The sequence below is a fragment of the Pseudomonas psychrophila genome (genome assembly GCF_001043005.1).
In the GTDB taxonomy this organism is placed as follows: domain Bacteria; phylum Pseudomonadota; class Gammaproteobacteria; order Pseudomonadales; family Pseudomonadaceae; genus Aquipseudomonas; species Aquipseudomonas psychrophila.
The window spans coordinates 1-57,671 of the sequence record NZ_JYKZ01000014.1 but is presented as its reverse complement, the minus strand read 5'-3'; the positions used below and the strand labels follow the sequence as shown (position 1 = coordinate 57,671).

51 protein-coding genes and 1 pseudogene (1 of these 52 running past the window's edge) are annotated in these 57,671 nt (G+C 59.3%); 28 read left to right on the top strand and 24 right to left on the bottom strand.

Features of this window, described 5'->3' with window-relative positions; all coding sequences use genetic code 11:
- The 6 genes from TU76_RS21680 to TU76_RS21655 form a co-directional block, all read left to right on the top strand.
- Positions 1-805 carry the 3' portion of a M16 family metallopeptidase gene (locus tag TU76_RS21680; RefSeq protein ID WP_019828063.1) on the top strand. It extends 686 nt beyond the left edge of the window, so 805 of the gene's 1,491 nt are visible here — the last part of the coding sequence; its start codon lies beyond the left edge, outside the window; its stop codon occupies positions 803-805.
- On the top strand, positions 805-1,404 hold the full coding sequence (rsmD, locus tag TU76_RS21675; RefSeq protein ID WP_019828064.1) for a 16S rRNA (guanine(966)-N(2))-methyltransferase RsmD: 600 nt from the start codon (positions 805-807) through the stop codon (positions 1,402-1,404). Before TU76_RS21680 ends, rsmD begins: the two co-directional genes overlap by 1 nt.
- A gap of 269 nt (positions 1,405-1,673) precedes the next feature.
- Positions 1,674-3,020 (top strand): M16 family metallopeptidase, encoded by a 1,347-nt coding sequence (locus tag TU76_RS21670; protein WP_048352491.1) that lies wholly within the window; start codon positions 1,674-1,676, stop codon positions 3,018-3,020.
- A complete protein-coding gene (locus tag TU76_RS21665) occupies positions 3,013-4,446 on the top strand; it encodes a M16 family metallopeptidase (protein ID WP_048352490.1) in 1,434 nt (477 codons plus the stop codon). Before TU76_RS21670 ends, TU76_RS21665 begins: the two co-directional genes overlap by 8 nt.
- A gap of 74 nt (positions 4,447-4,520) precedes the next feature.
- Positions 4,521-5,552: a hydrolase gene (locus TU76_RS21660; protein ID WP_231984142.1), complete on the top strand. Its 1,032-nt coding sequence runs from the start codon at positions 4,521-4,523 to the stop codon at positions 5,550-5,552.
- Positions 5,552-6,391 (top strand): AraC family transcriptional regulator, encoded by an 840-nt coding sequence (locus TU76_RS21655; protein ID WP_019828069.1) that lies wholly within the window; start codon positions 5,552-5,554, stop codon positions 6,389-6,391. The genes TU76_RS21660 and TU76_RS21655 overlap by 1 nt, the downstream gene beginning before the upstream one ends.
- Before the next feature lie 42 nt (positions 6,392-6,433).
- Here the strand turns inward: TU76_RS21655 and TU76_RS21650 are convergent, their stop codons facing one another.
- Positions 6,434-7,288 (bottom strand): sulfurtransferase, encoded by an 855-nt coding sequence (locus TU76_RS21650; protein ID WP_048352488.1) that lies wholly within the window; start codon positions 7,286-7,288, stop codon positions 6,434-6,436.
- A 30-nt stretch (positions 7,289-7,318) separates the two neighbouring features.
- Positions 7,319-7,987: a TetR/AcrR family transcriptional regulator gene (locus TU76_RS21645; RefSeq protein WP_019828071.1), complete on the bottom strand. Its 669-nt coding sequence runs from the start codon at positions 7,985-7,987 to the stop codon at positions 7,319-7,321.
- Between the two features lie 164 nt (positions 7,988-8,151).
- On the opposite strand from TU76_RS21645, the gene TU76_RS21640 reads away from it, so the two are divergent.
- The 5 genes from TU76_RS21640 to TU76_RS21620 all read left to right on the top strand — a co-directional run bounded on the left by TU76_RS21640 (position 8,152) and on the right by TU76_RS21620 (position 12,726).
- Positions 8,152-9,582, top strand: coding sequence for a coniferyl aldehyde dehydrogenase (locus tag TU76_RS21640; RefSeq protein WP_048352487.1), 1,431 nt, complete (start codon positions 8,152-8,154; stop codon positions 9,580-9,582).
- A gap of 13 nt (positions 9,583-9,595) precedes the next feature.
- Positions 9,596-10,141, top strand: coding sequence for a hypothetical protein (locus tag TU76_RS21635; protein ID WP_019828073.1), 546 nt, complete (start codon positions 9,596-9,598; stop codon positions 10,139-10,141).
- 40 nt (positions 10,142-10,181) lie between these two features.
- Positions 10,182-11,777 carry a GMC family oxidoreductase gene (locus tag TU76_RS21630; RefSeq protein WP_048352486.1) on the top strand — a complete coding sequence of 532 codons (1,596 nt, stop codon included), beginning with the start codon at positions 10,182-10,184 and terminating at the stop codon, positions 11,775-11,777.
- 115 nt (positions 11,778-11,892) lie between these two features.
- A complete protein-coding gene (gene coaD, locus TU76_RS21625; protein ID WP_048352485.1) occupies positions 11,893-12,375 on the top strand; it encodes a pantetheine-phosphate adenylyltransferase in 483 nt (160 codons plus the stop codon).
- A 99-nt stretch (positions 12,376-12,474) separates the two neighbouring features.
- Positions 12,475-12,726: a YfhL family 4Fe-4S dicluster ferredoxin gene (locus tag TU76_RS21620; protein ID WP_048352484.1), complete on the top strand. Its 252-nt coding sequence runs from the start codon at positions 12,475-12,477 to the stop codon at positions 12,724-12,726.
- A 130-nt stretch (positions 12,727-12,856) separates the two neighbouring features.
- Here the strand turns inward: TU76_RS21620 and mutM are convergent, their stop codons facing one another.
- Entirely contained in the window at positions 12,857-13,669 is an 813-nt protein-coding gene (gene mutM / locus TU76_RS21615; RefSeq protein ID WP_046810369.1) for a bifunctional DNA-formamidopyrimidine glycosylase/DNA-(apurinic or apyrimidinic site) lyase, read from the bottom strand.
- A gap of 150 nt (positions 13,670-13,819) precedes the next feature.
- On the opposite strand from mutM, the gene TU76_RS21610 reads away from it, so the two are divergent.
- Entirely contained in the window at positions 13,820-15,016 is a 1,197-nt protein-coding gene (locus TU76_RS21610; RefSeq protein WP_019828076.1) for a class I SAM-dependent rRNA methyltransferase, read from the top strand.
- Positions 15,017-15,085: 69 nt separating this feature from the next.
- On the opposite strand, the gene TU76_RS21605 is transcribed toward TU76_RS21610, so the two are convergent.
- On the bottom strand, positions 15,086-16,771 hold the full coding sequence (locus tag TU76_RS21605) for a DUF4153 domain-containing protein (RefSeq protein WP_048352483.1): 1,686 nt from the start codon (positions 16,769-16,771) through the stop codon (positions 15,086-15,088).
- Between the two features lie 448 nt (positions 16,772-17,219).
- On the opposite strand from TU76_RS21605, the gene ilvD reads away from it, so the two are divergent.
- A complete protein-coding gene (gene ilvD / locus TU76_RS21600) occupies positions 17,220-19,067 on the top strand; it encodes a dihydroxy-acid dehydratase (protein ID WP_019828080.1) in 1,848 nt (615 codons plus the stop codon).
- 164 nt (positions 19,068-19,231) lie between these two features.
- On the opposite strand, the gene TU76_RS21595 is transcribed toward ilvD, so the two are convergent.
- Complete coding sequence (locus TU76_RS21595) at positions 19,232-20,287, bottom strand: HAD family hydrolase (protein WP_048352482.1); 1,056 nt, start codon at positions 20,285-20,287, stop codon at positions 19,232-19,234.
- Between the two features lie 221 nt (positions 20,288-20,508).
- On the opposite strand from TU76_RS21595, the gene TU76_RS21590 reads away from it, so the two are divergent.
- Positions 20,509-21,900, top strand: coding sequence for an L-cystine transporter (locus TU76_RS21590; protein ID WP_019828082.1), 1,392 nt, complete (start codon positions 20,509-20,511; stop codon positions 21,898-21,900).
- A 128-nt stretch (positions 21,901-22,028) separates the two neighbouring features.
- On the opposite strand, the gene TU76_RS21585 is transcribed toward TU76_RS21590, so the two are convergent.
- Positions 22,029-22,541, bottom strand: a complete 513-nt coding sequence (locus TU76_RS21585) for a dihydrofolate reductase (protein ID WP_048352481.1) — start codon at positions 22,539-22,541, stop codon at positions 22,029-22,031.
- Positions 22,542-22,631: 90 nt separating this feature from the next.
- On the opposite strand from TU76_RS21585, the gene TU76_RS21580 reads away from it, so the two are divergent.
- Both TU76_RS21580 and TU76_RS21575 read left to right on the top strand, forming a co-directional pair.
- Positions 22,632-24,014, top strand: a complete 1,383-nt coding sequence (locus TU76_RS21580) for a DUF2868 domain-containing protein (RefSeq protein ID WP_048352480.1) — start codon at positions 22,632-22,634, stop codon at positions 24,012-24,014.
- The gene (locus tag TU76_RS21575) at positions 24,007-25,371 is read left to right on the top strand and encodes a GTPase/DUF3482 domain-containing protein (protein ID WP_046810246.1); all 1,365 of its coding nucleotides are present in this window, start codon (positions 24,007-24,009) and stop codon (positions 25,369-25,371) included. The genes TU76_RS21580 and TU76_RS21575 overlap by 8 nt, the downstream gene beginning before the upstream one ends.
- 103 nt (positions 25,372-25,474) lie before the next feature.
- Here TU76_RS21575 and TU76_RS21570 read toward each other — a convergent pair whose 3' ends face one another.
- From TU76_RS21570 to TU76_RS21540, 7 genes are all read right to left on the bottom strand, one after another.
- On the bottom strand, positions 25,475-26,032 hold the full coding sequence (locus TU76_RS21570) for a phosphonate degradation HD-domain oxygenase (protein WP_046810245.1): 558 nt from the start codon (positions 26,030-26,032) through the stop codon (positions 25,475-25,477).
- Positions 26,032-27,159 carry a TIGR03364 family FAD-dependent oxidoreductase gene (locus TU76_RS21565; RefSeq protein ID WP_046810244.1) on the bottom strand — a complete coding sequence of 376 codons (1,128 nt, stop codon included), beginning with the start codon at positions 27,157-27,159 and terminating at the stop codon, positions 26,032-26,034. The genes TU76_RS21570 and TU76_RS21565 overlap by 1 nt, the downstream gene beginning before the upstream one ends.
- A 139-nt stretch (positions 27,160-27,298) precedes the next feature.
- On the bottom strand, positions 27,299-28,321 hold the full coding sequence (locus tag TU76_RS21560; protein ID WP_019828091.1) for a putative 2-aminoethylphosphonate ABC transporter substrate-binding protein: 1,023 nt from the start codon (positions 28,319-28,321) through the stop codon (positions 27,299-27,301).
- Between the two features lie 47 nt (positions 28,322-28,368).
- Positions 28,369-30,093: a putative 2-aminoethylphosphonate ABC transporter permease subunit gene (locus TU76_RS21555; RefSeq protein WP_048352479.1), complete on the bottom strand. Its 1,725-nt coding sequence runs from the start codon at positions 30,091-30,093 to the stop codon at positions 28,369-28,371.
- Position 30,094: 1 nt separating this feature from the next.
- The gene (locus tag TU76_RS21550) at positions 30,095-31,171 is read right to left on the bottom strand and encodes a putative 2-aminoethylphosphonate ABC transporter ATP-binding protein (protein WP_046810242.1); all 1,077 of its coding nucleotides are present in this window, start codon (positions 31,169-31,171) and stop codon (positions 30,095-30,097) included.
- Positions 31,172-31,388: 217 nt separating this feature from the next.
- Positions 31,389-32,252, bottom strand: coding sequence for a LysR family transcriptional regulator (locus TU76_RS21545; protein WP_046810241.1), 864 nt, complete (start codon positions 32,250-32,252; stop codon positions 31,389-31,391).
- 16 nt (positions 32,253-32,268) lie between these two features.
- Positions 32,269-34,521, bottom strand: coding sequence for a heavy metal translocating P-type ATPase (locus tag TU76_RS21540; protein ID WP_048352478.1), 2,253 nt, complete (start codon positions 34,519-34,521; stop codon positions 32,269-32,271).
- A gap of 86 nt (positions 34,522-34,607) precedes the next feature.
- On the opposite strand from TU76_RS21540, the gene cadR reads away from it, so the two are divergent.
- Positions 34,608-35,057, top strand: a complete 450-nt coding sequence (gene cadR / locus TU76_RS21535; protein WP_019828097.1) for a Cd(II)/Pb(II)-responsive transcriptional regulator — start codon at positions 34,608-34,610, stop codon at positions 35,055-35,057.
- 92 nt (positions 35,058-35,149) lie between these two features.
- Here the strand turns inward: cadR and TU76_RS21530 are convergent, their stop codons facing one another.
- The 3 genes from TU76_RS21530 to TU76_RS21520 are packed head-to-tail and all read right to left on the bottom strand — an operon-like array spanning position 35,150 to position 37,773.
- Positions 35,150-36,121, bottom strand: a complete 972-nt coding sequence (locus TU76_RS21530) for a thymidylate synthase (protein ID WP_019828098.1) — start codon at positions 36,119-36,121, stop codon at positions 35,150-35,152.
- Positions 36,122-36,171: 50 nt separating this feature from the next.
- Positions 36,172-36,978, bottom strand: coding sequence for a prolipoprotein diacylglyceryl transferase (gene lgt / locus TU76_RS21525; RefSeq protein ID WP_019828099.1), 807 nt, complete (start codon positions 36,976-36,978; stop codon positions 36,172-36,174).
- 12 nt (positions 36,979-36,990) lie between these two features.
- Entirely contained in the window at positions 36,991-37,773 is a 783-nt protein-coding gene (locus tag TU76_RS21520; RefSeq protein ID WP_037032667.1) for a sulfite exporter TauE/SafE family protein, read from the bottom strand.
- 129 nt (positions 37,774-37,902) lie between these two features.
- Between TU76_RS21520 and TU76_RS21515 the strand changes: the two genes are divergently transcribed.
- Entirely contained in the window at positions 37,903-38,649 is a 747-nt protein-coding gene (locus TU76_RS21515) for an NRDE family protein (protein ID WP_019828101.1), read from the top strand.
- A gap of 107 nt (positions 38,650-38,756) precedes the next feature.
- Here TU76_RS21515 and ptsP read toward each other — a convergent pair whose 3' ends face one another.
- Both ptsP and TU76_RS21505 read right to left on the bottom strand, forming a co-directional pair.
- Positions 38,757-41,036 carry a phosphoenolpyruvate--protein phosphotransferase gene (gene ptsP / locus TU76_RS21510; protein ID WP_019828103.1) on the bottom strand — a complete coding sequence of 760 codons (2,280 nt, stop codon included), beginning with the start codon at positions 41,034-41,036 and terminating at the stop codon, positions 38,757-38,759.
- A gap of 21 nt (positions 41,037-41,057) precedes the next feature.
- Positions 41,058-41,537: an RNA pyrophosphohydrolase gene (locus TU76_RS21505; protein WP_019828104.1), complete on the bottom strand. Its 480-nt coding sequence runs from the start codon at positions 41,535-41,537 to the stop codon at positions 41,058-41,060.
- A 143-nt stretch (positions 41,538-41,680) separates the two neighbouring features.
- On the opposite strand from TU76_RS21505, the gene TU76_RS21500 reads away from it, so the two are divergent.
- Positions 41,681-42,337 (top strand): histidinol-phosphatase, encoded by a 657-nt coding sequence (locus TU76_RS21500; protein WP_019828105.1) that lies wholly within the window; start codon positions 41,681-41,683, stop codon positions 42,335-42,337.
- Positions 42,338-42,461: 124 nt separating this feature from the next.
- On the opposite strand, the gene TU76_RS21495 is transcribed toward TU76_RS21500, so the two are convergent.
- A complete protein-coding gene (locus TU76_RS21495) occupies positions 42,462-42,890 on the bottom strand; it encodes a DUF2269 family protein (protein WP_048352477.1) in 429 nt (142 codons plus the stop codon).
- A 40-nt stretch (positions 42,891-42,930) separates the two neighbouring features.
- Positions 42,931-44,445: a threonine ammonia-lyase, biosynthetic gene (gene ilvA / locus TU76_RS21490; protein ID WP_019828107.1), complete on the bottom strand. Its 1,515-nt coding sequence runs from the start codon at positions 44,443-44,445 to the stop codon at positions 42,931-42,933.
- Between the two features lie 142 nt (positions 44,446-44,587).
- Here ilvA and rpiA point away from each other — a divergent pair, with 142 nt between their 5' ends.
- Positions 44,588-45,259: a ribose-5-phosphate isomerase RpiA gene (gene rpiA, locus TU76_RS21485; protein ID WP_019828108.1), complete on the top strand. Its 672-nt coding sequence runs from the start codon at positions 44,588-44,590 to the stop codon at positions 45,257-45,259.
- 162 nt (positions 45,260-45,421) lie between these two features.
- On the opposite strand, the gene TU76_RS21480 is transcribed toward rpiA, so the two are convergent.
- Both TU76_RS21480 and TU76_RS21475 read right to left on the bottom strand, forming a co-directional pair.
- Positions 45,422-46,330: an SdiA-regulated domain-containing protein gene (locus tag TU76_RS21480; protein WP_048352476.1), complete on the bottom strand. Its 909-nt coding sequence runs from the start codon at positions 46,328-46,330 to the stop codon at positions 45,422-45,424.
- 101 nt (positions 46,331-46,431) lie between these two features.
- The gene (locus TU76_RS21475) at positions 46,432-47,364 is read right to left on the bottom strand and encodes an SdiA-regulated domain-containing protein (protein WP_048352475.1); all 933 of its coding nucleotides are present in this window, start codon (positions 47,362-47,364) and stop codon (positions 46,432-46,434) included.
- Between the two features lie 542 nt (positions 47,365-47,906).
- On the opposite strand from TU76_RS21475, the gene TU76_RS21470 reads away from it, so the two are divergent.
- From TU76_RS21470 to TU76_RS21435, 8 genes are all read left to right on the top strand, one after another.
- Positions 47,907-48,671 (top strand): hypothetical protein, encoded by a 765-nt coding sequence (locus tag TU76_RS21470; protein WP_048352474.1) that lies wholly within the window; start codon positions 47,907-47,909, stop codon positions 48,669-48,671.
- 219 nt (positions 48,672-48,890) lie between these two features.
- Positions 48,891-50,132, top strand: coding sequence for an SfnB family sulfur acquisition oxidoreductase (locus TU76_RS21465; RefSeq protein WP_048352473.1), 1,242 nt, complete (start codon positions 48,891-48,893; stop codon positions 50,130-50,132).
- A 14-nt stretch (positions 50,133-50,146) separates the two neighbouring features.
- A complete protein-coding gene (locus TU76_RS21460) occupies positions 50,147-51,343 on the top strand; it encodes an SfnB family sulfur acquisition oxidoreductase (RefSeq protein WP_048352472.1) in 1,197 nt (398 codons plus the stop codon).
- Positions 51,343-52,704, top strand: coding sequence for an LLM class flavin-dependent oxidoreductase (locus TU76_RS21455; protein ID WP_046810236.1), 1,362 nt, complete (start codon positions 51,343-51,345; stop codon positions 52,702-52,704). The genes TU76_RS21460 and TU76_RS21455 overlap by 1 nt, the downstream gene beginning before the upstream one ends.
- Positions 52,705-52,819: 115 nt before the next feature.
- Positions 52,820-53,611 (top strand): MetQ/NlpA family ABC transporter substrate-binding protein, encoded by a 792-nt coding sequence (locus tag TU76_RS21450; RefSeq protein WP_037032676.1) that lies wholly within the window; start codon positions 52,820-52,822, stop codon positions 53,609-53,611.
- A gap of 2 nt (positions 53,612-53,613) precedes the next feature.
- Positions 53,614-54,735: a methionine ABC transporter ATP-binding protein gene (locus TU76_RS21445; RefSeq protein WP_048352471.1), complete on the top strand. Its 1,122-nt coding sequence runs from the start codon at positions 53,614-53,616 to the stop codon at positions 54,733-54,735.
- Positions 54,725-55,369 carry a methionine ABC transporter permease gene (locus tag TU76_RS21440; RefSeq protein WP_019828117.1) on the top strand — a complete coding sequence of 215 codons (645 nt, stop codon included), beginning with the start codon at positions 54,725-54,727 and terminating at the stop codon, positions 55,367-55,369. The genes TU76_RS21445 and TU76_RS21440 overlap by 11 nt, the downstream gene beginning before the upstream one ends.
- Before the next feature lie 40 nt (positions 55,370-55,409).
- A complete protein-coding gene (locus TU76_RS21435; protein WP_048352470.1) occupies positions 55,410-56,054 on the top strand; it encodes a class I SAM-dependent methyltransferase in 645 nt (214 codons plus the stop codon).
- A 133-nt stretch (positions 56,055-56,187) separates the two neighbouring features.
- On the opposite strand, the gene TU76_RS21430 is transcribed toward TU76_RS21435, so the two are convergent.
- Complete coding sequence (locus TU76_RS21430; protein ID WP_019828120.1) at positions 56,188-57,417, bottom strand: nucleoside recognition domain-containing protein; 1,230 nt, start codon at positions 57,415-57,417, stop codon at positions 56,188-56,190.
- A 105-nt stretch (positions 57,418-57,522) separates the two neighbouring features.
- A pseudogene (locus TU76_RS25275) lies at positions 57,523-57,671 on the bottom strand (glutamate/aspartate:proton symporter GltP); the annotation flags it as partial.

Here is a 57,671-nt window from a genome sequence, read left to right as displayed (position 1 = left end):
ATCGATTACAATCGACCAGCTCAAGGCCTTCCACAACAAAGCCTACACCGCTGGCAACGCAGTTATCGCGATCGTTGGCGACCTGTCTCGCGCTGAAGCCGAAGCCATCGCAGCCCAGGTTTCGGCCGCGCTGCCTAAAGGCCCTTCCGTTGCAAAAACAGTTCAACCAAGCGAGCCAAAACCTGGTGCAACCCATATCGAGTTCCCGTCCAAGCAGACCCACTTGCTCGTATCTCAGCTGGGCATTGACCGTGACGACCCCGACTATGCCGCACTGGCTTTGGGCAACAGCATCCTGGGTGGTGGCGGTTTCGGCACGCGCCTGATGACTGAAGTACGTGAAAAACGCGGCCTGACCTACGGCGTGTATTCCGGTTTCAGCCCGATGCAAGCTCGTGGCCCGTTCATGATCAACCTGCAAACCCGTGCCGAATTGAGCGAAGGTACGCTCAAATTGGTGCAAGACATTTTGGCCGACTACCTGAAAAATGGTCCGACGCAAAAAGAACTCGACGATGCCAAGCGTGAACTGGCTGGCAGCTTCCCGCTGTCCACTGCCAGCAACTCAGCCATCGTCGGCCAACTTGGCGCAATGGGCTTCTATGATTTGCCTTTGGACTATCTTGAAACCTTCATGCAGAAATCCCAGGACCTGACCACCGATCAGGTCAAGGCCGCCATGAACAAGCACCTGAGCGCCGACAAAATGGTCGTAGTGACCGCCGGCCCAACCGTGCCGCAAAAACCACTGCCACCTCCTACCGATAAACCTTCAGAGCAACCTCTTGGGGTTCCGGAGCATTAATGGCAAAGCCAAAAAACACATCGCACTCAGGTGCGGGTCAGTTACGCATCATTGGCGGGGAATGGCGCAGCCGCAAGCTCGACTTTCCTCATGTAGAGGGCCTGCGCCCGACACCGGATCGCGTGCGTGAAACCCTGTTCAACTGGTTGGCCCCGCACATCGGCGGCGCCAAGGTACTCGACGTATTCGCCGGTAGCGGCGCGTTGTTCCTTGAAGCCATGTCCCGCGGCGCAGCCAAAGGCGTGGCACTGGACAGCAACCGCGATGCGATTTCCAACATTCGCGAGAACATGGGCATCCTGCGTTGCACCGTCGGCGAAGTGCAGCAAACCGACGCCCTGCGTTATCTGGACGCGACTGCAACTGACACGTTCGACGTGGTGTTCCTCGACCCGCCGTTCAACAAGGACCTGCTCAAGCCTGCCTGCGACCTGTTGGAGCAACGCGGCTGGCTGGCCGATGAGGCCTGGGTTTACACCGAAAGCGAAGTACGCCCATCGGAACTGAGCCTGCCTGCCAACTGGCGCCTGCACCGCGAGCAAAAAGCCGGGGGCGTGAACTACGCCCTGTGGCAGCGTGAGGCTGCGCCCGCACAATAACCTGTAGATACTCTTTTGTAGGTCAAGCCCTACTGTGGGAGCGAGCCTGCTCGCGAACGACCTTCGCGAGCAGGCTCGCTCCCACAGTTGCCGTTGTCCTGTAGATACTCTGTTGCCGGTCAAGCATTAGCTAAGTGTTTCTCGCTAAAAAGCTTGGCCGGATCAAAGGGTTCACCTGCGCGCCTTCAAACACCCCATACCTATGTAACGCCCTCTCCTGCCCTTACAAGCCCAGGCTGCTCTGACGATCAATCGTCAGGACACCCCCCATGAAACACTCCCTTGCCGGGGTAGCACTCGGTCTCATGCTGCAACCGCTAATGGCTTTGGCCAGCAGCGAACCCTCGACCCATCGATTCACACTGGATAACGGCCTCAAGGTCATCGTGCACGAAGACCACCGCAGCGCTGTGGTTCACTCTCAGCTCTGGTATCGAGTGGGCTCAAGCTATGAGCCCGCGGGCCAATCCGGGCTATCCCACGCCCTTGAACACATGGTCTTCAAAGGCAGCAGCAAACTCTGCCCGGCGCAGTCAGACCAGATATTTCAAAGCCTGGGTGCCACCGACAATGCGGTCACTCAACATGATGCGACCGTCTTCTATCAAACCTTGGCGCCCCACGCGCTGGCTGTCGCGCTTGAAATCATGGCAGACCAAATGAGCACTGCACATCTGTCCGCCGCGCAGTGGGAGGGGGAACGCGAAATCATCAAAAACGAGCGCAGCGAAAGCGTCGACAATGATCCGCAGCAACGGGCGCTTGAGTTGCCATTGCGCTTGGCATTTCCTTCCAGTGGTTCCGGCAGCCCGATAATCGGGTGGATGCACGACATCGAGCGCATGCAGGTCGACGAACTCAAGCAGTGGTATCGCAGCTGGTACGCACCCAACAACGCCACGTTGATCATCGTCGGTGATGTCGACGTCAATCAGGTCAAGGCCATGGCCACCCGCTACTTCGGCCCTATTGCCCGACGAGAATTACCTGTAGCCAAACTCCCGCTCGAACTGGCCACCCCCGGCGAGCGTCGCATTACCCAGTACATCGGTCATCAAATCCCGAACCTGAGCATGACATTCAACGTGCCTAGCCTGAGCACGCAAACCGACCCCCGCACGGCCCCGGCACTGCAACTGCTCAGTGAACTGCTCGGCGGCGGCGATAGCTCACTGCTCAAAAGCAGGCTACGACACGACGAGGAACTGTTGATCGCCGTCGGTTCGCATTACAGCGGCATTAGACGCGGTGATGCCCTGTTCACCCTCGTCGCAGCCCTCAATCCTGAAAAAATGAAACCGCTGAACGAAGTTCAGGAGCAGATTTGGGCCGTGATCGACACGTTGAAAAATACGCCGCCTTCCAACGACACCCTTGAGCGAGCGAGGACGCGGATCATTGCACGGCATGTTTTCAGTCGCGATGACCTGCAAAACCAGGCCGCTTATCTGGGTGAGCTGGACATTGCAGGGTTGTCATCCGCACACGTCGAGCAACGAATGGAGACGTTGAAGGCAATTACCCCCGAAGACATCCAGCAAGCAGCGAAAACGTTCCTCACCCGCGACCGGTTAACCATCAGTCATGTGTTGCCCGAGGAGGCTCGCCATGAATAAGCCCCTACTCATCGCTGCCGGACTGCTGCTTAGCCTTGTCACTGTCACCGGGCAAGCCCTTGCGCAAGAACAGCCCGCACAACTGCAATCGCTGCTTGAACTGAGTCCGCCTGCCACCGTTACACCCGTGCCAACGATCGAAGCCTGGCGGCTGGCGCAAAGCACCAAGGTACTGTTTGTCGAAAACCACTCACTGCCCATGATCGATGTGCACATCAGCTTTGCGGCAGGCAGCAATCAGGAGGGTGATTTACCTGGCCTGGCGGCGATGGTGCTGAGCCTGTTCAACGAAGGCTCGACACTCAAGAGTGCCAATGCACTGGCCGATGGCTTTGACCGCCTCGGTGCTGAACTGAGTAACGGCATTAGCCAAGAACAGAGCTTTTTCACCCTACGCAGCTTGAGTGCACCGCACCTGCGCGAGCCGGCCCTGCAACTGTTCACCGAGATGCTGGCTAACCCGGGCTTTACCGTCGCAGGTCAGCGCCGGGTCAAAAACGAAATGCTCATCCAGCTCAAAATGGAACGGGAAACCCCACATTCTCGCGCACTGACGCTGATCAACAACGAGCTCTACCCAGGGCAACCCCGTGCCCGCTCGACGTACGGTACGGCCGAGAGTCTTGAGCGCATCGATGAGGCACAACTGAAGGCTTTTTATCGCCGCGCCTACACGGCCGCCAACGCTCAGATCGTGATCGTCGGTGCCCTCACCCCGCAACAAGCGCAGCGCCTCAGTCGCTCGCTGGCCAATGCCCTGCCCACCGGACCGGCACTGCCTGATCAGCCGCCTTCGAGCGGCCCGAGTAGCACTGGCAAAACGCTGCATATCGAAGTTGAGGCTACCCAGACCTTGATCATGCTGGCTCAGTCCGCTCCACCCGCTCAGCACCCGGACGGGGTGGCTGTGCTCGCCGGGCATACTATTTTCGACCAGATCCTTAATCAGTACTTAAGAGAGGAGCGCAGCGTCACCTATGGCGTGTTATCAGATATCCCGCCTGCACAGGGACCCGCCACCTGGACCATTAACCTCAATACCCCTTCGCACTACAGTCAAAGCGCACTGGACCACATCAAAACCCTGTTTGCTCACTATCTGGAAGACGGTCCCGATGCATCGCATCTGGACAACATAAAACAATCCCTCCTGCAGGGTTTGCCGCAGCTCACGGCCAGTAATCTGGCGATGCGAAACGAGCTGTCCATGATCGGCCGTTTTAACCATCCTCTGTCCTTCGGCTATAAAACCCGACAGATTCAGGCCCTGACCGCCGAACAGATAAAAGCGGCGATGAACCGGCACTTCAGTGCCGACGGCTGGGTCAGCGTGACCGTCGGGCCACGCGCTGAGCAGTTGCCTTTGCCGGACGTGATGGCGCTTGAAGCTTCGATGGCGCACAGTTGCATGCCAGCCATCAGATAACTCAGCACTTGGGTGCAGGGCTCTGATATGGCAATTTAGACACCCGCCGTACCCGTCACCCGATGAGAACCACAGTGCCTTTTTCAGCCAGCCATGATTCACCCTCCAAGCCGTTTACCCCGGCGTTGGGTCTGGGCAATCCCCACATCCAGACGTTATGGGGCCCGTTATGGCGCACCAAGCCTGTCATTGAGCATCGGCGTGAACGCTTGTGGTTGAAGGATGGCGACTTTCTCGATCTGGACTGGCACGGCACGCCTTCCCCCCAGGCACCTGTGGTTCTGGTGCTGCATGGCCTGACCGGCTCATCGGGTTCGCACTACGTCCTTGGGCTGCAAAACGCCCTTGCCGCCCGTGGCTGGACCAGTGCTGCACTGAACTGGCGAGGGTGCTCGGGCGAACCTAATCTGCTGGCTCGCAGCTATCACTCAGGCGCCAGCGAAGATCTGGCCGAGGCCGTGGCGCATATACGCGCCACCCATCCGCAGGCGCCCCTGTACGCCGTGGGCTATTCGCTGGGTGGCAATGTGCTGCTCAAGTATCTGGGCGAAAGCGGCTCCGAAAGTGGACTACAAGGCGCTGTCGCCGTGTCGGTACCGTTTCGTCTTGACCAGTGTGCCGACCGGATCGGCCTCGGGTTTTCGAGGGTCTATCAGGCTCACTTCATGCGCGAGATGCTGGCCTACGTCAAAGTCAAAAAGCACCGCTTTCAGCTCGACGCCCGTCACGAAGACCTGGCCAGCCTGACCAAGCTGGGCTCCGTAAAAGCGCTGAGCAAAATGCGCACTTTCTGGGAATTCGATGACCGCGTGACGGCACCGCTTAACGGTTATCTCAACGTCGATGACTACTACCGTCGCGCCTCCAGCCGTTACTTCCTCGCAGCCATCGACACCCCCACGCTGATTATCCAGTCCACGGACGATCCGTTCGTGTTCAAGCACAGCATCCCCGAGACCAGCGAACTGTCGGCCACCACCCAACTAGAACTGCACCCCAAGGGCGGGCATGTCGGGTTTTTGGAAGGCACCCCAGGAAAACCCGGCTACTACCTTGAACGACGGATCCCGCAATGGCTGGCCGCGCTGCGGCTTGAGTCCGAGTAGTGGACGCCGAGCAGGGTGAGTCGATCCGCTTCTGGCAAACACCGCCTCTGACCGGAGTCGAACTGCTCACGGCGCGTTACATCGAGCACCGTTTCGTGCCCCACGTACATGATGGTTTTGTGATCGGCATGATTGTCGCGGGAGCTCAGCGTTATCGCTACCGGGGCGCCGAACACCTGGCAGCCACTGGCACGCTGGTCCTGATCAACCCGGACGAAGTTCACAATGGCCACAAAGGCCACGAGGCTGGCTGGCGCTATCGGGCGTTCTACCCGGACAACGCACAAATACACCAGTTGATGGAGGAACTGGAACTGCCTGCCACGCACTTGCCGACGTTCAATGACACGCTTCTGTACGACAGCGACCTGTTCCACGGGTTGTTCCAGTTGCATCAGTTGCTCGAAGGGCCAGTCAGCGCACTGCAACAGCAAACCGCGTGGCGCCAGATGATGCTCGCACTGCTCAATCGCCATGCCCGCCTGCCGATGCCGGCCAAGCCCGGGGTCGAGCATCGCGCCGTGAGTCGGGCCAAAGAACTGCTAAACGCCCGGCTGGCCGAGCCGCCGTCACTTGAAGAGCTGGCAGCGGCAGTCAACCTGTCACCCTTCCATTTTGCCCGGGTATTTCAACGGGCCACTGGCATGCCGCCTCATACCTGGCTGATGCAGCAGCGCATCGCCCATGCCCGAGCCCTGTTACAACAGGGCTGTTTGCCATTGCAGGTGGCGACACAATTGGGGTTTGCCGACCAAAGCCACCTGAGTCGGCAATTCAAAAAGGTCTACGGTGTAGGCCCAGGCGCGTATCGTTTAGCCAGTGCGAACTCGGACCGCTGATGATTGCAGCCCGCTCCCACACACTAAACCGCCCTCGGTTAATCAATCGCCAGTAGCAATGCCACGCGCTGGATCGTTGATCCATTCACTCCACGAACCTGCATAGAGCTTGCCCAACGGATAGCCCGCCAACCCCAATGCAAAGAGGTTATGGCACGCCGTCACGCCGGATCCGCAATAGGCCACCAGCTCATCGGGCGAACGATCCCCGAGTTTTTCGGCGAACCGTTGCTTGAGCTGCTCGGCAGGCAAAAAACGCCCCGTGCTATCCAGGTTTTCACTGAACGCCGCACATTGCGCGCCGGGAATGTGCCCGGCCACCGGGTCGATGGGTTCGACCTCGCCACGAAAGCGCGTCTGGGCACGGGCGTCGATCAAGGTCATCTGCGGTTTGCCAAGGCGCTTTTGCAGTTGCTCAGCACTGAGCAGCATATGGCTGTCAGGTTTACCTTCGAACGTACCGCGCAACGTCGGGGCCGCATCCAGACTCAGGGGAAATCCCGCTCCATGCCAGGCTTTGAGGCCGCCATCCAGGATAAATACGCCGTCACGCTTGCCCAGCCAGGTCAGCAACCACCATGCCCGAGCAGCAAAGGCACCGGGACCATCGTCATACAGCACCACATCGCTGTCGGCATTTACGCCCCAGACCCGCAGTCGCTCCACCAGGGTGCGCGGGTCGGGCAACGGGTGACGACCTGTCACGCCTTTGATCACCGGACCGCTCAGGTCGCGCTCAAGATCAGCAAATTGTGCGCCGGCTATGTGCCCTTCGGCATAACTGCAACGGCCATAATCCGGGTCTTCCAGGGCAAAGCGACAGTCCAGGATAACCAGACCGGGCTGCGCCTGACGTTCATTCAGGGCGTGAGGGCTGATCAGTTGCGCAACGGGCATAGTGAACTCCTGAGGGGGGGTGAAATGCAGTTATTGAGCGTACAGCGCATGTTCCAGGGGAACGTAATATTCCTTGATCAGGTCATCGACTGCTTCACGGGCCTGGTCGGTGACAAACCCCGCCTCCAGCACCAGCAGTTGATACACACCACGCTTGATCGCCTGCTCGCTGAGCTGCTCACTGTTCTCACGGGTGGTGCATAAAAATCCGACCCACGAGGTAAGAATAATCCACGCGTTAAGGCTCAAGGATTCGATTTGCTGGGAGGTCATACGCAAGATTTCGGCCTCGACAAATCCGGCATAGATCGCCTGCGCCTGAGCCAGGCAGTGCTGTGAAAAGCGTCGATAGCGGATGGCCAGTTCCGAATCACTGTGCAGTAAATGCTCAATGTCGCGGTACAAAAAACGATAGCGCCACATGGCATCCAGCAGTTGCTGCAAATAATGGCGCTTGTCGGCAACGGTCGGCAAACGCCCTTCTGGCGGGTGTAGAAAACTCAACACCAACGCTTCGTACTCGCTGAACAAGACCGAGATAATCGCCTGCTTGTTGGGGAAGTGGTAATACAGATTGCCCGGCGAAATTTCCATGTGGGCCGCAATGTGGTTGGTGCTGACACTGCGTTCGCCCAGCTGGTTAAAAAGCTCCAGGCTGCTATTGGCGATGCGCTGGCTGGTTTTTAGTCGTATGGCCATGGGCTTGCGCTTAAATTAAAAACGAAAGGCATCTTACGGCCTAACCTTGAATCGATAAACAACACGGGTGACAGGCCCGGCGATTGACAACTTAGAGCACAAGCTCTAAAAACATCACTGCTCTCCAACGATAAAAACCCATAGAAAAAACGCCTGGAGCAACCATGTCTGTCGACAGTGCCTACGATCACAACATCTCATCCCTTCAGGATGAGCTCAATTCACTGCTCGACAAACAGCGCCAGGCCTACGCAGCCCATCCGTTTGCACCTCTTGCGCAACGCCAGCAATGGTTAAAAAGTCTGCGCCAACTGCTCAGTGCCGAGCGTGAAGTCTTAATCGACGCCCTCAGTCAGGATTTCAGCCACCGCAGTCCGGACGAAACCTTGTTTGCCGAGCTGATGCCTTGCCTTCACAGCATTGATTACACCCTAAAACACCTCAAACGCTGGATGAAACCTTCAGCGCGCAGCGTCGGCATGATGTTTGTACCCGCCAGCGCCAAGGTGGTGTACCAGCCACTGGGCGTGGTCGGAATTATCGTGCCGTGGAACTACCCGCTGTACCTGGCAATTGGCCCTTTGGTCGGGGCATTGGCCGCCGGCAACCGGGTCATGCTCAAGCTCAGCGAGTTCACCCCGGCCACAGGGCGTTTGCTCAAGGATTTGCTGGGGCGCATCTTTCCCGAAGACATGGTGACGGTGGTGCTGGGCGAAGCCGATGTGGCTGTAGCGTTCTCCAGCCTGGGGTTTGATCACTTGCTGTTCACCGGTTCCACCCATGTGGGCAAGCAGGTGATGCGCGCGGCCGCTGAAAACCTGACCCCCATCACCTTGGAGCTGGGCGGCAAATCCCCCGCCATTGTGTCGGCCGATGTACCGCTTAAAGACGCAGCCCAGCGCATCGCCTGGGGCAAGACCCTGAACGCGGGACAAACCTGTATCGCCCCGGATTACGTGCTGGTACCCCAGGATCGGGTCGACGGTTTTGTCGAGGCCTACCGCCAGGCGGTCCACAGTTTTTATCCAACCCTGACCGACAACCCGGACTACACCGCAATCATCAACGAACGCCAGTTGGCACGACTTGAACGGTTGCAGGCCGATGCAACCCTCAAGGGCGCGCGTCTGGTTCCGTTGTATGAACAGGGTCAGGGGCGGCGCATGCCCCACACGTTGGTGCTGCAAGTGAGCGACGACATGCAGATCATGCAGGACGAAATCTTTGGCCCGCTGTTGCCCGTCGTGACCTACACCCATCTGGATCAGGCATTGGCGTACATCAACGCCAGACCCCGCCCCTTGGCGCTTTATTACTTCGGCTACAACAAGGCCGAGCAACAGCGCGTCATCCAGCACACCCACTCGGGCGGTGTCAGTATCAATGAAACACTGCTGCACGTGGCCATCGACGACCTGCCTTTTGGAGGGGTCGGGCACTCGGGCATGGGCCATTACCACGGTCACGAAGGCTTTCTGACCTTTAGCAAAGCCAAAGGGGTATTGGTCAAACAGCGCTGGAACAGCTCGCTGATGATCTATCCGCCTTACGGCAGGCAATTGGTGCGCCTGATCCAGAAACTGTTCATCCGCTAGCGGAGCCTTGGCCATGCCTGTACTCAGTGTCGAGAACGCCCTGCTTTCACGCCGCGGGGTCTTGAAAGTAGGCGCGTGTGCCAGTGCATTTCTGGCGACTGCGGGGCTTAGCGCCAGCCTCAGTGGCTGCTCGGCCAGCAGCAGTGCCAGCGGCTTTGCGGTGTTGCGCAGCAGTGACCTGGCTTTTTTACGCGCACTGATCCCGGTCATGCTCGCTGGCAGCGTGCCTGCATCCTCAATGCCCGACGCTGCGAAGGCCACGCTGAACACTCTGGACGACAACCTCAACCACTTGTCTCCCGCACTGCTCAGCCTCACCCAACAACTGCTCGACGTACTGGCCATGCCCGTAACACGCGGCCCGTTGACCGGGGTTTGGGGCCGCTGGGAAAACGCCAGCCCCGAGCAGATCCGGCACTTTCTCCAGCGCTGGCAAAACAGCAGCCTGGGCTTGCTGAAAATGGGTCATGGCTCGCTGGTGCAGTTGGTCATGATGAGTTGGTACGAGTGCCCGCAATCATGGGCCGCCTGCGGCTATCCGGGCCCGCCAAAAATATAAAAAACACTCAAGATCCCGCACTCATGTCGAGTAATCCCTGATGCCCGTAACCGATCCGTTCCGCGAAGGCCTGGCCCGAGGCTGGAAAACCCATGATGGCTCGCAACTGGAAGGCGACCTGACACTGGAGGCAGACGTCGCCATCGTCGGCAGTGGCGCAGGCGGCGGCACCACGGCTGAAATCCTCAGCGCAGCGGGTTACAAGGTTTTGCTGATCGAAGAAGGACCGCTCAAGACCAGCAGCGATTTCAAATTGCTCGAGAACGAGGCCTACGCCAGCCTGTATCAAGAAGGCGTAGGACGCATGAGTAAGGACGGCGCCATCAGCATTCTGCAAGGCCGGGCCGTGGGCGGCACCACGCTGGTCAACTGGACCTCAAGCTTTCGCACCCCGGCGCCCACCCTGGAACACTGGGCCCGCGAGCACGCAGTCGCAGGCCACAGCGAAGAGCAGATGGCACCCTGGTTCGAGCAGATGGAGCAGCGCCTGGGTGTTGCGCCCTGGCAAGTCCCGCCCAACGCCAACAACGAAGTGATCCGCAACGGCTGCGAAAAGCTCGGCTACAGCTGGCATGTGATCCCCCGCAACGTGCGGGGCTGCTGGAACCTGGGCTATTGCGGCATGGGCTGCCCGACCAACGCCAAACAATCGATGCTCGTCACCACCATTCCCGCAACCCTGGAAAACGGCGGCGAACTGCTGTACCTGGCCCGTGCTCAGCGCCTGTTGATCAGTGGCGACCAGGTCACCGGCCTGGAGTGCCAGGCCATGGACAGCCGATGCGTGGCCCCCAATGGTCACAAAATAACGGTCAAGGCGCGGCATTACGTGCTGGCAGGCGGTGGCATCAACACGCCCGGCCTGCTGATGCGCTCCAATGCACCCGACCCGCACAAACGTCTGGGCAAGCGGACGTTTCTGCATCTGGTCAACTTCTCCGCAGCGCAATTTCCTACTGCAATCAATCCTTTCTACGGTGCGCCGCAATCAATTTACTCAGATCACTTTCAATGGAAAGACGGCCCCAAAGGCCCTATGGGCTACAAACTGGAAGTACCGCCGCTGCACCCGGCATTGGCCTCCACCTTGTTTGCAGGTTTTGGTCAGAGCAGCGCTGAACAAATGGCCAAACTGCCCAATACCCACATGATGCTGGCGCTGATGCGCGACGGTTTTCATCCCGACAGCCCCGGGGGCAGTGTCGAGTTGCGCAGCGATGACAGCCCGGTACTCGATTACACCCTCACGCCTTACGGCTGGGAGGGGCTCAAGCGCGCCTTTCACAGCATGGCCGAAATCCAGTTTGCGGCGGGCGCCAGCGCGGTCATGCCATTGCACAGCGATGCGCGCTACATGACCAGCCTTCGCGAAACTCGTGACCAGATCGACAGTTTGAGCCTTGAGTTGTATCGAACTCGCCTGGCCAGTGCCCATGTGATGGGCGGATGTTCGATGGGGGAGAATTCGCAAATGGCCGTCACCGACAGCCTCGGCCGCCATCATCAATTGCGCAATGTATCGGTCCACGACGGCTCTTTATTCCCCACCAGCATTGGCGCCAACCCACAATTATCGGTGTACGGACTGACGGCAAAACTCGCGACCCAATTGGCCGAACGCCTCAAAAGTTCATGAAAAAGCAGTTAATTCGTCGCGTCTATAGTGCTTTCTTCTTCGAATGGCGACTTGGCCGACCGGTAATGCTGCGATACCATCCGACTCCCCAACGGATTCCCGCCAGGACGACGCGATGAACCGAGTGTTGTACCCAGGTACATTCGACCCTATTACCAAGGGCCATGGCGATCTGGTCGAACGCGCTTCGCGCCTGTTCGATCACGTGATTATTGCTGTCGCTGCCAGCACCAAGAAAAACCCGCTATTCCCTCTGGAACAGCGTGTGGAGCTGGCTCGTCAAGTCACCAAACACCTGCCCAATGTAGAGGTGGTCGGTTTCTCGACGCTGCTCGCGCATTTCGCCAAAGAACAGAATGCCAATGTCTTTCTGCGTGGCCTGCGTGCCGTGTCGGACTTCGAATATGAGTTTCAGCTGGCGAACATGAATCGCCAACTGGCCCCCGATGTCGAAAGTCTGTTCCTCACGCCGTCAGAGCGTTATTCGTTCATATCGTCGACATTGGTGCGCGAAATCGCGGCATTGGGCGGTGATATAAACAAATTTGTGCACCCGGCGGTAGCTGATGCCCTGACCGAGCGTTTTCGCAAGAAATAACCACTGAAGCGGCGCCCGCGTGCACTGCGGGCGCCAATGCGGCACAATTGCCGCATTCGATTTCAGTTGCCCGGGCCAACCGCCCCGGCCGGAGTACCCATGTCCCTGATCATCACCGACGATTGCATTAACTGCGACGTCTGCGAACCCGAGTGTCCGAACGCTGCCATTTCCCAGGGCGAAGAGATCTATGTGATCGACCCCAACCTGTGTACCCAGTGCGTTGGTCACTACGATGAACCGCAATGCCAACAAGTCTGCCCGGTTGACTGCATCCCGCTGGATGAAACCCACCCGGAAACCGAAGAACAGCTGATGGAAAAGTACCGGGCAATTACCGGGAAGGCCTGATTCATCGTCTATGCGATTTGTGTGGGAGCGGGCTTGCTCGCGATAGATTCACTGCGGTCGACCCGTTCGACCGAGGTGGTTGCATCGCGAGCAAGCCCGCTCCCACAAGCGTTCAGCGCACGACTGGCGGCTACGTCTGGCAACGCGGGCAAAACACGCTGGCACGCTGACCCAACTTGACGTCACGCAGCTCAGTGCCGCAAATCTTGCACGGTTCATACCCACGCCCGTATACAAATAGCTCCTGCTGAAAGTAACCGGGCTGGCCATCACCGCCGATAAAGTCACGCAAGGTAGTGCCTCCGCGCTCGATGGCGGCGGCCAAAATCCGTTTGATCTCAATCGCCAGTTTCAAATACCGCGCCCGGGAAATACTCTTGGCCTCGCGGCGCGGGTCAATCCCTGCAGCAAACAAGGCTTCGGTCGCGTAAATATTGCCCACGCCCACCACCACCGCGTTATCCATAATGAACGGCTTGACCGCCATCGAACGCTTGCGCGACAGCTGAAACAGTCGATCGCCATCAAACAGGTCCGTCAGCGGCTCCGGCCCCAAGCGCACCAGCAGTTCATGGTTAAGAGGGTCCAGGCTCCAGAGCATTGCCCCAAACCGGCGCGGGTCGGTGTAACGCAAGGCCAGACCGGACTCCAGCTCAATATCCACATGCTCATGCTTGGCGGCGGGCAGACCCGCTTCCACCAGTCGCAAGTTGCCGGACATGCCCAAATGGCTGATCAGCGTCCCCACCTCAGCGTTAATCAGCAGGTACTTGGCCCGGCGCTCGACCAATACAATGCGCTGCCCGGACAGGCGCACATCAAGGTCTTCGGGGATCGGCCAGCGCAGACGGCGCTCGCGCACAATCACCCGGCTGACCCGCTGCCCTTCAAGATGCGGGGCGATGCCACGTCGGGTGGTTTCGACTTCAGGTAATTCAGGCATGGGGGCTCCGTACTCTGGAAGAGCTGGCGATTCTAACGGAAATTTCTGCGTTACCAGCTCCGCGATCCGACGCAATGCGGTGAATCAGCCAAGCCCCAAGGTTACGTCTAAGGCTATAATCGCGCCCTTTTCAATACCCGGAGCGACGTCATGTCCCTGCCAAGCCTGCGCCTTAAAGCCAATGCCGATCGACGCCTGCGCGCCGGCCACTTGTGGGTCTACAGCAACGAAATCGATGTAGCCGCCACACCGCTGAACGGTTTTAAGGCCGGCGACCAAGCGGTACTCGAAACCGCCGGCGGCAAGCCGCTGGGCATCGTTGCCATGAGCCCCAACAACCTGATCTGTGCACGCCTGCTGTCGCGCGACATCAAGCTGCCATTGGACAAATCGCTGCTGGTTCACCGCCTGAACATGGCCCTGTCCCTGCGCGACCGTCTGTTCGACAAGCCTTACTACCGCCTGGTTTACGGCGATTCAGACCTGCTGCCGGGCCTGGTAGTCGATCGTTTCGGCGATATCCTGGTGGTCCAGTTGGCCTCGGCCACGATGGAACAGCACAAAGACGACGTGATCGCAGCACTGGTACAAGTCCTCAAGCCAAGCGGCATCCTGTTCAAGAACGACTCGGCTGCCCGCGACGCCGAAGGCCTTGAGCGTTACGTCGAAACCGTGTTCGGCCTGGTGCCGGAGTGGGTTGCCCTGGAAGAGAACGGCGTCAAGTTCGAAGCCCCGGTCATGACCGGTCAGAAAACCGGCTGGTTCTACGATCACCGCATGAATCGTGCCCGCCTGGCGCCTTACGTCAAAGGCAAAAAGGTCCTGGACCTGTTCAGCTACATCGGTGGCTGGGGTATTCAGGCCGCTGCTTTCGGCGCCAGCGAAGTCACGTGTGTCGACGCTTCGTCGTTCGCCCTGGACGGTGTTGAGCGCAACGCTGCCCTGAACGGTTTTGCCGAACGCGTTACCTGCATGGAAGGCGACGTGTTTGAAGCCCTCAAGGAACTCAAGGCCAACGAAGAGCGTTTCGACGTGATCGTTGCTGATCCACCGGCCTTCATCAAACGCAAAAAAGACCTGAAGAACGGCGAAGGTGCCTACCGTCGCCTGAATGAACAAGCCATGCGCCTGCTCACCAAGGACGGGATTCTGGTCAGCGCATCGTGCTCAATGCACCTGCCGGAAGACGACCTGCAAAACATTCTGCTGACCAGCGCCCGGCATCTGGACCGCAACATCCAGCTGCTGGAACGCGGCGGCCAGGGCCCGGATCACCCGGTACATCCAGCCATCAACGAAACGCGCTACATCAAGAGCATCACCTGCCGTTTGCTGCCTAACAGCTGATTTGGCGCATTAGCCCCGGTGGGAGCGAGCAGGCTCGCTCCCACCGTTATGGTCACACGAGTCCGGTGTTCACTTTTTGTCCAGCGTCGGGCTCAGCTCCACCCCGTCAATCTGCAACGATTGATAGCGCGGCGTCACCACCTTCACCTTGCCCTGACGGATCTTCTCGATCAACTCCAGCGAGCTTTCCCCACCGCCAGCATAAGTACCGACGCGCTGCCAGTTGCCCTGGGCGTCACGCTTAAAGAAGTACAGGGGCTCTGACCACTTGTTTTTGGGTAATTGCAGCACCTCTGGCTGGCCGTCCTGATCCAGGTCCACTGCCCATAACGCGCAACCTGGTGCCAGGCATAACTGCCCGTTGAATCGCTTGTCGTAGAACTGCTCGCTGCCCTCGACCTTGGGCCCAATCCACTCCAGTAGTCGCTCCGACCCTGTTGGACCATTGCCCGCGCTCACCTCCTTGAGACGTTTCAACAAGACTTGGCGACCAGGCTCGGCCAACACCAACCCCTGTTCGACTTGCTCCAGCAACGCGTCATACGCCTGTTTGCCCTCTGACCCCAGTCGATTGCGCAGCGTGTCTGCATCAAAGTTATCCACCGCCGTCCGGCCACTGAGCAAGCGCTGCACCTGATTGTTCGCGCTCATCTTCAGTGGGCTGAACCACGGCGTGTGCATCGCCAGCAACAGCACCACGCAGAGCAGCGCAATCACCGGATTGCTGACGCGCAGACTGCCCAGCCAGATTGATCGAGAGACAAACACGGCCAAAAGCGCCGCCACGCTGTGAATAAAAATCACCAGCACCAACACCATTGCCAGAATCCGCGACGGCGTCAGGCCGTATTGCTCGATGCGCAGCCATGTCGAATACCCCGCCAACACCACCAGCACCGGCAAGCACAACAGGCACAGGTCTACCACTCGCACCAGCCACGTCGGGTAACCACTGCCTTGGGTTCCATCCTGAAACACGCCATTAAGCAAAAATAGATTGACCGCCACCAGCCACAACATGATCGGCGTCGAATAGCCCGTATCCCAGATCGGCTCGAGCCCGGTAAAGGGCAACGCGAAGGTGAACACAATCACAATCAGTGCACTCAATGGCAGCAGAAAGCGGCACAGAGTCAGCACAATTCCCCGTAGCAGGCCAATGACCCGTTCTTTTTCGCGGCCCATATGCACACCCAGGGCAAATACCATCGCCGAGCTGATGCATATAAAACCCTCGGTGGAGAACAATTTATTGAGGGCCACAATCCCGAGCATTTTGAACAAGCCGCCCCACAACCACAGCAATGCCCAGAACACCGCATTCAACAGCAGCCCCAGCAAGACGATAAACACCGTGTCCCAGGCATGGCGAAACAGGTCTTCGTAGCGAGGGTAACGCCCTTCGCGGGTTGGCCAGCTCAGAATGAAAACCGTGCAGATATAAGTAATCACTACGGCAAAAAAGCTCCAGCTGCCGGCCAGCCAGCTGCCCGGGCGCCAATACTCATCGCCATCCCAAAATACCCAGGCACTGATCGCAGTCATGACGACCGTCAGCCCCACCACTAGCCATGCCGTGCCACGATGGCGAGTGTTCTCGCCCAGCAGCAACAGGTTGACGCCGCCCACCAGCACCGCCGTTATCAGCCCATACCACGCACCGGGATCACCCATGGAAGTGGCCAGCCACAGCAACAGCCCTTGCACCAGACCGATGGCCAGATACGTCATGACGGAGCGTTCGAGCGTCAGCATTTAGAGTCCTCACTGAAAAACCAATCACACACTATTACTTGAATCCCATGAAACGGTCCTGCCACCCTTTAAAATAGTCTTTTCCTGCATAAAGACCGTCTTGGTCTTACTCGATGCCTAGTAATTGCTCACTGCACCTAATCCTCAGTCTTCCTGCTGCATGACTCGACACCTACATACCAAGGCTGATTACCCGCGTACGGCTGCCAGTTGCCTGTTTGTACTCTGGAGCAACCGTCTGGCCCATTCCCTCCGGCCGCCAGCCGTGTAGAATCGACGGATTCATCGCCAATCATCCCCGGCGGGTTTATGAGCTCAGGCCCAGGCGCGCGGCGATCCCGCAGCGTTTACGGCAGCTTGCGGATACGTAGTCATTTTCTGTGTGACCCGCAACCATTAGAAGCTCACTTCCCTGTTTGTTACCTGATTAGCCGCCCGGAGTTGTTCCATGCCTGACTATCGTTCGAAAACCTCCACCCACGGCCGCAACATGGCCGGTGCCCGCGCTTTGTGGCGCGCCACGGGGATGAAAGATGCCGACTTCAAGAAGCCGATCATCGCCATTGCCAACTCCTTTACCCAGTTCGTACCCGGCCACGTCCACCTAAAGGACATGGGCCAACTGGTTGCCCGCGAGATCGAACGCGCTGGCGGCGTTGCCAAAGAATTCAACACCATTGCCGTAGACGACGGCATCGCCATGGGCCATGACGGCATGCTGTATTCGCTGCCGAGCCGCGAGATCATCGCCGACTCCGTCGAGTACATGGTCAACGCCCACTGCGCCGACGCCATCGTGTGCATTTCCAACTGCGACAAAATCACCCCTGGCATGCTGATGGCCTCGCTGCGCCTCAACATCCCGGTGATTTTCGTTTCCGGCGGCCCGATGGAAGCAGGCAAAACCAAGCTCGCCAGCCACGGCCTGGACCTGGTAGACGCCATGGTCATCGCGGCCGACTCCAGCGCTTCTGACGAGAAGGTTGCCGAGTACGAGCGCAGCGCTTGCCCGACATGCGGTTCGTGCTCCGGCATGTTCACCGCCAACTCGATGAACTGCCTGACCGAGGCCCTGGGCCTGGCCCTGCCGGGTAACGGCACAGCACTGGCGACCCACAGCGACCGCGAGCAACTGTTCCTGCAGGCTGGCCGCACCATCGTCGACCTGTGCCGCCAGTACTACGTCGAGAACGACGAATCGGTACTGCCGCGCAACATCGCCAACTTCAAGGCATTTGAAAACGCCATGACGCTGGACATCGCCATGGGCGGATCGACCAACACCATCCTGCACTTGCTGGCCGCAGCCCAGGAAGCCGAGATCGATTTCGACCTGAAAGACATCGACCGCCTCTCGCGCCACGTGCCGCAGCTGTGCAAAGTGGCGCCGAATATCCAGAAGTACCACATGGAAGACGTGCACCGCGCTGGCGGCATTTTCTCCATCCTCGGCTCGCTGGCCCGTGGCGGCCTGCTGCACACCGACCTGCCGACCGTACACAGCAAGACCCTGGCTGAAGGCATCGCCAAATGGGACATCACCCAGACTGACGACGAAGCCGTACACACATTCTTCAAGGCAGGCCCGGCCGGCATCCCGACGCAAACTGCGTTCAGCCAGTCCACACGCTGGGAAACCCTGGACGACGACCGCGAAAACGGCTGCATCCGAAGCGTCGAGCATGCTTACTCGCAAGAGGGCGGCCTGGCCGTGCTGTACGGCAACATCGCGCTGGATGGCTGCGTGGTCAAAACCGCGGGTGTCGACGAGTCGATTCACGTGTTCGAAGGCAACGCCAAGATCTTCGAAAGCCAGGACAGTGCCGTGCGCGGCATTCTGGCTGACGAAGTGCAGTCCGGTGACATCGTGATCATCCGTTACGAGGGTCCAAAGGGCGGCCCGGGTATGCAAGAGATGCTCTACCCGACCTCCTACCTGAAATCCAAAGGCCTGGGCAAAGCGTGTGCCTTGCTCACCGATGGCCGCTTCTCGGGCGGCACTTCGGGTCTGTCCATCGGCCATGCCTCACCGGAAGCGGCTGCTGGCGGCGCGATTGGTCTGGTGCAGGACGGCGACAAAGTGCTGATCGACATTCCAAACCGCTCGATCAACCTGATGATCAGCGACGAAGAAATGGCGGCACGCCGTGCAGAGCAAGACAAGAAAGGCTGGAAGCCGGTAGAAATCCGCCCACGCAAAGTCACCACCGCCCTCAAGGCCTATGCCTTGCTGGCTACCAGCGCCGACAAGGGCGCGGTGCGTGATAAAGCGTTGCTGGACAAGCTGGTGCCGTAAGCCACCGCGCAACAGTAAAAATCCCGGCCAGGTGCCGGGATTTTTTATGCCCAACCCCACTATGTGGGAGCGAGCCTGCTCGCGAAGGTCGTTAGCGATATCGCGGGTTTAGTGCGCAATCGCGAGCAGGCTCGCTCCCACAATGAACATTTGTGCAAACTCGGTTACTGGATCTGATCAGGCTTGACGATCACCCAGTTCTTGTCCGCCGTGACCGGCAAACCTTCCTTGGCCTGGGCCGCTGCGTTCTTGGCCATCATGCCTTCCAGCTGCGCCATGTATTTGTCCTTGCGGTTGACCCACAGGTGAATCCCGCCTTTGGCCACGTCCACACCGTGGAACAGCATGTAACCATCACTGGATGGCGTATCACCGCCCACCAGCACCGGTTTTTTCCATTGATCGATATAGGTCAGGATCGCCGCTTGCTTGCCCGCCATCCACGTTGCCGGCGTCCACAGGTAAGGCGTCAGCTCCAGCCCAAGGTTGGCTTTTTCGTTATAGGTCCCCGCACTGATCTGCTTGCGTGCCGTGGTCAGCTCTCCGGTTTTGCGATCCTTGAGCAAGGTGGTCACGCCAATCACGTTCTGCGGTTTGACGTTGTAACCGTACTTGGGGTCCGCCGCGACCATACGCACCAGCTCTTCCGAGGCGGCGGTCATCACGTAGACCTCGATGCCGTTCTCCATCAGCTTGTTGAACAGCTCAACCTGACCGGTAAACACCTTGGGCGGTTGAACCTGGGAGCTCTTGACCACATCGCCTTCAAAGTAAGTCACCGGCACCGGCTTGCCCGACGCCATCAACTCGTCCACATAGCCCTTGAGCTGTTGCAGGGTGAAGCCGGAAAACACCTGGGCCACCCACGGATAGCAGACCATGTCGTCGATTTCACACAGGCGATAGTAGTAACTGAACAGGCTTTCTTTATGGTCAGCGGTATCTTTGAACGGGATCAGCTTGAGTGACGGGTCGAGGCTCTCGCGGGTGATCAGGCCCTTGTTTTCCATGTACGGCAGCAGGGCCTCTTCCAGATCGTTGCGATAACTGGTGTTGTCCATGTCAAAGACCGCGAAGTTACCCTTGTTCGCGTTGGCGGCGATCATGGCCTCCAGTTGCTTGGCCTGGTCAGCGGGCCAGTGTTTCAATTCTGTGGCCAGCACCTGGCCTGTCAGGCCCAGACACAGGGTTGCAGCGATCAACTTGGCGGTCAGTTTCATCAGCTATGCTCCACGTCAAAGGCATCGAAGCTAACAAACCTGTATGACAGTTTTTGACTTGGACACGACTGTCAGCGTCTTGAATGCGCCACGCGGCTTATTCCAAAAACCTAGGTATCCATTCCACAACGGTATATTTGTAGATATATCAACCTGTTACGATTTCCGGTTCGAAATAGCAGCACACAAATACTGGTACAAGTCGTCCCCTCGGAGCTTTCATGAATTTCCCGCTGATCCTCAATCTGCTGGTGTTCCTCGCGTTGCTGTTCGGCCTGTCGCTGACCCGCCACACCGCGTGGAGCCTTGCGAAAAAAGTCTTGCTGGCGCTGGTTCTCGGCGTGGTCTTCGGGCTGTGCCTGCACATGACCTACGGCTCCGATAGCCCTACCCTGAAAACCTCCATCGGCTGGTTCGACCTGGTTGGCAGCGGCTACGTGCAGTTGCTGCAAATGATCGTGATCCCGCTGGTATTCGCATCGATCCTCAGCGCTGTGGCCCGCCTGCATAACGCTTCATCTCTGGGCAAAATCAGCTTCCTGACCATCGGCACGCTGCTGTTCACCACCATGATCGCAGCGCTGGTGGGCATCGGCCTGACCAACCTGTTCGGCCTGACCGCCGATGGCCTGGTAGCGGGCGCAGCTGAAATGAGCCGTCTGCAAGTGATCCAGAGCGACTACGCGGGCAAGGTCTCAGACTTGAATGTGCCGCAGTTGCTGCTGTCGTTTATCCCGCAAAACCCGTTTGCCGACCTGGCCCGAGCCAAGCCGACATCGATCATCAGCGTGGTGATTTTCGCGGCCTTCCTGGGCATTGCTGCACTGCAACTGTTCAAGGACGAGCCGGAAAAAGGCGGCAAGATCATCAGCGCCATCGACACCCTGCAAGCCTGGGTGATGCGTCTGGTGCGCCTGGTCATGAAACTGACCCCGTACGGCGTGCTGGCCCTGATGACCAAAGTGGTCGCCATGTCCAATGTGCAAGACATCATCAAACTGGGCAGCTTTGTGGTGGTGTCCTACATCGCCCTGGCACTGATGTTCGTGATTCACGGCGTGATCCTGTCGGTATCCGGCGTTAACCCACTGCGCTTTTTCCGCAAGGTATGGCCAGTACTGACGTTTGCCTTCACCAGCCGTTCGAGCGCGGCCAGCATTCCGCTGAGCATCGAAGCGCAAACCCGTCGCCTGGGGATTCCGTCTTCCATCGCCAGCTTTGCCGCCTCGTTTGGCGCGACCATTGGCCAGAACGGCTGTGCCGGTCTGTACCCGGCCATGTTGGCGGTAATGGTTGCCCCGACCGTGGGCATTAACCCGCTGGACCCGATGTGGATAGCTTCGCTGGTCGCGATCGTGACCTTGAGTTCAGTAGGGGTGGCCGGTGTGGGCGGTGGTGCGACCTTCGCGGCACTGATCGTATTGCCCGCGATGGGCCTGCCGGTGTCATTGGTGGCGTTGCTGATTTCAGTTGAGCCGTTGATCGACATGGGTCGCACGGCGCTGAACGTCAGCGGTTCTATGGTTGCCGGTACGGTGACCAGCCAGATTTTGCACCAGACCGACAAGGCCATTCTGGCTGAAGACGATCACGGTGATCTGGCGCACGCGTAACACTTGACTGACCCCGCGCCCACTCTTGTGGGAGCGGGCTTGCTCGCGATTCAGGCAACGCGATTTGTCTTTACCAACGCGGTGATGCAATCGCGAGCAAGCCCGCTCCCACAGGGTAATGGGTTGCCTTAAATTCTTTCCCACACCTCAAAGCTGAACGCCGGTTTGTCATCTGCCGCCTCGTGCAGCTCTTCTGACACCCGCTTCCACTGCGCCTGATCAAACTCAGGGAACCACGCATCGCCTTCCGGGCTCATCCCCACCCGCGTCAGGTACAACCGGTCGGCATCCGCCAGACCCTGGGCATACAACTGCGCACCGCCAATCAACATCACTTCGCTGACACCCTGCTCGGTTGCCCATTGCTCCGCGCGCTCAACAGCGGCCTCAAGGGAGGCAAATACCTCGGCACCTTCAAGCTGCAGATCGGTCTGACGACTGACCACCAGGTTCAAGCGACCCGGCAACGGGCGTCCCAGCGAATCCCAGGTTTTGCGACCCATGATGATCGGCTTACCCAGGGTGGTGGTCTTGAAGTATTTGAAATCCGCAGGCAAATGCCACGGCATGCTGTTGTCGACGCCGATCACGCGGTTTTCAGCGAGTGCCGCGATCAGACTAAGGGGGAGTGATTTTTTCATGGCGCCGAGGATACCAGAGCGGCCCGCGCCGACAGTACCCCGCCTGACTAACAGCGGTTATGCTCTTTGTTCACTTGAATGGAATGTCGCGTGACTCAACTTTCCCCCTTACAACGCCTCTGGCTGACCGAAACCGTGCGCCTGCGCGAAGAACACGCAGGCCCGCTGGACGACCTTGAAGCCAATCGCCGTGCCCGAACCTCGGCGGGCGACTTATCCACACGCCTGCAAAACCGCGCCCTGTGGCTGGCCGAACGGGATGGTTTGCTCAGTGCCATGCAGCACTGGTTGCAAGGTGCAAGGCTGGCGCTGTTGGTGCTGGCGGTACTCGCCGTACTCAGTGGCGCCGGTCTTGCATTCGCGGCCCTGGGCGACGGGCAAACCCCGGTCAATGTGTTCTGGGCACTGGGCAGTTTGCTGGGGCTCAACCTGATCCTGCTATTGAGCTGGGTGATGGGTCTGCTGTTTGCCGGTAACCACGGCGCGAGCCTGGGCCGCCTGTGGTTGTGGCTCAGTGAAAAGCTCGCCCGTGACGCCAAGGCCGCACAACTGGCCCCCGCATTATTGTTGTTGTTGCAACGACGCAAACTCAATCGATGGGCGCTCGGCACACTGGTCAATGGCCTGTGGCTGCTGGCGATGCTCAGCGCGCTGGCGATGATGCTGTTGCTTATGGCTACTCGCCGCTACGGATTCATCTGGGAAACCACGATCCTCGGTGCCGACGTATTTGTCGCCGCCACCCGCGCCCTTGGCGCACTGCCCCACTGGCTGGGGTTTGGCGTACCGACCGTGGAAATGATCCGCATCAGCAACGACACCAGCCTCTACAACAACGAACTGGTGCGCCAGGCATGGGCGGTCTGGCTGGTCGGCGTGGTGCTGATCTACGGCGTGATTCCACGCCTGCTCCTGGCAGCCTTGTGCCTGTGGCGCTGGAAAAGCGGACGCAACGCATTGCAGCTCGATCTCAACTTGCCCGGTTACAGCCAGTTGCGCGAACGCCTGATGCCCAGCAGTGAGCGTCTGGGCGTCAACGACATTGCACCTGAGCAATTGCACAACGTGCAGGCCGGGCACAGCGACCTGCAAACCGATGGCGCATTGATCGTGGCCATTGAGCTGGACGACCAGCACCCGTGGCCACCCAAATTGCCTGCCACGGTCAAGGACGCGGGCATTCTCGACAGTCGCGAGTCCCGGCAAAAACTGCTCGAACAAATGACCCGCTTTCCCCCGGCCCGCTTGGCCATTGCCTGCGACCCGCGACGCTCGCCGGATCGCGGCAGCCTGGCGCTGATCGGCGAGTTGGCGCGCAGTGCCAGCGAAACCCGCGTGTGGCTGCTGCAAGCCCCGCCCGGTCAGGCGCTGGACGCCGACCGCCTGGGCGACTGGCACACCGCGCTGCAACAACTGGGGCTGCCTTTCGCCGCCAGCGCGCCCTTGAACTGGCTGGAGACAGGCCATGACTAAGCCACTCACGCTGGCCGTAGTCGGCCACACCAACGTCGGCAAAACCTCATTGCTGCGCACCCTGACCCGGGATGTCGGCTTTGGCGAAGTGTCCCATCGCCCCAGCACCACGCGCCATGTCGAAGGTGCGCGATTATCGGTAGACGGCGAGCCCCTGCTGGAGCTCTACGACACGCCGGGGCTTGAAGATGCCATCGCCCTGCTCGACTACCTGGAACGCCTCGACCACCCCGGCGAACGCCTGGATGGCCCCGCGCGGGTGGCGCGGTTTCTCGAAGGCAGTGAGGCGCGCCAGCGTTTCGAGCAGGAGGCCAAGGTACTGCGCCAACTGCTGGCATCGGACGCGGGGTTGTATGTGATCGACGCCCGCGAGCCGGTACTGGCCAAGTACCGCGACGAACTCAGTGTGCTGGCCAGTTGCGGCAGGCCGCTGCTGCCGGTACTCAATTTTGTCAGCAGCCCGCAGCATCGCGAACCGGAGTGGCGCGAAGCCCTAGCACGCCTCGGTTTACATGCACTGGTACGGTTTGACAGCGTGGCCCCGCCCGAAGATGGCGAGCGCCGCTTGTATGAAAGCCTGGCCCTGCTGCTGGAGCATTCACGGGAGGCGTTGCAGCGACTGATTACAGACCAGGAGGCTCAACGTGAAGCCCGCAAGCACAGTGCGCTGCGCTTGATCGCCGAATTATTGATCGACTGCGCCGCGTGCCGTCGCAGCGTAGTCAGCGAAAAAGCCGCCGAACAACAGGCCATCCAGCAACTGCGTGAAGCGATCCGCCAGCGTGAGCAGCGCTGCGTTGAAGCCATGCTCAAACTGTATGGCTTTCGTACCAGCGATGCGGCGGCCAGTGATTTGCCGTTGCTCGACGGACGTTGGGGCGATGACTTGTTCAACCCTGAGACCCTCAAGCAACTGGGTGTGCGGGTTGGTAGCGGGATTGCTGCAGGCGCGGCGGCCGGGGCCGGTGTGGACCTGATGGTCGGTGGCCTGACCCTGGGTGCGGCCGCACTGGCCGGCGCCATTGCCGGCGGTGCGCTGCAGACCGCACGCAGCTATGGCAGCCGCTTGCTGGGCAAACTCAAGGGCCAGCGTGAATTGACCGTGGACGACAGCGTGCTGCGCCTGCTGGCCTTGCGCCAACGGCAATTGCTGCACGCCCTCAATGCCCGCGGGCATGCCGCTGTCGACAGCATCAAGGTCGCCACCCCACAGGACAAAACCTGGCGCGAGGGCAAATTGCCCGAAGCCCTGAACAAAGCCCGTGCGCACCCGCAATGGTCGTCTCTGAACCCGCATCCGAAGCTGAACCAGGCTGAGCGCCAGGAGCAGATCGAGGCGTTGGCCGGGCAGATCTAAGTACCGACTCAACCCCCGTGGGAGCGAGCCTGCTCGCGATTGGATCGCTGATACACCGCGTCGTTTTTTTCGCGAGCAGGCTCGCTCCCACAAGAATGGGTGCTTAAGCCTCTAACAGGCGGACGGCCTTGTTCTTGAGGAGTTGCAGGTCGATCAGTGGCACGTGCATTTCCTTGGCCTGCTCATCCCAGACCCGCATGCGCAGGCTCAACGCACACAGCGGATCTTGCTCGAATGCATCCGCCTCGGCCTCGCTCATCACTCCGCCCTGATACCCCAGCGTGCGGATACTGGCTTCACTCAGCAGGTCGTAATAGCCTGGTTGCCGCAAAGTCAGGTAGCGCTTGGCCTGCACGTGATACTCCACCAGCTTGGCCAGTCGTTCACTGAAGCCTGCACGGCGCAAATAGCGGGCGCCCACCAACTCATGGCTGACCACACCATATCCGCCCATGTTCTTTGCATCATTGACACAGAAGTGCCCAATATCGTGAAAGAACGCCGCCAGGATCACTTCATCATCGCAGCCCTCATCCAACGCAAGCTGCGCGGCCTGGGACATATGCTCGATTTGCGACACCGGCTCGCCGATGTAATCGTCTGTGCCGTATTGCTGATACAAACCAAAAATGTCTTCAACCACTTGCTGTGCGTGTGTCATCACCTCTCCTCCAGCATCCGGGCGATATTGCCCTCGGCCATTGCCGGGCCCACGCTCATGCCCACACCTGTGTGCATCAGCGCCGCATTCAAACCCGGCGCCACCTCCAACCAGGAGAACGGCTTGGCTCCTTTCGCACCATAGACGCCCTGCCAGCGCTCGACCACCCTGACTTCACAGCCCAGGGTTTCTTCGCAGAGTTGCAGCATCCAGTTATCGACCTGTTCACCATTAAAGGGTGACGGATCGCGACCGTAATCGTGAGAATCGCCGACGATAAGATCACCATAAGGCGTTGGACTGACCAACAGATGAATGCCGTGCTGATCCAGATGGGGGCTGCCTCGCAGGATTTCATCCTGCACCGCCGCGGCTTGCGGCAAGTCGGCAAAGGCACCGTAATGGACACAGCTCAGCCCGGTCAGCAGGGCGTGTTGCAGCTTCAAATCGACCTTGGGTCGCACGCGCAGCATTTGCAGGCGGCAAATCTGCGGACTGAGTTTGGCCAGCGGCTCAGCCAGCAACGTCAGGTAATCGTGACCCGAGCACACAATCACGTGCGAGCCCTTGAAGCTCCCCGCCGTGGTGTGGACCTGACCGGGCTCGACATCGCGCACCAGGGTCGAAAAATGAAACTCGACACCCAAGTCACGCTGCAAATACGCAATCAATGCCGCAATGGCTTCCCGTGAATAGACCTGCTGGTCGTCAAGCCCATGCAGTGCGGCACGGTGATGGCTGAATTGACCGCCGTACAGCGCGTCCATTTCTGCACCGCGCAAGAGTTCGACGCGATAGCCAAATTCACGGGCGCGGCCTTGGCAGAAAGCATCCAGCAAGTGTTCTTCGGCTTCGGTTCGAGCGAACAGGTATGAGCCATTACGCTTGAGGTCAAAACCCGCGCGCTGCGCCCAATCGGCCCAAATAGGGCGGCTGGCCCGGGCCAGGTCGAGCATCACGCCGGGTGGCTGGCCGGTGACCAGCGCCTGGCCAAAGTTGCGCACCGACGCACCCAAGGGCGTAGCGGTGCGTTCGAATACGCGCACCTTGAGCCCGCGTCTTGCAGCGGCGTAGGCATGGGACAAGCCCAGAATGCCAGCGCCGACGATAAGGATTGGTTGAGTCATCACGATGTCCTGAAGGGCAACTTCACTTCCCTTGTGGGAGCGGGCTTGCTCGCGATACAAACGCCGCGGTGCGGCTGTCCAACCGCAGCGATCCAATCGCGGGCAAGCCCGCTCCCACAGGTCTTTTGTGGCTATAAAACTACTGCGCCGCTTTCTCGGACTTGCCGTCATAGCGCTTGCGCCATTCGGCCAGAATGCTGTCGCGGTTCTTGGAGGCCCAGGCGAAGTCGTTTTTGATCAGGCGTTGCTCGTAGTCGGCTGGCAGTTCGGTTTGTGGCTTGGCGATGCCCGGCTGAGCGAGTACCGCAAAATTTTCTTTATAAAGCTCCATCGCTGCCGGGCTGGCGGAGAAGTCAGCCAGTTTTTTGGCTGCCTCTTCATGCGGCGTGCCTTTGATCACGGCAGTGGCTTCGATTTCCCAGCCCAGGCCTTCTTTTGGTAACACGATGTCCAGCGGTGCGCCCTGGCGCTTGAGCTGCACGGCCGGGTATTCAAACGAAATACCGATCGGGAACTCACCCGAGGCCGCCAGCTTGCACGGCTTGGAGCCCGAGTGGACGTACTGGCCGATGTTCTGGTGCAAGTCGTCCATGTACTGCCAGCCCTGCTTCTCGCCGAAGGTCTGCAGCCACGCACTTACGTCCAGAAAACCGGTGCCGGACGAAGCCGGGTTAGGCATGACGATCTTGCCCTTGTACTCAGGCTTGGTCAGGTCTTGCCAGCTCACCGGCTTGGTCAGGCCCTGCTTCTCGGCTTCGATGGTGTTGAAGCAAATAGTCGCGGCCCACACGTCCATCCCCACCCAGGCGGGCGGATTGGCCGTATCGCGATAGTTGGCGCCAATCTTGGCCAGGTCTTTGGGGGCGTAGCTTTGCAGCATGCCTTGCTGATCCAGAATCGCCAGGCTGGAAGCCGCCAGGCCCCAGACGGCATCGGCTTGTGGGCGGGCTTTCTCGGCCAGCAGCTTGGCCGTGATGATGCCCGTGGAATCGCGCACCCACTTGATCTCAACGTCCGGGTTGGCCTTCTCGAAAGCCTGCTTATAGGTCTTGAGCTGCTCGGCTTCGAGGGCCGTGTACACGGTCAGCTCGGTTTTGGCAGCAAACGCATTGAAGCTAAAAGCGGTGAGGACAGCAGCGGCAAGAGCAAGTGGCTTGAACATGGTGCGGTTCCTTTATGGTTGTAGGGGCAGGATTGAGAGGGCACGAATCATTGAGCCGGAGCGCCCTGGCGCCAGGCCTGGGAGCGACGCAGCAACCCGCGTGAAGCCCAGGCCAGCAGCAGGGACACACCTACCGAGGTGAACAGGATCAGGGTCGACATGGCCGCCGCGCCGCCAACGTTGCCGGCGTCGTCCATGTTCAGTACCGCCACCGCCGCCAGGATGGTGTCGGGGCTGTAGAGGAAGATCGCCGCTGACACGGTGGTCATCGCCGAGACAAACAGGTAGCGGATGATGTCCAGCAGCGCCGGCAGGCAGATCGGTACGGTGACGCGCCAGAAATGGCGATACAGGGGTGCTTTGAGCGACAGCGCGGCGGCTTCGAATTCGCCATCGAGCTGACGCAGTGCCGTCGTGGCGGTCATTTGGGCGGTGGTCAAATAGTGAGCAATGGTGCACACCACCAGCAGAGTCATGGTGCCGTAGAGCACGTGAAGCGGGTTGCCGGGCAAGTTGAAAAAGAACACGTAGCCCAGGCCAAGCACCAGGCCGGGCACCGCCATCGGCACAAAGCTGAGCATGTGCAGGGCCAGGTTGAGTCCTTTCTGGCCCTTGGTTTTCTCCATCAGGTAGGCACCGGTGAAGATCACTGCACTGCCGATCAAGGCCGTGCACACCGCCATGGTCACGCTGTTGCGATAAGCCAGCCAGCCACCACCGGCCGTGTCGTTGAATTGGTAGTGGTTGAGCGACAAGGACAGGTTGTACGGCCAGAACTTGACCAGCGACGAGTACACCGCCATGCCGAATACCAGCAGCAAAATGGCGCAGATCAGCAGCACGATGGTCAGGTAGCAGCGGTCACGCACTTTGGAAGGCACTGGCTTGAACACTTGGGCGCGGCCGCTCATGGAGTCGCCATGCTGGCGGCGCAGCCAGGCATCGACCCCGAAGCTGAACAGCGCAGGCAGTAGCAAGACCATGCCGATCAGCGCACCGCGACCGAATTGCTGCTGACCGACCACGGCTTTGTAGGCTTCCAGCGCCAGCACTTGATAGTCGCCGCCCACTACAACGGGCACACCAAAATCGGTGATGGTCAGGGTGAATACCAGACAGAACGCGGCGAACACCGCCTGTTTGGTGCCCGGCCAGGTGATGCTGCGAAAGGCCTTGAAGGGCCCGGCGCCCATGCTCGATGCCGCGTCAAACAAGCGCGCATCTGCCAGCGACAAGGCCGACAGCAAAATCATCAACGCGTGAGGGAAGGTATAAATCACTTCACCGAGCACGATCCCCCAGAAGCCGTAGATGTTGTCCGAAATCAGCCCGCGCAACATGCCTTGGTTGCCAAACAGGTAAACCAGCGCAATGCCCGGCAACATCGACGGAGCCATCAGCGGCAACAGCGACATCCCGCGCCAGATACGTTTGCCGGGGATCATGGTGCGTTGCAGGGCGTAGGCAAACAGGTAAGCCAACGGTACGACAATTGCCGCGACGCTCAGCGCAACCTTGAGGCTATTGCCCACCAACCAGTGAAAATTTTCGCTGGTGACCAGCTCCCGGGCGGCGATCCAACCGCCGCCCTGGCCATCTTCAGCGCTGAACCCGCGCCAGAAGATCGCCAGCAACGGCATCAGCACCGCGACGCCCAATAGCAGCAGTAACAGCAGCTTGCCGCCCACGACGAAGATGCGGTCACCACGCTCCGCCTTCGAGATTTTGCGGGTCACTTTGCCGGGTAACGGCAAGGTCAATTGGCCGGCCATCTCAGGCAAACACCTGCAGGCTGCCCGGCGGCAGGGCGACAAAAATGTCCGGGGCGCCAAGGCGTGGCAAGTCCTGGCTGCCGACTTCGGCAGTCAGTGCATGGCCCGGCAAGTGGTTGAGTTCAAAACTCATGCGGCACCGGTTGCCCAGAAAGGTGATTTCTCGCACTCGCGCCGGGAACAGGTTTTCCTGATGCAGCACCGGGTTGACGCTGATAGCTTCGGGACGGCAAAACAGACGGCCCGATGAAGCACGCCCGGCATCGTCTGCCAGGCGCATGTTCATCCCGCCGACCTGAGCGTGGCTGGCGCTGTTGCGTTGAAACGGTAGCCAGTTGCCCTGCCCCACAAACTCGGCCACAAACGGAGTGGCGGGCTTGTCGTAGATTTCTTGCGGAGTGGCGTATTGCTCGACCTTGCCGTTATTCATCACGGCAATGCGGTCGGCCATCAACATGGCCTCGTCCTGGTTGTGGGTGACCATCAGCGTGGTGATCCCCAGGCTGCGCTGCAGTTGGCGCAGCTCGGTACACAAGTGCTCACGCACACGGGCATCCAGTGCCGACATCGGTTCGTCGAGCAACAGCAAGGACGGCGATGGTGCCAAGGCGCGGGCCAGGGCAACTCGCTGTTGCTGGCCGCCGGACAATTGCCCCGGGAATTTCTTTTCACTGCCGATCAGGCCCACGAGTTCCAGCATGTCGCCAACCCGCTTGCGCACCACATCGCGATGGCTGCCCGCCAGGCCGTAGGCAATGTTGGCTTCAACGGTCAGGTTGGGAAATAGCGCGTAGGACTGGAACAGAATCCCGTAGTCCCGGGCTTGAGGCGCAAGTTCAGACACATCGCGCGAACCCAGATACAGCGCGCCGTCGTCCTGACGCTCAAGCCCCGCAATGCAGCGCAGCAGTGTGGTCTTGCCGCAGCCGGAAGGCCCAAGCAGACACACCAGCTCGCCTGCGGCCACGTCCAGCGAGACGTTGTCCAGCGCGGTAAAGGCGCCAAAGCGCTTGCTGACATTACGCACCCTCATCGGTACGCCGGGTTGGGTCAAAGCGGTTGCGTTCGAGCTGTTCATGGATGCACCTCATCAAGCAGATGGGGGCCATCCTAGAGACGCAATGCGTACAAGATGTGGCAGCAAGGCCAAAGCTGCCGATAGTGGTATTGGTGGATTTGGGTATGGGTGCAGGGTCATTGTGGGAGCGGGCTTGCTCGCGATGGTCTTACCGCATTTTGCCTGACAGACCGCATCGTCTGCATCGCGAGCAAGCCCGCTCCCACAGTGGTTGTGGTCAGGCCGGGGCCATTTCCTGCGCCAGCCCCAGAAATGCCGCGGGCAAACGCGCCGATTTGCGCTCTTTGAGGCAGTACAGGTATTCGTGGATGACCGGCGCATTTTCCAGGGTCAGCACCCGAAGCTGCGGATCGTGGGGCACCTCTTGCCGGGCGATGATGCTGATACCGATATTGCGCAATACCGCCTCGCGGATCGACTCCCGGCTGCCAATCTCCAGCAACGGGCCAAAGCTCACACCGGCGCTGGCCAGCAGCTCTTCTGTCAGCTTGCGCGTGGTCGAGCCCTGTTCGCGCATCAACAGGCAATGCCCGGCCAGCGCACTCAATGGCACGTGTTCGAGCTTGGCCAGCGGGTGATTGCGATGCACCGCCAGCACCAGCGGATCGGTGCCGAGTACGCGGCGAATCAGGCGCGGGTCCTCCAGTAACTGCGACGAAGCGGCGATGTCGACCCGGTATTCATCCAGCGCTTCAAGCACCTGCCGGGAGTTGCCGATGTCCACCGACACTTCGATCTGCGGCAAGCGTTCGCGAAAGGCTTTGACCAGGTCGAGGATGTAATACGGTGCCGTGGCGGCGATGCGCAAAGTACCCACGCCCTGACCGCTGTTGCGCAAAAAGAACTCAATGTCGGCTTCTTGCTGGAGCAGTGCCTTGACCATCGGCAGCAAGCGCACACCCTCATCGCTGAGGGTCAGGCGCCGGCCGCCACGGTAAAACAGCTCCACGGCGTACTGGCTTTCGAGGTTGCGGATCTGCGTGGTCACGGTCGGCTGGCTAAGCCCGAGCTTTTTTGCGGCCAGAGTAATGCTGCCCAACTGGGCCACCCGGTAAAACGCTTTCAGCTCGGCACTCAGCACAACGGCCTCTCTTGATCTATTTGCGCAACAGGCGCAAACCGTTGAATACCACCAACAGGCTGACGCCCATGTCGGCAAACACGGCCATCCACATGGTGGCCATACCGATGAAGGTTACCGCAAGAAAGATCGCTTTGATGACCAATGCCAGGGCAATGTTCTGCTTGAGGATGCTGGAGGTCTGGCGTGACAGACGAATGAATGCGGGGATTTTGCGCAGATCGTCGTCCATCAGGGCAACATCTGCGGTCTCAATCGCTGTATCTGTGCCGGCTGCGGCCATCGCAAAACCGATCTCGGCACGGGCCAGTGCGGGGGCATCGTTGATCCCGTCACCCACCATGCCCACGTGATGACCTTTTGCGTACAGGGCTTCGATTGCCTTGAGCTTGTCCTCCGGCAGCAAGTTGCCTTGCGCTTCGTCGATGCCGACCTGGGCCGCAATGGCGCTGGCGGTGTGCGGGTTGTCACCGGTCAGCATCAAGGTTTTGATGCCCAGTTCATGCAACTCACGGATCGCCTCGCGACTGGTTTCCTTGACGGTGTCTGCCACCGCGAAAAGCGCCATCGGCCCTGAGTTGTCACACAGCAAGATGACCGTTTTACCCTGTTCTTCCAGCGCAAAGAGTTTTGCTTCAAGGGCAGGCGAGCACAGGCCAAGCTCCTCCACCAGACGATGGTTGCCCAAATGGTAAAGCTTGCCGTCAATCTCACCACGCACGCCGCGACCGGCCAGGGCGGCGAAGTTATCCACAGCGCTCAGTTGCAGTTTTTTATCCACAGCCGCAGTGGCCACGGCCAGTGAAACCGGGTGATCGGAGCGCGAGGCCAAGCTCGCGGCCAACACTACGGCGCTGTCGGCGACCAACGGATCAAGGGGCAGGTAGTCGGTTTGAACCGGCTTGCCGTGGGTGATGGTGCCGGTTTTGTCGAGGGCCAGAAAGTCGAGTTTGTGGCCGCTTTCCAGGTACACACCGCCCTTTACCAAAATCCCTTTGCGGGCCGCTGCAGCCAGACCACTGACGATGGTGACCGGAGTCGAGATCACCAGCGCACACGGGCACGCCACCACCAGCAACACCAGAGCGCGGTAGATCCAGTCGTACCATACGCCGCCCATCAACAGGGGCGGGATCACGGCCACTGCCAAAGCGAACACGAACACCAGCGGGGTATAGATTTTCGAGAAGCTGTCGACGAAACGCTGGGTCGGCGCCCGTGAGCCTTGGGCTTGCTCTACGGCGTGGATGATCCGCGCCAGCGTCGAGTTGTTGGCCGCAGCCGTCACCCGGTACTCCAGGGCACCGGCCTGGTTGATGGTGCCCGCAAACACTTTATCGCCCACGGTTTTTTCGATCGGCAGGCTTTCACCGGTGATCGGCGCCTGATCGATGGTAGAACTGCCCGCGATCACTTCGCCGTCCAGGCCGATTCGCTCGCCGGGGCGCACTCGCACGATGGCGCCAAGCGCGATGTCTTTGACCTCACGCTCAACCCAGGTGCCATCCGCCTGCTGCACGGTGGCTTTGTCCGGCGCCATTTGCATCAGTCCGCTGATGGCATTGCGTGCGCGGTCGAGGGATTTGGCCTCGATCAACTCGGCCACGGTAAACAGGAACATCACCATGGCAGCTTCTGGCCATTGGCCGATCAACACCGCGCCGGTCACGGCGATGCTCATCAGCGCGTTGATATTCAGGTTGAGGTTTTTAAGGGCAATCCAGCCCTTTTTGTAGGTGGTGAGGCCGCCGCTGAGGATCGACACCAGCGCCACCAGTGCGATGACCCACGTGGGCGCTGCATCGGTGAAATGCAGCACTTCAGCCGCCAGTGCGCCCACACCGGCCACCGCCAGCGGCCACCCGTGTTTTTTCGCGGGCGGTGCAGCCGGGGCCGCCTCTGCCCCTGACTCAATAGGATCGGCCTGCATGCCAAGGGATTTGATCGCCGCGATAATCGGCTCGGTCGACGGAAGGTCGTGGGTCACGCCCAGCACCCGGTTAATCAGGTTGAACTCCAGTTGCTGCACACCCGCCAGCTTGCCCAGCTTGTTCTGGATCAGCGTTTGCTCGGTGGGGCAATCCATCGCTTCGATGCGAAAGTTGCTCAACCGCGAGCCCGCCGTGGGGGTGGCGCCGAGCTTGATTACGCTTGGCCCCGCTGCGGTCGAGCAGCAGCTGTGGGCATGGCTGGCGTGGTCATGCTTCGCGCCATGGTCGTGATCATGATCGTGGGGATGCTTGTGCGGGGTGTGAATGGAATCGCTCATCGGGTTGCGTCCGGAAAAGGTGCCTGTTGCCAAGTAAAGACCCTGTAGCCACTATAGGGTCAAGCAACCTTTCGGAGATAACCGCGATGAAAATTGGTGAACTGGCGAAATTGACCGACTGTCAGGTCGAAACCATCCGTTATTACGAGCGCGAAGGGTTGCTGCCGGAGCCAGCGCGCAGTGAAGGTAATTACCGCTTGTACACCCAAGCGCACGTGGAGCGGCTGACGTTTATCCGCAATTGCCGCAGCCTGGACATGACCCTTGAAGAGATCCGCAGCCTGCTCAATCTGCGCGACAGCCCGCAGGACCAGTGCGAAAGCGTGAACGCGCTGATTGATGAGCATATTCATCACGTCAAGGCGCGAATCGACGGTTTGCTGGCCTTGCAGACACAACTGCTCGACCTGCGCCAGCGATGTGGCGAGGGGCCCAACGGGGAACATTGCGGGATCTTGCAGCAGCTGGAAGTCAGCGGCTCGGTCAGCGCACCGGAAGGTGAGCCAAGCCATGTGGGCAGAAGCCACGGGCATTAAAGCAAATAGACCACTCCCTTTGTGGGAGCGAGCCTGCTCGCGAAGACCTCAACAAGACCTTCGCGAGCAGGCTCGCTCCCACAGGGATGCAGTTACACCGCCATCGGCGCGGTCATGGGCGCGTGGTGCTGATAGCCTTCGAGGCTGAAGTCACTCGGCTCGATCAGGCCCAGCCACTCTGGCTGATATACACCCGTCTTGGCGAACTCAGGCACACGGTCCGAGATCACCAGTTTTGGCATCGGGAAGGGTTCGCGGGTCAACTGCTCATTGAGCATGTCCAGGTGGTTTTCATACACATGAGCATCGCCGATGAAGTAGGTGAACCAGCGCGGCGTATACCCGGTCAGGCGGCCGATCAGGCTCAGCAGAGCAGCGCCTTCGGTCAGGTTGAACGGCGTGCCCAGGCCCAGGTCATTGGAGCGGATGTAGAGGGTCAGGGAGATTTCCTTCGTCTCGACATTGGGGTGGAACTGGTACAGCAAATGACACGGCGGCAGGGCCATTTCATCGAGCTGGGCGCAGTTCCAGCCGTGGAACAGAATACGACGGCTGCCCGGATCATTGATGATGGTGTCGACACACTGGCGCACCTGATCGATGGCCTTGTACAGCACCACGTAGGCCTGACCGTCCTCTTCACCTTCGGCAATCTGGCGATAGCCCTGGCTCAGGCACAACTCGATAGCCGCCTGGTTGCTGCGCTCGATTTGCTTGTAAGCCGGCCATTTGCGCCATTGCACACCGTAGATTTCGCCCAGGTCGTCTTCACCCTGGCGGAACGGGTTGGCCAGCCACTGGGCGTTTTCATTGGCGTTCTGGTCCCACACCTTGCAACCCAGTGCGCGGAAATCGGCAGCGTTGTTGACCGGACGCAAGAAACCGCACATCTCTCCAATCGCGGATTTGAACGCCATGCGACGGGTGGTGATGGCCGGGAAACCTTCTTTCAGGTCATAGCGCAACATGGCGCCCGGCAGACTGATGGTCTTCACGCCGGTGCGGTTGGCTTGCAGGGTGCCGTTTTTGATGACGTTGGCAACGAGGTCGAGATATTGCTTCATGGTTTTCCTACCGTTTGAATGCAGGGCGTTGTGCGCCCTGCCATTCGAATTTAAAGCGCAGCTTTGTTAGCCGCTGGATCGCGGTGGTAAGCCCACCAGATCAGGAACAGGCCGCCCGCAATCATCGGGATGCAGAGAATTTGCCCCATCGTCACCCAGCCGAACGCCAGATAGCCTAGTTGAGCATCCGGCACACGGACGAATTCGACGATAAAACGGAAGATGCCGTAGAACAGGGCGAACATCCCGGAAACCGCCATGGTTGGCCGAGGTTTACGCGAGTACAGCCAAAGAATCAGGAACAGTGCCACACCTTCCAGCGCAAACTGATAAAGCTGCGACGGATGGCGCGCCAGTTGCTGCGGATCGGTAGGGAAGATCATCGCCCACGGTACATCAGTGGCTTTGCCCCACAGTTCGGCGTTGATGAAGTTACCGATACGCCCGGCACCCAGACCAATCGGCACCACAGGGGCGATGAAGTCCATGATCTGGAAGAACGACTTTCCGTTGCGCTTGCCGAACCACCAAACCGCCAGCATCACGCCGATCAGGCCACCGTGGAACGCCATGCCGCCTTTCCACACTTCAAAAATCAGCAGCGGATTGGCGATGTAGGCGCTCAGGTCGTAAAACAGCACATAACCCAAACGACCACCGACAATCACGCCCATGGCCACCCAAAACACCAGATCGGAGAGTTTCTCCTTGGTCCAGGTAGGGTCGAAGCGGTTGAGCCGTCGCGACAGGATCAGCCAGGCTGCGCCAATGCCGATCAGGTACATCAAGCCATACCAATGGATTTTCAGCGGGCCGATGGCCAAGGCCACCGGGTCAATCTGCGGGTAAGGCAGCATTGCGACTCCTTGTTAGATCAGGAAACTCAAACCGACACAAAACAGCAGTGCGGCAAACAGCCGTTTCAGCAGGCGTGGCGAAAGCTTGTGGGCCAGTCGCGCACCAAAACGGGCGAAAAACATACTGGTCAGGGCAATCCCGAGCAGCGCCGGCAAGTAAACAAAACCGAGACTATGCGCGGGCAGGTCGGGGTTATGCCAGCCAATGATCATGAAACTTAATGCACCCACCAGCGCAATCGGCAGGCCGCAGGCCGCCGAGGTGGCGACGGCTTGCTGCATCGGCACGCTGCGCCAGCTCAGGAACGGCACGGTCAACGAGCCACCCCCAATACCGAATATCGCCGAAGCCCAACCAATCACGGTCCCAGCAAGGGTCAGACCGAACTTGCCAGGCACCGTGCCACTCGCCTTGGGTTGCAACCCAAGGGCCATTTGTAGGGCAATCAACAAGGCGAACACGCCAATGATTTTCTGCAAGTGAGGACCGGCAATCGCTTCTGCCGTGATCGCACCAATACCCGCGCCGATCAGAATGCCCAATGTCATCCAGACAAACAGCGGCCAGCGCACGGCGCCTTTGCGGTTGTGCTCACGAATCGAGTTGATCGAGGTAAATATGATCGTGGCCAATGACGTGCCCACGGCCAGATGGGTCAGCACCTCGCTGTTAAAACCTTGCAAGGTGAAGCTGAACACCAGCACAGGCACGATGATGATTCCGCCACCGACCCCGAACAGCCCAGCCAGCACGCCCGCAAAACCTCCCAGCACCAGATAGAGCAGAAATTCCATGACGCCCCCCCAAATTTGATCCGCATGGTAACGGAGCAAGGGCTTTGGCTCCACTGCGCTGCACGGTATGGCGCGAGCGGCCTGAGCAATCTATAAGTAGAGTGATTAAAAAAACATTAAGGACTGCCCATGTGTCTGATTGTCTTCGCCTGGCGCCCCGGCCATGCACAGCCTTTGGTCGTTGCGGCCAACCGCGATGAGTTTTATGCGCGCCCCGCCAAACCCTTTGCCCAATGGGCCAATACGCCCCAGGTGTATGCTGGCCGCGACCTTGAGGCGGGCGGAACCTGGCTGGGGATTGGTGCTGACGGGCGCTTTGCAGCACTGACCAATATCCGCGAACCCCACAAGCCACCTTCGCGGCGTTCCCGAGGTGAATTGGTGGCGGACTTCTTGACTGGCAACCAGTCCATTGCAGAGTACTTCACGCAAGTTGGGCGACGTTCTGTCGAATATGCCGGCTTTAATCTACTCCTGGGCACCCGAGATCAACTCTGGCATTTCAACTCCAAAGATCTGGCGCCACAACCGCTGAGCGAGGGTATTTACGGTTTGTCCAATGCCGGGCTGGACACTCCCTGGCCCAAGCTGGTCAAGGCCAAGGCAGCGTTGGCCGAGGTACTCGACAACCCGCAGCCGCAAGCACTGCTGGCTTTGCTCAAAGACCCGCAAACCGCGCCCTTCAGCGATCTGCCAGACACTGGCGTAGGCCTGGCCACAGAAAGTCTGCTGTCGAGCGTGTTCATCAGCAGCCCCAGCTACGGCACTCGCGCCAGCACGGCGTTGATCATTAATGCTGACGGCTCAAGGCTGGTGGTGGAACACAGTTTCGGGCCGCTGGGGGGGCGGCTGGGGGAAGTGACATTGGCGGTGTGACGAAACACCCACTCTGTGGGAGCGAGCCTGCTCGCGAAGGCTCTTGAAACGCTGTGTTCTTGAGACTTTCGCGAGCAGGCTCGCTCCCACAGGAGGGTGAGAGGCTTTCAATACGGCTTGATTGCCGCCGGGTTCATCATGCGCGTCAGGCCCATGTTTTTCAGGGCCAGATGGATGGTGCTGCGAATAACCTGCGGGTTGTCGATGGTCATCACTTCAGCCAACAGTTCCTTGGCGCGGCTCAGGCTGACCTGGCGCAGCATCCACTTCACTTTTGGCAGGTTGGTGGCGTTCATCGACAGGCTGTCAAAACCCATCGCCATCAGCAGGATCGCTGCCGCCGGATCACCGGCCATTTCACCGCAGATACTCGCCGGCTTGCCTTCAGCGTGAGCGTCGCGCACCACCGATTGCAGGGCTTGCAGCACGGCCGGGTGCAGGTAGTCGTACAAATCCGCAACCCGTGGGTTGTTACGGTCCACCGCCAGCAGGTATTGGGTCAGGTCGTTGGACCCTACCGACAGGAAGTCCACCTGGCGCGCCAGTTCCTTGGTCTGATACACCGCCGCCGGGATTTCGATCATCACGCCGATGGGCGGCATCGGCACGTCGGTGCCTTCGTCACGCACTTCACCCCAGGCACGGTGTAACAGGTGCAAGGCTTCTTCGAGTTCGTGAGTGCCGGAGATCATCGGCAATAAAATACGCAGGTTGTTCAGGCCTTCGCTGGCCTTGAGCATGGCCCGGGCCTGAACCAGAAAGATTTCTGGGTGGTCGAGGGTCACGCGAATCCCGCGCCAGCCGAGGAACGGGTTGTCTTCCTTGATCGGGAAGTACGACAGTGACTTGTCGCCGCCAATGTCCAGGCTGCGCATCGTCACCGGCTGCGGATGGAAGGCGGCGAGTTGCTCGCGATAAATCGCCAGCTGCTCCTTTTCGCTGGGAAAGCGCTGGTTGATCATGAACGGCACTTCGGTGCGGTACAGACCTACACCTTCGGCGCCACGCTGCTGCGCACGCGCCACATCGGCCAGCAGGCCGGTGTTGACCCACAGCGGCATGCGATGCCCGTCAGGGGTGATGCACGGCAGTTCACGCAGGGCATCCAGGCCCTGGGACAGCTGGCGTTCTTCTTCGACAACCTCAGCGTATTGCTTGCGAAGCACCTCGCTGGGGTTGGTGTAGACCTCGCCGTGGTAGCCATCGACGATCATCTGGATGCCGTCGACCTTGGAGTACGGCAGATCGACCAGGCCCATGACCGTAGGAATGCCCATGGCCCGGGCCAGAATGGCGACGTGGGAGTTGCCCGAGCCCAATACCGACACCAAACCAATCAGCTTGCCCTCGGGCACTTCGCCAAGCATGGTGGCCGTCAGCTCTTCGCTGACCAAGATGGTGTTGTCGGGGTAGACCATGCTTTGCTGGCGATCATGCTGCAAATAGGCCAGCAGGCGGCGACCAAGGTCGCGCACATCGGACGCACGCTCACGCAGGTAGTCGTCGTCCATCAATTCAAAACGGTTGACGTGATCAGTCACTACCTGGCGCAACGCGCCCTGAGCCCACTGACCGGTTTTGATGACATTTTTGACTTCGCTGCCCAGCGACGCATCGTCGAGCATCATCAGGTACACGTCGAACAGCGCCTGCTCTTCGGGGCGCAACTGCGTGGCGAGCTTCTTCGAAACGGCGCGCATATCGTTGCGCACGCCTTCGAGGGCTGTTTTGAACAGCGCTATTTCGGCAGGGATATCGGTGATGGCCTTGTCGGGCACCACGTCCAGATCCGCCGGTGGCAGCATGACCACCGCTGTACCTACCGCCGCACCCGGAGAACCCGGAACGCCGACGAACTTGGCTTCCTGGATGCCCTTGCCCTGACGTCCCAGGCCGCGAATCGACCCCGTAGCCTCGGCATGGGCAATAACCCCGGCCAATTGGGCGCTCATGGTTACAAGGAAGGCTTCTTCGCCCTCATCGAACTGACGACGTTCTTTTTGCTGGATCACCAGAACCCCGACCACACGGCGGTGGTGGATGATCGGCGCACCCAGGAAAGAGGCATAACGCTCCTCTCCGGTTTCGGCAAAGTAGCGATAGCGCGGGTGATCGGCGGCGTTTTCGAGGTTCAGAGGCTCTTCACGGGTGCCCACAAGACCGACAAGGCCCTCGTTGGGCGCCATGCTGACTTTGCCGATCGAGCGCTTGTTCAAGCCCTCGGTGGCCATCAGGACAAAGCGGTTGGTCTCTGGATCAAGCAAATAGACCGAGCAGACCTGGCTGCTCATGGCCTCTTTGACGCGCAACACAATAATCCCCAACGCCGCCTTGAGATCCTTGGCGGAGTTAACTTCCTGGACGATCTTGCGCAGCGTATTGAGCATGGCTCGGGGTCGAACTCCGTGTCAGGCGCGCGTTAAAAGGCGCGGGGCAAGCTCTTTGAGAGCGCGACGGTAGACCTCGCGCTTGAATGTCACCACCTGGCCCAACGGGTACCAATAACTGACCCAACGCCAGCCATCGAACTCCGGTTTACCGGTCAAATCCATCCGCACCCGCTGCTCGTTAGAGACCAGGCGCAGCAAAAACCACTTTTGCTTCTGGCCGATACACAGCGGTTGGCTGTGGGTACGCACCAGTCGTTGCGGCAAACGATAACGCAACCAGCCTCGCGTGCAGGCGAGTATTTCTACATCTTCGCGTTCAAGGCCAACTTCTTCGTTCAGCTCACGGTACAAGGCGTCTTCCGGCGTCTCATCAGGGTTGATACCTCCCTGTGGAAACTGCCAGGCGTCTTGATTGATACGGCGAGCCCAAAGTACCTGACCAGCGTCATTTGTCAGAATAATCCCGACATTAGGGCGGAAACCATCGGGGTCGATCACGGCAACAACCTCGCAAACGCATGTCGCCGCATTGTTCCACAAAGGTTGTGAAAGCAGCAACGCGCCTTCCTGCCTTATGTGCACTCTTATTAAAAGACCGTATTCTTGTGGCCTTTTCTCAGGCAACTCAACGGGTAACCTCAATGCGTCTGGCTTTATTCGACTTGGACAACACCCTTCTGGGCGGTGACAGCGATCACGCCTGGGGCGACTACCTGTGCCAACGGGGCATTCTCGATGGCGACGCCTACAAGGCGCGCAACGACGAGTTCTACCAGGATTACCTGGCCGGCAAGCTCGACAATGCCGCGTATCTTAATTTCAGCATGGAAATCTTTGGCCGCCATGACATGGCGCAACTGGATCAGTGGCACCGCGAATTCATGCGCGACTGCATTGAGCCATTGATGCTGCCCAAGGCCCTGGACTTGCTGGCCAAGCACCGCGAAGCGGGCGACACGCTGGTAATCATTACCGCCACCAACCGTGTGGTCACGGCTCCCATTGCCCAAAAACTCGGCGTGGAACATCTGATTGCCACCGAATGCGAAATCGTCGACGGCCGCTACACCGGGCGCAGCACCGACGTGCCGTGCTTCCGTGAAGGCAAGGTGACGCGCCTGAACCGCTGGATCGCAGAAAACGGCTACAGCCTTGAAGACAGCTACTTCTACAGCGACTCGATGAATGACTTGCCGTTGCTGGAGCAGGTTGACCATCCAGTGGCAGTCGATCCTGATCCGAACTTGCGGGCTGAAGCCATCAAGCGTGGCTGGGAAGTCATCTCGCTGCGCGACTGACACACAACCTGTGGGAGCGGCGGTGCGACGATTCGACTTGCTCGCGATAAGATCGCCGCGGTTTTTCTGCAAGACCGCAGTGATGCCATCGCGAGCAAGCTGGCTCCCACACAAGCAAGTGTGCTTAAACCGGCTTGGCGCCCATCAGCCCGGCAATCGCAATAAAGCAGATGGCACAAAAAATCGCCAAAACCAGGGTAAACCCCGGATACCGGGCCATTCGCCCCAACCGCAGGCGATTGAGGCGCACCACCAGCCACAACCAGCTCAAGCTGCCCAGCAGATACAGGCAACTGCCCGCCAGTAACCACATCTGGCTCAGCGGCCAACCGGCCAGGTGCACCAGAAACCAGCCACTGACCGGCAACGCCAGCAAACACAGCCCCATCAACGCCCACACGAAGCTCCATGGCCGCTGTACCACCCCGCCCGACAGGTTTTTATCCCCTGCCCGCCAACGACGAATAACCAGGACCAGCAAGGCAATGGCGCTGACAAACAGCAGCAGTGTCGACACGCCATGCAGCAGTTTTAAGGCTGTGAACGTTTCCATATGATTAATCCCTTGAGCCGTTCAATCAGCGTAGCGGCTATCAGCCAAGAAACAGTTGATAGGCCGGGTTATCGCTCTCATCCCAGTACGGGTAACCGATTTCAGCCAGTGCCGCCGGCACCAGATGGCGTTCGTCGGCAGGCACTTGCAGACCGGCCATGACCCGACCATCGGCTGCACCGTGGTTGCGGTAGTGAAACATCGAAATATTCCAGCGACCGCCCAACTTGTTAAGGAAGTTGAACAGCGCACCCGGGCGTTCCGGGAACTCGAAACGGAACAACAGTTCGTCGCTGACCTTGGCCGCACGCCCGCCGACCATGTGCCGAATGTGTAACTTGGCCAGTTCGTTCTCGGTCAGGTCGACCACCGGAAAACCCTGCTCAGTCAGGCTGGCCAGCAGCGCGCTGCGCGGGTCGTTTTCGGGATGGGTCTGCACCCCAACGAAAATGTGCGCTTCGCTGCCGGTGTGATAGCGGTAGTTGAATTCCGTGATCTGACGCTTGCCGATCGCTTCGCAAAACGCTTTGAAGCTGCCCGGCACTTCGGGAATGGTCACCGCGATGATCGCTTCACGACCTTCACCCAGCTCGGCACGCTCGGCCACATGGCGCAGGCGGTCGAAGTTGACGTTGGCCCCGGAATCGATCGCCACCAGGGTTTGGCCGCGAACGCCGCGCTGCTCAACATACTTCTTGATCCCGGCCACGCCCAACGCGCCGGCAGGTTCGGTGATCGAGCGGGTATCGTCGAAGATATCCTTGATGGCTGCGCAGATCTCGTCGGTGCTGACGGTGATCACTTCGTCGACGTAGTCTTTGCAGATATCGAAGGTGTGCTGGCCAATCTGAGCAACGGCCACGCCGTCGGCAAAAATCCCCACCGTCGGCAGCACCACGCGCTCGCCTGCCGCCATCGCCGCTTGCAGGCAATTGGAGTCATCGGGCTCGACGCCAATGACCTTGATGTCCGGACGCAGGTATTTCACGTAGGCCGCAATACCGGCAATCAGCCCGCCACCGCCCACCGGGACGAAAATCGCATCCAGCGGCGCCGGGTGCTGGCGCAGAATTTCCATCGCCACGGTGCCCTGCCCGGCAATGGTATGCGGGTCATCATAGGGATGGACGTAGACGTAGCCTTTTTGCTCGACCAATTGCAGCGAGTAGGCCAGGGCTTCCGGGAAGGAGTCACCGTGCAACACCACAATGCCGCCCCGGGAGCGCACACCTTCGACCTTGATCTCCGGAGTGGTTTTGGGCATGACGATTGTGGCTTTGACACCCAGCACCTTGGCTGCCAGGGCCAGGCCCTGGGCATGGTTGCCCGCAGAGGCCGTCACCACACCGCACGCGCGCTCGGCGTCGGTCAGGTGCATCAGCTTGTTATAAGCGCCACGAATCTTGAACGAGTACACCGGCTGCAAGTCTTCGCGTTTGAGCAAAATCTGGTTGCCCAACCGCTCGGTCAGCTGATTGGCCGGCTGCAATGGGGTTTCTACGGCAACGTCATAAACGCGCGAGGTGAGGATCTTCTTAACGTACTGTTCGAGCATCGGAAAGCTTCACTGGGCGGGTTGGCAGGGACCAAGGAGTCTAACCCAGCGTTTGCGCAGCCGACCACACGATTCCAAAGGTTTTAAATGCTTGGGTTATACTCGCAACCCTTCTGTTTACCCTTCCCGCCCCGGAGCCCGCATGACCCAGGATCAACTCAAACAGGCCGTAGCCCAGGCTGCAGTCGACTTCATCCTCCCAAAACTGGATGACAAGAGCATCGTCGGGGTCGGCACCGGCTCCACGGCCAACTGCTTCATCGACGCCCTGGCCCAACACAAGGGCGCATTCGACGGCGCCGTGGCCAGTTCCGAAGCCACTGCAGCCCGCCTCAAGGGCCACGGCATTCCAGTGTATGAACTGAACACTGTCAGCGACCTGGAGTTCTACGTGGATGGCGCTGATGAAAGCGACGAAAACCTGAACCTGATCAAGGGCGGTGGCGCAGCCCTGACCCGCGAGAAGATCGTGGCAGCCGTGGCCAAGACCTTTATCTGCATCGCCGACGCCAGCAAGCTGGTTCCGGTGCTGGGCGCGTTCCCGTTGCCGGTTGAAGTGATCCCGATGGCTCGCAGCCACGTAGCCCGCGAACTGGTCAAGCTGGGCGGCGATCCGGTGTACCGCGAAGGCGTAGTCACGGACAACGGCAACATCATCATCGACGTATTCAACATGCAGATCGTCAACCCGGTTGAGCTGGAGCGTCAGATCAACGCCATTGTCGGCGTCGTGACCAACGGCCTGTTCGCCGCTCGCCCGGCAGACTTGCTGTTGCTGGGTACGCCTGAAGGCGTCAAAACCCTGAGCAAGTAACACCCCCCCGTAGCAGTTGCCGAAGGAACGAGGCTACGTCCGATTGCGAAGCGATCGTAAATTCTGATCACGCGGTTTGAAAATAAGATCACGCGATCCGGATTTACGACGGCTACGCCGCCGGACGCAGCCTGCGGCAGCTGCTACGTGATAGCGGCGCGCCTACGGTTTTTTGAACACGTAAAACAAATTCGGCTCACTCACCACGTACACCGTCCCGTCTTCGTCCATGGCAACACCTTCAGCCTGCGGCACTGATTTCTTCAGGCCATGACGCCCTTTTTTCAGCGACAACACGCTGATTGGGCGCCCTTCCAGATTCAGCTCCAGCAACAACTTGGACTCATCCGACAGCGCCAATAAATGCCCGGTGCGCTCGTCAAACTGCAAACTCGACAAGTCCCGTACAAACAATCGCGCATCACGTCGCGGGTTGGTCACCACATGAGTGGCGTAAGGTTGCTGTGGGTTGGCCTGAGGAAACCCCCGTACCTCATAAATCAGCATCGGGTCACGCTCCTTCGCCACAAACAAACGTTTGCCCACAGAGTCGTAGGCCAGGCCTTCAAAGCCCTTATTGCCCGACAGGTTAATCCCCAGTGTCAGTTGCTCCGCATCCTTGGCATCCAGCACCTGGGTGCTGTCATCGACCTTTACCTTGATCAGTCGCTGTTGACGTTCATCGGTGATGACGTAGGTGTTCTCGCCAATAAATTCAACCGCTTCGGCATCGCCAAACCCCACCAGCGCAATGCGCCGCAGGAGTCGGCCATCGAGGGACAGTTCAACCAGCTCGGCTTTTTTGTTGGTTACGGTGAACAGGCTTTTACGCAGCGGATCGTAGGTCAGAGCCGAGACATCGTCTTCAAGCCCTTCAATCACCTTGCCTTGCAGCACGGCGTGATATTCGCCCAGATTGATCGCGCCCGGATCGCTGGGTTGCCACAGCTGGCTGACCTGAAACCAGGTACGTTCGAACAGACGAAAGTGTTGCGCGGCAAAACCGGCAGCCACAAGAGCCACCAGCAATACACATAGAAAAAGAGCGGTAGGACGTCTGACACGGCGCATTGAGGTCGAACTCTAGAAAAAACAGGCAGGAGAAATACCACGACTGCCTGAATTCAACCTTAAACCTCAATACATCCCGTGTCTCGCGTAAAACTGGCCGGTTACGGGGTCTTCTTCTCGAAGCGATAGAACAGGTTCGGCTCGCTCACCATATAAAGCGTTCCATGCTCATCGATCGCGACTCCCTCAGCCCGGGGAATGGTCTTCTTCAGGCCGTTGAAACCACCAAGCAAGGTCATGAAACTGACTTGCTCGCCCAGTTCATCGAGCTCCAGAAGCATGTGCGAATCTGCCGACAGCACCAGTGTATGACCGGTGCGCGGGTCAACGCTCAAGGCGGACAGGTTGCGCAGGTCCAGCTCATCGCTGGGTACTTTCTGCTTGCTACCGGTCAGTATCTGGCCGCCATCGCTTTTCCAGACAAACAATTGCGGCGGACGCTCTTCGCCCAGCAACAATTGCTGGCGACGCGGGTCCCAGGCAATGGCTTCAAAAGCCTTGTTCTGGTTTTTCGAAGGGCCCAGGTCGTACTTGGGGAAGTCGGCAATGTTCAGGGTGGTGGTGTTGGCATCAATGTTCACGATGCTCAACATGTGCTCGCGCTCGTCAACAATGGCCAGCAGACCATTTTCCATCACTGTCAGACCTTCAGGATTGCTCCAGCCCACCAGCGGGATTTTACGGAGCACATCGCCATCCAGGGTCAGCTCCACCAGAAACGGATTCTTGCCCATCACCGAAAACAGCGTTTTGCTCAAAGGGTTGTAGGCCAGATCTGAGGCTTCATCCTTTTCCATCCCCGGCAACACTTTGGCATCTATGACCGCCGTGTAGTCTGGCAACCACACACTTTCGTTCTGCTCGGAGGAACTTTCAAATCGCTCCAGCACCCACAGTGCACCGCGATCATCCCAATGCATGATCGACGCTAAACCATAGAGCAGCGCACCCGCCAGCAAGAGCCAGGAGTACCAGCGCATGCGCAAGCGAGAGGTCCGAGGAACAGGCGGGATCAGTTGAGGGTCTGTTGCCATTTGAATGGGCTTCCGAGAAATTTGGCTAATTCTAGATATCACAAAGCGGGCAAACCGGCTGCCTCGCGCGCAATATTATGCAAAAGGCGTGTGAAATAAAGGGTAAAAACGCCAAAAAATCTGATGCCACTCACCCTTACTGATTGAACGAGTGTTGTGACTGGGTCAGCGCAGATACTTTGCCCCTATTAAAAACAGGGATCCATCCACTTACTTATAAACCACTCGTCCATTAATACCGACCCACTACCACTCTCTTTCCATTACCTACACGCACTATCAGTAGGATGTTTCCGAATAACTCAACGACATTCACACACGCTCCATTCTTCCTTGACACTCCTACCTCTAGCCTCTTATCTAATAAAACAACCGGCCCGGCTGTTCTCTCACAGTAGTTATATAGAATGTCTATTGTGCCGTTAACGCCAGCTCTTTATTCCACTTCATCACGGGGTCTGCATCACTCGGCGCCAGCCCCGGGGCTAAACCCTTGCAGGCGTCTATCGCAGATTTACCAGCCAGAAAGGAATCTTTCATATATGCCCTTTACATCCTGCATAAACAAACTTGCGCCTCCTGCACTTTCAAACCCTGACAAACATACTATTTGCGCACGCGCCGCTGAACACTTGCTTATTACAATAATGCCTTATAAAAACATGGGAGAAGGCGACCTTATTGAATTATTTTGGGACGGCTGCTATGTCACCTCGCAACAGGTATCGAGGGCAGACATTGGCCAACCTGTTTTTTTAAGAGTGCCTCAAAGTTTTATCCAAAATGGCTCGGCGCGTCTTTATTATCGCGTCATGCATATTGGCAGTACCCCAGCTCTTTCTGCCCAGCTCAAGGTCTTTGTCAAACTTGATTGCCCTGGCGGGGAAGCCATCGGCGATGAAAATCAAGGGCTCGCTGCACTTATCATTCCCGAGCCCATCCAGCGTTACGGGGTTAACCCCAGCCAGATGAAGCGCGGTGTGCCCGTGACCATCGAACCCTACCGCAACATGGCCTGTGAAGACGCAATCACCCTGCTGTGGGGCGACGTACGCCTGGACTTGCCCAAACTGCGCCAGGTCGATGTCGACAAGCCCATAAGCGTATTCGTCCCACCGCACATCATTCAAGAAGCCGGTGAAGACTCCAAACTGGAGGTCACCTATTGCGTGATTGATCGTGCCGGCAACAATTCGCGGTGGGCACCCGCACGAATCCTCAAGGTGGGCGCCCCAAAACTCTACCTCAAGCCCGCTGCAAGCGAGGTACTGCGCGCCGCAGAGCCTCGCACCACCTGGAGGGGCTAAGGTCGGGTACGCAATGGAATCATCTATTCATATTCCTAAAAGTTAGTTCTTTTAATTTTTATACTCGATTAGGGTATATAGACCGGACCACCGGACTCTCTGCTTTTATTCGCGCCGCTCAAGCGGCGCTCCCATGAAACGTGAGGTAGGTATGGTCCGTAAAACAATCACCCTTGTGCATAACGCCAGGGCATTGAGTGCAGCCAAGGAGCGGTACTAATGTCCAATTTGGCCACTGCACACCTGCAAAGCGACCAGGATGTCGCGCCTCTGTTGCTGGCAACGCATGTTCTGCGCTCCGACAACGAAGCCCTTGAAGCTGCCCGCACCCTGGCTGCCAGCGCCCGCGAGGACGCGGCCAAGCGCGACCAGCAGCGCAAACTGCCCTGGTCACTGATCGAAGAATTCACCCGTAGCGGCCTGGGAAGTATCTCCATCGGCCGCGAATTTGGCGGACCCAAGGTGTCATTCGTGACCCTGGCTGAAGTATTCGCGATCATCTCGGCCGCAGACCCGGCACTGGGGCAGATTCCGCAGAATCAGGTGGGCATTCTCAGCCTGATTGCCGCCACGGCGACCCAGGCGCAAAAAGACCAACTGTTCGCCAGCGTGCTGCAAGGCTGGCGCATCGGTAATGCCGGGCCGGAACGCGGCAGCAAAAATACCCTCGACTTGAAGGCCCGGATCACCGCCGATGGCGAAAATTTCGTCATAAACGGCCAGAAGTTTTACTCCACCGGAGCCCTGTTCGCCCACTGGATTGCAGTAAAGGCAATCAACGATGACGGCAAGCAGGTCATGGCCTTTGTACGTCGCGGCACACCGGGCTTGCGCGTCGTCGATGACTGGTCCGGCTTTGGTCAGCGCACCACCGCCAGCGGTACCGTACTGCTCAACAATGTTCGGGTTGAAGCCGGACTGGTGATCGACAGTTCGCGCCTCAATGATGCCCCCAATATTCAAGGCGCCGTGTCGCAGTTGATCCAGGCGGCCATCGATCTGGGCATCGCCCGTGGCGCCATCGCTGACACCATCAGTTTTGTGCGCGAGCGCTCTCGTCCGTGGATCGACGCCAAAGTAGAACGCAACAGCGACGACCCCTACGTGATCGCCGACATCGGCAAGTTACACATTGAACTGCACGCAGCCGAAGCCTTGTTGCGCAAAGCCGGGCGAGTGCTCGATGAAGTCAGCGCCGCCCCGATTGATGCTCCCGCCGCCGCCCGCGCATCCATTGCAGTGGCCGAAGCCAAGGTACTGACCACTGAGTTGTCGTTACTGGCCAGCGAAAAACTGTTCGAACTGGCCGGCAGCCGCGCCAGCCTTGCCGAATTCAACCTTGATCGCCACTGGCGTAACGCCCGGGTGCATACCCTGCACGACCCGGTGCGCTGGAAGTACCACGCCATTGGCGCTTACCGCCTCAACGGCACCTTGCCTGCCCGGCATTCCTGGATCTGAACCTGGAGACACCCATGTCACTGATATCCAAACAGGTCCCGGTTATCCACAGCGATGCCGAGGCCCTGAGCGTAGCCCGTGAACTCGCGGCGCATTTCAAGCGCGACAGCGCCCTGCGCGATCGTGAGCGACGCCTGCCTTTTGATGAGCTGGAACTGTTTTCCCACACCGGCCTGTGGGGCATCACCGTGCCCAAGGCCTATGGCGGCGCCGGCGTGTCCAATGTCGCTCTGGCCCAGGTGGTTGCGTTGATCGCTGCAGCCGACGCCTCGCTGGGGCAAATCCCGCAAAATCACTTTTATGCCCTTGAAGTCCTGCGGGTGAATGGCACGCACGAACAAAAACAGCGGCTATATGCCGAAGTGCTGGCCGGGCAACGCTTCGGCAATGCCCTAGCCGAAATCGGCACCAAGACTGCCTTTGATCGCACCACCCACCTGGCCAAGGCCGAACACGGTTATCGCATCACCGGCCGCAAGTTCTACGCCACCGGCGCACTGTATGCGCAGCGGATTCCTACCTCGGTGGTGGACGATAACGGTATCCAGCACCTGGCATTTGTCCACCGCGACAGCGACGGCCTGAGCGTGATCGACGACTGGAGCGGCTTTGGCCAGCGCACCACGGGCAGCGGCTCGGTGGTGTTCGACAACGTACTGGTCGCAGCACAGGACGTGATTCCGTTTCAAAGCGCATTTGAGCGCCCGACCCCGGTCGGCCCGCTGGCTCAGATTCTGCACGCGGCCATCGACACCGGTATCGCCCGTGCCGCCTTTGAAGATGCCCTGCATTTTGTGCGCACCAAAACCCGGCCGTGGATCGACGCCACCACTGATATCGCCAGCGAAGACCCCCTGACCCTGAAAAGCTTCGGCCACTTGAGTGTGCGCCTGCATGCTGCCGAAGCTCTACTGGAGCGGGCCGGGGAATTGCTCGACAGCGCCCAGAACGATACCAACGCCAGCACCGTGGCCGCCGCCTCGATCGCCATCGCGGAAGCGCGAGCCCTTAGTACTGAAATTTCCCTGGCCGCCGGTAGCACCCTGTTTGAGCTGGCGGGCAGCCAGGCCACCCTGGCCGAGCACGGTCTTGACCGGCACTGGCGCAATGCTCGCGTCCATACCCTGCACGATCCGGTTCGCTGGAAGTATCACGCCGTGGGCAACTACTACCTCAACGATGCCAACCCGCCACTGCGGGGGACCATTTGATGAGTAAGAAGAAGATCCTGATCAATGCCTTCAATATGAACTGCATTGGCCATATCAATCACGGGCTGTGGACCCATCCACGGGACAACTCGACCACCTTCAACACCCTGGAGTACTGGACAGAACTGGCTCAGTTGCTGGAACGAGGACTGTTTGACGGGTTGTTTATCGCCGACATCGTGGGCGTGTACGACGTTTATCAACAGTCGGTTGATGTGCCCCTCAAAGAGGCAATCCAGCTCCCGGTCAACGACCCGCTGCTGCTGGTGTCGGCCATGGCCGCAGTCACTAAAAACCTCGGTTTTGGCTTGACCGCCAACCTGACCTACGAACCGCCGTACTTGTTCGCACGGCGCATGTCGACCCTTGACCACCTGACCCGGGGCCGTGTGGGCTGGAATATCGTCACCGGCTACCTCGACAGCGCAGCCAAGGCCATGGGCCTGACCGAGCAAGTCGAACACGACCGTCGTTACGATCAGGCCGATGAGTACCTGGAGGTGCTGTACAAACTGTGGGAGGGCAGTTGGGAAAACGGCGCCGTGCTCAATGACCCGGTGCAGCGCATCTACGCCCAGCCTGACAAGGTCCACAAGGTCAAACACGACGGTGAGTTCTATCAAGTGGAGGGTTATCACCTCTGCGAACCGTCGCCTCAGCGCACGCCGGTGCTGTTTCAGGCCGGCAGTTCGGATCGCGGGCTGGTATTTGCCGGGCGCCATGCCGAATGCGTGTTTATCAGCGGCCAGACCAAGGCCGCCACCAAAGCCCAGGTCGACAAGGTGCGCGCCAGCGCCGTGGCAGCGGGTCGCAACCCGGACGACATCAAGCTGTTCATGGGCCTTAACGTGATCGTGGCACCTACCGAAGAACTGGCTCAGGCCAAGCGTGACGAGTACCTGAGCTATGCCAGCGCCGAAGCAGGCGTGGCGCATTTTTCCAGCTCTACGGGCATCGACTTTGCCGACTACGAACTGGACGAACCGATCCAGTACGTGAAGAGCAACGCGATCCAGTCGGCAACCAAAGTGCTTCAAAACAACGATTGGACCCGACGCAAATTGCTCGAACAACACGCGCTGGGCGGTCGTTACATGACCCTGGTGGGTTCGCCGGAACAGGTGGCCGACGAACTGGAGTCGTGGATCGCACAAACCGGTCTCGACGGCTTCAACCTGACCCGCATCGTTACCCCCGAAAGCTACATCGATTTTATCGACCTGGTGGTCCCCGAACTGCAACGCCGGGGTTCCTACAAAACCGCGTATGACACCGGCAGCCTGCGGCAAAAGCTGTTTGTCGACGGCGATGCGCACTTGCCGCAACGCCATACGGGTGCGGCTTACAGGCACAACCCATAACCCTTTTTTGTTGTGGGAGCGAGCCTGCTCGCGAAGCTTGCAGGACTGCCGCACTTTCGCGAGCAGGCTCGCTCCCACAAAACTCGAATTCCGACTCTTTGACTGGGCAATGATCATGAACAAAAAACACGCACTGGTTCTGGCCCTCGGGCTGTTTAGCGGCTTCATCCACGCAGCCGACAAGCCACTCAAGGTCGGCACCACAGCCGCCTTCGCCATCCCGCTGGAAACCGCTGTGGCCGAGGCCGACAAGCAAGGGCTCAAGGTTGAGCTGGTGGAGTTCACCGACTGGATCGCGCCTAACGTCAGCCTGGCCAGCGGCGATATCGACGTGAACTACTTCCAGCACATCCCGTTTCTGGAAAACGCCAAGGCCGCCGCCGGGTTTGACCTGACGCCATATGCCAAAGGCATCATCAACAACGTGGGCCTGTATTCGAAAAAGTACAAAAGCCTCGACGCCTTGCCTGAGGGCGCCACCGTCGCCATCGCCAATGACCCGATCAACAGCGGCCGCGGCCTGCAACTGCTGGCCAAGGCCGGGTTGATCACCCTCAAGCCCGGGGTGGGCTACAAGGCCACCGAAGATGACATCGTCGCCAACCCGAAGAAGATCAAGATCCTGCAGGTCGAGGCCGTGCAACTGGTACGTGCCTACGACGATGCTGATCTGGTGCAGGGGTATCCGGCCTATATCCGCCTGGCCAAAACCTTCGATGCAGAGTCGGCGTTGCTGTTCGATGGCATCGACCACCCCGAATACGTGATCCAGTTCGTGATCCAGCCTAAAAACAAAGACGATCCGCGTCTGGCCAAGTTCATCGACATTTACCAGCACTCCCCTGTGGTGAAGGCCCAACTGGATAAAACCTACGGCAACCTGTACCAGCCCGGCTGGGGAGGCTGATCATGAGCGTGGCTATTGCTCGCGAGCGGCTCGATCAGCCGCAGCCCAGCGCGAACCACACCGAGCTGCACCCCGAGTTGAGCCACGCCCATGTGCGTTTTATCGGTATCGGCAAAACCTATGACGGCCGCCAGGGCCCGGTGGATGCCCTCAAAGGCATCGACCTGGCGATTCAACGGGGGGAAATATTCGGCATTATTGGCCGCAGCGGCGCGGGCAAGTCGTCGCTGATTCGCACCATCAACCGCCTCGAACACCCCAGCAGCGGGCGCGTGCTGATTGACCAGGTGGATATCGCCGGTTTTGACGAAGACACACTGGTCGCGCTGCGGCGCAAGATCGGTATGATTTTCCAGCACTTCAACCTGATGTCGGCCAAGACCGTGTGGCAGAACGTTGAACTGCCACTCAAGGTGGCGGGGGTTCCCAAGCTGCAACGCGAGCAGAAAGTCCGTGAGCTGCTGGAGCTGGTCGGCCTGCAAGGCAAACACACGGCCTATCCAGCGCAGCTCTCGGGCGGGCAGAAACAACGGGTAGGCATTGCCCGCGCACTGGTTCACGACCCGGCGATCTTGCTCTGCGACGAAGCCACCTCGGCACTCGACCCCGAAACCACGCAGTCGATTCTGGGTTTGCTGCGCGAGATCAATCACCGCCTGGGCCTGACCATCATCCTCATCACCCATGAAATGGCGGTGATCCGGGACATTTGCCACCGCGTGGTGGTGCTTGAGCAAGGTCAGGTGGTGGAGCAAGGGCCGGTGTGGCAAGTGTTTGGCGACCCGCAGCACGATGTCAGCAAAACCCTGCTCGCCCCTTTGCAAAACACCCTGCCCGAAGCGCTGCAAAACCGCATTACGGCGCAGCCCCTGTCTTCCCAATCAAGCGTGATCTTGCGTCTGCGCTTCACGGGTAGCCAGGCGCAGGAGCCTGATCTGGGCGCGTTGTTCAGCGCCCTCGGAGGGCAGGTGCGGCTGCTGCAGGGCGGTGTCGAGCACATCCAGGGCCATGCCCTGGGCCAACTGCTGCTCAGCGTGACCAGCACGTCGCTGGGCGCAGACGAGCTGCGCAAGCGAGCCGGTCAATGGGCACAACAGGTCGAGGTGGTGGGTTATGGGATTTGATCGTTTATGGCAGGGGGTGATCGACACCTTTTTGATGGTTGGCGTGTCGTCGCTGATCGCACTGATCCTGGGCATCCCGCTGGCGGTGATTCTGGTTACCAGCGGCAAGGGCGGGATTTACGAAGCCCCTGCACTGAACAAGGCATTGGGCGCATTCGTCAATCTTTTTCGCTCAATTCCCTTTCTGATTTTGATGGTGGCTCTTATCCCGTTTACCCGCCTGATTGTGGGTACGACCTACGGGGTTTGGGCTGCGGTCGTACCACTGACCATCGCGGCAACGCCGTTTTTTGCCCGGATTGCTGAAGTCAGCCTGCGCGAAGTTGATCATGGATTGATCGAAGCTGCCCAGGCGATGGGCTGTAAGCGTCATCACATCATCTGGCACGTGCTTTTGCCCGAAGCCTTACCCGGAATCGTCGGCGGCTTCACCATCACCCTGGTGACCATGATCAACTCATCGGCCATGGCTGGCGCGATCGGCGCCGGCGGCCTGGGCGACATCGCCTACCGCTATGGCTATCAGCGCTTCGACTCGCAAGTGATGTTGACCGTAATCGTATTGCTGGTGATTTTGGTGGCCGTGATTCAGCTCGGCGGCGACCGCCTGGCCCTGGCACTGAACAAACGCTGAGGTATAGTCGGCGGTCTGACTGACGCCGACTGAGCCTGCGATGATCCTCGACCCAAAGACCCTCGAACAGATTGCTGCCACCACACTTGGCCACTATCAACAGAGTGCTGAAGGCTTTCGTGATGGCACCCGCGACCACGATGTAAGCCAGAACATCGACGCCCTGCTGCGGCACATCCAGGGCAGTTTGCCGTTTTCGATTCTGGACTTTGGCTGTGGCCCGGGTCGCGACCTGCAAACCTTCACCCGGTTGGGCCATGTCGCAGTCGGGCTGGACGGCACCGAACGCTTCACCCAAATGGCCCGCGAAGACAGCGGCTGCGAAGTGTGGCACCAGGACTTTCTCAAGCTCGACCTGCCCCCTGAACGCTTCGACGGCATTTTCGCCAATGCTTCGTTGTTCCACGTTCCTACCCAGGAACTGGGGCAAGTGCTGGGCAAACTGCACAGCAGCTTGAAACCCGGCGGCGTGCTCCTCAGCTCTAACCCCCGGGGCGACAACCGCGAAGGCTGGAACGGTGAGCGCTATGGCGCGTATCACGATCTGGAAAACTGGCGAGCCATGCTGACGGCTGCCGGTTTTGTTGAGCTGGAGCACTACTATCGCCCGGCGGGCTTACCCCGCGACCAGCAGCCGTGGCTGGTGAGTGTGTGGCGTAAAACCCCCTCGACTCAACAACCGTAGCCGCTAGGCTGCGTTCGACGGCGAAGCCGTCGAAAACCCTGAGAACAGGATTAAACGGGCACACCGCAGTGTCTGATTTTGCGACGGCTTCGCCGCCGAGCGTAGCCTCGCTCCGCTCGTCAACTGCTACGGATCAGCCGAAGAACCAGTAGCACACCAGAATCGCGGCCACTACGCCCGCCAACTCAGCCAGCAAGGCGCAGCCCACTGCATGCCGGGCTCGCTGGATACCCACGGCACCGAAGTACACCGCCAGTACATAGAAGGTCGTTTCTGTGCTGCCCTGCACCGTGGCCGCCACCAGCGCCGGGAAGCTGTCCACGCCCTGGGTCTGCATGGTTTCGATCAGCAACGCCCGAGCGGCACTCCCCGAGAAGGGCTTGACCATCGCCGTTGGCAACGCGTCGACAAAACGGGTGTCCCAGCCCAACCATTCGACCATATGACGGATGCCGTCCAGGCCAAAATCCAGGGCTCCGGAAGCGCGCAACACACCCACTGCACATAGCATCGCAACCAGATACGGCAGCAGGTTTTTCGCCACGTCAAAGCCTTCCTTGGCCCCTTCGACAAACGCTTCGTACACCTTGACCTTGCGCAGGGCACCAATCACCAGAAACAACATGATCAGTCCGAACAGCGTCAGGTTGCCAAGGATCGACGACAGACTGGCCAGGGCCGTGGCCGACAGGGTCGCCAACAACGCCATGAAGCCGCCAAGGATCAACGCGCCGGGCACCAGATACGCCAGCACCACCGGATCCCACAACCGCAAGCGCTGCATCACGGCCACTGAAAGCAGGCCGACCAGCGTCGATGCGCTGGTCGCCAGCAGTATTGGCAGGAATACCAGCGTCGGGTCGGGGGCGCCTTGCTGGGCGCGGTACATGAAGATGGTGACTGGCAACAGGGTCAGGGACGAGGCATTGAGCACCAGGAACAGAATCTGCGCATTACTGGCACTGGTCGGGCTCGGATTGAGCTCTTGCAGCGCCCGCATGGCCTTCAGGCCAATGGGCGTGGCCGCATTGTCCAGCCCCAGGCCGTTGGCGGCGAAGTTCAGGGTGATAAACCCCAGCGCCGGGTGACCGGACGGGACCTCAGGCATAAGGCGCTTGAACAGCGGCCCCAGCGCCCTGCCCAGCCAATCGACGATGCCGGCTTTTTCGGCGATCCGCAGAAAACCTAGCCACAAGGTCAGGGTGCCAAACAGCAAAACCATCACTTCGACCGACAATTTGGCCATGGCGAAGATGCTTTCGACTATCGCGGAGAAGATCCCCGCATTACCCCCCACCAGCCATTGGGCAAGTGCCGACACCATGGCGACGACGAAAAAGCTGAGCCATAGGCCGTTGAGCATCGAGAAAACTCCTGGAAGATGGAGCGAATGATAGCGGCCAAGGCCCAGAAACAACAAACCCCGGACAAGTCCGGGGTTTGTTCAAGTGCGACTACCGCGTGACGATTACTCGCCTTTTGGCAGTGCCTCTTTGCTGCGCCAGTGCGGCAGCGAGTTCCAGTAGCGCTCGCCCTTGGCGTCGTCGTACATGCCTTCCCAACGGGAGATCACCAGTACCGCCAGGGCGTTACCGATCACGTTCAGGGCCGTACGGG

Coding starts and splice junctions, on each gene's coding strand:
- rsmD (WP_019828064.1), top strand. CDS start 805: ATGGCAAAGCCAAAAAACACATCGCACTCAGGTGCGGGTCAGTTACGC.
- TU76_RS21670 (WP_048352491.1), top strand. CDS start 1,674: ATGAAACACTCCCTTGCCGGGGTAGCACTCGGTCTCATGCTGCAACCG.
- TU76_RS21665 (WP_048352490.1), top strand. CDS start 3,013: ATGAATAAGCCCCTACTCATCGCTGCCGGACTGCTGCTTAGCCTTGTC.
- TU76_RS21650 (WP_048352488.1), bottom strand. CDS start 7,288: ATGCCCGTTGCGCAACTGATCAGCCCTCACGCCCTGAATGAACGTCAG.
- TU76_RS21645 (WP_019828071.1), bottom strand. CDS start 7,987: ATGGCCATACGACTAAAAACCAGCCAGCGCATCGCCAATAGCAGCCTG.
- TU76_RS21640 (WP_048352487.1), top strand. CDS start 8,152: ATGTCTGTCGACAGTGCCTACGATCACAACATCTCATCCCTTCAGGAT.
- TU76_RS21635 (WP_019828073.1), top strand. CDS start 9,596: ATGCCTGTACTCAGTGTCGAGAACGCCCTGCTTTCACGCCGCGGGGTC.
- TU76_RS21630 (WP_048352486.1), top strand. CDS start 10,182: ATGCCCGTAACCGATCCGTTCCGCGAAGGCCTGGCCCGAGGCTGGAAA.
- coaD (WP_048352485.1), top strand. CDS start 11,893: ATGAACCGAGTGTTGTACCCAGGTACATTCGACCCTATTACCAAGGGC.
- TU76_RS21620 (WP_048352484.1), top strand. CDS start 12,475: ATGTCCCTGATCATCACCGACGATTGCATTAACTGCGACGTCTGCGAA.
- mutM (WP_046810369.1), bottom strand. CDS start 13,669: ATGCCTGAATTACCTGAAGTCGAAACCACCCGACGTGGCATCGCCCCG.
- TU76_RS21610 (WP_019828076.1), top strand. CDS start 13,820: ATGTCCCTGCCAAGCCTGCGCCTTAAAGCCAATGCCGATCGACGCCTG.
- TU76_RS21605 (WP_048352483.1), bottom strand. CDS start 16,771: ATGCTGACGCTCGAACGCTCCGTCATGACGTATCTGGCCATCGGTCTG.
- ilvD (WP_019828080.1), top strand. CDS start 17,220: ATGCCTGACTATCGTTCGAAAACCTCCACCCACGGCCGCAACATGGCC.
- TU76_RS21595 (WP_048352482.1), bottom strand. CDS start 20,287: ATGAAACTGACCGCCAAGTTGATCGCTGCAACCCTGTGTCTGGGCCTG.
- TU76_RS21590 (WP_019828082.1), top strand. CDS start 20,509: ATGAATTTCCCGCTGATCCTCAATCTGCTGGTGTTCCTCGCGTTGCTG.
- TU76_RS21585 (WP_048352481.1), bottom strand. CDS start 22,541: ATGAAAAAATCACTCCCCCTTAGTCTGATCGCGGCACTCGCTGAAAAC.
- TU76_RS21575 (WP_046810246.1), top strand. CDS start 24,007: ATGACTAAGCCACTCACGCTGGCCGTAGTCGGCCACACCAACGTCGGC.
- TU76_RS21570 (WP_046810245.1), bottom strand. CDS start 26,032: ATGACACACGCACAGCAAGTGGTTGAAGACATTTTTGGTTTGTATCAG.
- TU76_RS21565 (WP_046810244.1), bottom strand. CDS start 27,159: ATGACTCAACCAATCCTTATCGTCGGCGCTGGCATTCTGGGCTTGTCC.
- TU76_RS21560 (WP_019828091.1), bottom strand. CDS start 28,321: ATGTTCAAGCCACTTGCTCTTGCCGCTGCTGTCCTCACCGCTTTTAGC.
- TU76_RS21555 (WP_048352479.1), bottom strand. CDS start 30,093: ATGGCCGGCCAATTGACCTTGCCGTTACCCGGCAAAGTGACCCGCAAA.
- TU76_RS21550 (WP_046810242.1), bottom strand. CDS start 31,171: ATGAACAGCTCGAACGCAACCGCTTTGACCCAACCCGGCGTACCGATG.
- TU76_RS21540 (WP_048352478.1), bottom strand. CDS start 34,521: ATGAGCGATTCCATTCACACCCCGCACAAGCATCCCCACGATCATGAT.
- cadR (WP_019828097.1), top strand. CDS start 34,608: ATGAAAATTGGTGAACTGGCGAAATTGACCGACTGTCAGGTCGAAACC.
- TU76_RS21530 (WP_019828098.1), bottom strand. CDS start 36,121: ATGAAGCAATATCTCGACCTCGTTGCCAACGTCATCAAAAACGGCACC.
- lgt (WP_019828099.1), bottom strand. CDS start 36,978: ATGCTGCCTTACCCGCAGATTGACCCGGTGGCCTTGGCCATCGGCCCG.
- TU76_RS21520 (WP_037032667.1), bottom strand. CDS start 37,773: ATGGAATTTCTGCTCTATCTGGTGCTGGGAGGTTTTGCGGGCGTGCTG.
- TU76_RS21515 (WP_019828101.1), top strand. CDS start 37,903: ATGTGTCTGATTGTCTTCGCCTGGCGCCCCGGCCATGCACAGCCTTTG.
- ptsP (WP_019828103.1), bottom strand. CDS start 41,036: ATGCTCAATACGCTGCGCAAGATCGTCCAGGAAGTTAACTCCGCCAAG.
- TU76_RS21500 (WP_019828105.1), top strand. CDS start 41,681: ATGCGTCTGGCTTTATTCGACTTGGACAACACCCTTCTGGGCGGTGAC.
- TU76_RS21495 (WP_048352477.1), bottom strand. CDS start 42,890: ATGGAAACGTTCACAGCCTTAAAACTGCTGCATGGCGTGTCGACACTG.
- ilvA (WP_019828107.1), bottom strand. CDS start 44,445: ATGCTCGAACAGTACGTTAAGAAGATCCTCACCTCGCGCGTTTATGAC.
- rpiA (WP_019828108.1), top strand. CDS start 44,588: ATGACCCAGGATCAACTCAAACAGGCCGTAGCCCAGGCTGCAGTCGAC.
- TU76_RS21480 (WP_048352476.1), bottom strand. CDS start 46,330: ATGCGCCGTGTCAGACGTCCTACCGCTCTTTTTCTATGTGTATTGCTG.
- TU76_RS21475 (WP_048352475.1), bottom strand. CDS start 47,364: ATGGCAACAGACCCTCAACTGATCCCGCCTGTTCCTCGGACCTCTCGC.
- TU76_RS21470 (WP_048352474.1), top strand. CDS start 47,907: ATGCCCTTTACATCCTGCATAAACAAACTTGCGCCTCCTGCACTTTCA.
- TU76_RS21465 (WP_048352473.1), top strand. CDS start 48,891: ATGTCCAATTTGGCCACTGCACACCTGCAAAGCGACCAGGATGTCGCG.
- TU76_RS21460 (WP_048352472.1), top strand. CDS start 50,147: ATGTCACTGATATCCAAACAGGTCCCGGTTATCCACAGCGATGCCGAG.
- TU76_RS21455 (WP_046810236.1), top strand. CDS start 51,343: ATGAGTAAGAAGAAGATCCTGATCAATGCCTTCAATATGAACTGCATT.
- TU76_RS21450 (WP_037032676.1), top strand. CDS start 52,820: ATGAACAAAAAACACGCACTGGTTCTGGCCCTCGGGCTGTTTAGCGGC.
- TU76_RS21445 (WP_048352471.1), top strand. CDS start 53,614: ATGAGCGTGGCTATTGCTCGCGAGCGGCTCGATCAGCCGCAGCCCAGC.
- TU76_RS21440 (WP_019828117.1), top strand. CDS start 54,725: ATGGGATTTGATCGTTTATGGCAGGGGGTGATCGACACCTTTTTGATG.
- TU76_RS21435 (WP_048352470.1), top strand. CDS start 55,410: ATGATCCTCGACCCAAAGACCCTCGAACAGATTGCTGCCACCACACTT.
- TU76_RS21430 (WP_019828120.1), bottom strand. CDS start 57,417: ATGCTCAACGGCCTATGGCTCAGCTTTTTCGTCGTCGCCATGGTGTCG.